Source organism: uncultured Pigmentiphaga sp. (assembly GCF_937950555.1).
Taxonomy (GTDB): Bacteria; Pseudomonadota; Gammaproteobacteria; order Burkholderiales; family Burkholderiaceae_B; genus Pigmentiphaga.
In genome coordinates, this window is the sequence record NZ_CALFCW010000038.1 from 1 (window position 1) to 56,879 (window position 56,879).

At 66.0% G+C, this 56,879-nt stretch carries 51 protein-coding genes; 21 read left to right on the forward strand and 30 right to left on the reverse strand.

All coding sequences use genetic code 11. The annotated features are described in order from the left end of the window. From Q0319_RS10475 to Q0319_RS10505, 7 genes are all read right to left on the reverse strand, one after another. Positions 1–675: molybdopterin cofactor-binding domain-containing protein (locus Q0319_RS10475; RefSeq protein WP_299452315.1), on the reverse strand; the 675-nt coding region annotated here is incomplete at its 3' end. Beyond that, positions 668–1,156 (reverse strand): (2Fe-2S)-binding protein, encoded by a 489-nt coding sequence (locus Q0319_RS10480; protein ID WP_299452317.1) that lies wholly within the window; start codon positions 1,154–1,156, stop codon positions 668–670. The genes Q0319_RS10480 and Q0319_RS10475, both read right to left, overlap by 8 nt. Continuing rightward, a complete protein-coding gene (locus Q0319_RS10485; RefSeq protein ID WP_299452319.1) occupies positions 1,153–2,037 on the reverse strand; it encodes an FAD binding domain-containing protein in 885 nt (294 codons plus the stop codon). The genes Q0319_RS10480 and Q0319_RS10485 overlap by 4 nt, the downstream gene beginning before the upstream one ends. A gap of 16 nt (positions 2,038–2,053) precedes the next feature. Further along, a complete protein-coding gene (locus Q0319_RS10490) occupies positions 2,054–2,797 on the reverse strand; it encodes an ABC transporter permease subunit (protein ID WP_299452321.1) in 744 nt (247 codons plus the stop codon). Between the two features lie 3 nt (positions 2,798–2,800). Next, positions 2,801–3,610 carry an ABC transporter ATP-binding protein gene (locus Q0319_RS10495; protein ID WP_299452324.1) on the reverse strand — a complete coding sequence of 270 codons (810 nt, stop codon included), beginning with the start codon at positions 3,608–3,610 and terminating at the stop codon, positions 2,801–2,803. Continuing rightward, positions 3,607–4,446 carry an ABC transporter permease gene (locus tag Q0319_RS10500; protein WP_299452326.1) on the reverse strand — a complete coding sequence of 280 codons (840 nt, stop codon included), beginning with the start codon at positions 4,444–4,446 and terminating at the stop codon, positions 3,607–3,609. The genes Q0319_RS10495 and Q0319_RS10500 overlap by 4 nt, the downstream gene beginning before the upstream one ends. Before the next feature lie 17 nt (positions 4,447–4,463). After that, positions 4,464–5,444 (reverse strand): ABC transporter substrate-binding protein, encoded by a 981-nt coding sequence (locus Q0319_RS10505; protein WP_299452329.1) that lies wholly within the window; start codon positions 5,442–5,444, stop codon positions 4,464–4,466. A gap of 413 nt (positions 5,445–5,857) precedes the next feature. On the opposite strand from Q0319_RS10505, the gene Q0319_RS10510 reads away from it, so the two are divergent. The 3 genes from Q0319_RS10510 to Q0319_RS10520 are packed head-to-tail and all read left to right on the forward strand — an operon-like array spanning position 5,858 to position 9,328. Continuing rightward, on the forward strand, positions 5,858–7,396 hold the full coding sequence (locus Q0319_RS10510; protein ID WP_299452331.1) for an amidohydrolase family protein: 1,539 nt from the start codon (positions 5,858–5,860) through the stop codon (positions 7,394–7,396). 32 nt (positions 7,397–7,428) lie between these two features. Further along, complete coding sequence (locus tag Q0319_RS10515; protein WP_299452334.1) at positions 7,429–8,115, forward strand: GntR family transcriptional regulator; 687 nt, start codon at positions 7,429–7,431, stop codon at positions 8,113–8,115. A 40-nt stretch (positions 8,116–8,155) separates the two neighbouring features. Next, the gene (locus Q0319_RS10520) at positions 8,156–9,328 is read left to right on the forward strand and encodes an NADH:flavin oxidoreductase/NADH oxidase (protein WP_299452338.1); all 1,173 of its coding nucleotides are present in this window, start codon (positions 8,156–8,158) and stop codon (positions 9,326–9,328) included. 98 nt (positions 9,329–9,426) lie between these two features. Here the strand turns inward: Q0319_RS10520 and Q0319_RS10525 are convergent, their stop codons facing one another. Beyond that, positions 9,427–10,212, reverse strand: coding sequence for a class I SAM-dependent methyltransferase (locus Q0319_RS10525; protein WP_296468790.1), 786 nt, complete (start codon positions 10,210–10,212; stop codon positions 9,427–9,429). A 43-nt stretch (positions 10,213–10,255) separates the two neighbouring features. On the opposite strand from Q0319_RS10525, the gene gloB reads away from it, so the two are divergent. From gloB to fabI, 3 genes are all read left to right on the forward strand, one after another. After that, positions 10,256–11,056: a hydroxyacylglutathione hydrolase gene (gloB, locus tag Q0319_RS10530; protein ID WP_296468788.1), complete on the forward strand. Its 801-nt coding sequence runs from the start codon at positions 10,256–10,258 to the stop codon at positions 11,054–11,056. Positions 11,057–11,306: 250 nt separating this feature from the next. Then, positions 11,307–12,860 carry a LysM peptidoglycan-binding domain-containing protein gene (locus Q0319_RS10535; protein ID WP_296468781.1) on the forward strand — a complete coding sequence of 518 codons (1,554 nt, stop codon included), beginning with the start codon at positions 11,307–11,309 and terminating at the stop codon, positions 12,858–12,860. An 88-nt stretch (positions 12,861–12,948) separates the two neighbouring features. Next, positions 12,949–13,743, forward strand: coding sequence for an enoyl-ACP reductase FabI (gene fabI / locus Q0319_RS10540; protein ID WP_299452340.1), 795 nt, complete (start codon positions 12,949–12,951; stop codon positions 13,741–13,743). Between the two features lie 42 nt (positions 13,744–13,785). Here the strand turns inward: fabI and Q0319_RS10545 are convergent, their stop codons facing one another. Together Q0319_RS10545 and Q0319_RS10550 are read right to left on the reverse strand one after the other, a co-directional pair. Continuing rightward, positions 13,786–15,165, reverse strand: coding sequence for a sigma-54 dependent transcriptional regulator (locus tag Q0319_RS10545; protein ID WP_296468777.1), 1,380 nt, complete (start codon positions 15,163–15,165; stop codon positions 13,786–13,788). Then, a complete protein-coding gene (locus Q0319_RS10550) occupies positions 15,162–16,913 on the reverse strand; it encodes an ATP-binding protein (protein WP_299452341.1) in 1,752 nt (583 codons plus the stop codon). The genes Q0319_RS10545 and Q0319_RS10550 overlap by 4 nt, the downstream gene beginning before the upstream one ends. 367 nt (positions 16,914–17,280) lie before the next feature. Here Q0319_RS10550 and Q0319_RS10555 point away from each other — a divergent pair, with 367 nt between their 5' ends. Further along, the gene (locus tag Q0319_RS10555; protein ID WP_299452343.1) at positions 17,281–18,627 is read left to right on the forward strand and encodes a dicarboxylate/amino acid:cation symporter; all 1,347 of its coding nucleotides are present in this window, start codon (positions 17,281–17,283) and stop codon (positions 18,625–18,627) included. A gap of 130 nt (positions 18,628–18,757) precedes the next feature. Here Q0319_RS10555 and Q0319_RS10560 read toward each other — a convergent pair whose 3' ends face one another. Beyond that, entirely contained in the window at positions 18,758–18,886 is a 129-nt protein-coding gene (locus tag Q0319_RS10560) for a hypothetical protein (RefSeq protein WP_299452345.1), read from the reverse strand. Positions 18,887–18,967: 81 nt separating this feature from the next. After that, positions 18,968–19,258, reverse strand: coding sequence for a hypothetical protein (locus tag Q0319_RS10565; RefSeq protein WP_296471284.1), 291 nt, complete (start codon positions 19,256–19,258; stop codon positions 18,968–18,970). 142 nt (positions 19,259–19,400) lie between these two features. Between Q0319_RS10565 and uvrA the strand changes: the two genes are divergently transcribed. Together uvrA and Q0319_RS10575 are read left to right on the forward strand one after the other, a co-directional pair. Beyond that, positions 19,401–25,211 (forward strand): excinuclease ABC subunit UvrA, encoded by a 5,811-nt coding sequence (gene uvrA, locus Q0319_RS10570; RefSeq protein ID WP_299452349.1) that lies wholly within the window; start codon positions 19,401–19,403, stop codon positions 25,209–25,211. Position 25,212: 1 nt separating this feature from the next. Further along, complete coding sequence (locus Q0319_RS10575) at positions 25,213–25,839, forward strand: aminotransferase class IV (RefSeq protein ID WP_296467043.1); 627 nt, start codon at positions 25,213–25,215, stop codon at positions 25,837–25,839. Positions 25,840–25,846: 7 nt separating this feature from the next. On the opposite strand, the gene Q0319_RS10580 is transcribed toward Q0319_RS10575, so the two are convergent. Beyond that, entirely contained in the window at positions 25,847–26,656 is an 810-nt protein-coding gene (locus Q0319_RS10580; protein ID WP_296467041.1) for a tRNA threonylcarbamoyladenosine dehydratase, read from the reverse strand. 118 nt (positions 26,657–26,774) lie between these two features. Between Q0319_RS10580 and Q0319_RS10585 the strand changes: the two genes are divergently transcribed. The 6 genes from Q0319_RS10585 to Q0319_RS10610 all read left to right on the forward strand — a co-directional run bounded on the left by Q0319_RS10585 (position 26,775) and on the right by Q0319_RS10610 (position 31,955). Further along, positions 26,775–28,106, forward strand: a complete 1,332-nt coding sequence (locus Q0319_RS10585; protein WP_296467037.1) for an MFS transporter — start codon at positions 26,775–26,777, stop codon at positions 28,104–28,106. Between the two features lie 40 nt (positions 28,107–28,146). Next, complete coding sequence (locus Q0319_RS10590; protein WP_296467034.1) at positions 28,147–28,800, forward strand: gamma-glutamylcyclotransferase; 654 nt, start codon at positions 28,147–28,149, stop codon at positions 28,798–28,800. Positions 28,801–28,850: 50 nt separating this feature from the next. Continuing rightward, positions 28,851–29,489, forward strand: a complete 639-nt coding sequence (gene pdxH / locus Q0319_RS10595) for a pyridoxamine 5'-phosphate oxidase (RefSeq protein WP_296467049.1) — start codon at positions 28,851–28,853, stop codon at positions 29,487–29,489. Between the two features lie 168 nt (positions 29,490–29,657). Next, on the forward strand, positions 29,658–30,569 hold the full coding sequence (locus Q0319_RS10600) for a DUF72 domain-containing protein (protein WP_296467031.1): 912 nt from the start codon (positions 29,658–29,660) through the stop codon (positions 30,567–30,569). A gap of 64 nt (positions 30,570–30,633) precedes the next feature. Next, the gene (locus tag Q0319_RS10605) at positions 30,634–31,158 is read left to right on the forward strand and encodes a flavin reductase family protein (RefSeq protein WP_296467028.1); all 525 of its coding nucleotides are present in this window, start codon (positions 30,634–30,636) and stop codon (positions 31,156–31,158) included. Positions 31,159–31,178: 20 nt separating this feature from the next. Continuing rightward, positions 31,179–31,955 carry a hypothetical protein gene (locus tag Q0319_RS10610; RefSeq protein WP_296467025.1) on the forward strand — a complete coding sequence of 259 codons (777 nt, stop codon included), beginning with the start codon at positions 31,179–31,181 and terminating at the stop codon, positions 31,953–31,955. A 43-nt stretch (positions 31,956–31,998) separates the two neighbouring features. Here the strand turns inward: Q0319_RS10610 and Q0319_RS10615 are convergent, their stop codons facing one another. The 4 genes from Q0319_RS10615 to Q0319_RS10630 all read right to left on the reverse strand — a co-directional run bounded on the left by Q0319_RS10615 (position 31,999) and on the right by Q0319_RS10630 (position 35,931). Further along, on the reverse strand, positions 31,999–32,994 hold the full coding sequence (locus tag Q0319_RS10615; RefSeq protein WP_296467022.1) for an L-threonylcarbamoyladenylate synthase: 996 nt from the start codon (positions 32,992–32,994) through the stop codon (positions 31,999–32,001). Positions 32,995–33,000: 6 nt separating this feature from the next. Next, positions 33,001–34,167 carry a 5-(carboxyamino)imidazole ribonucleotide synthase gene (locus tag Q0319_RS10620; RefSeq protein ID WP_296467018.1) on the reverse strand — a complete coding sequence of 389 codons (1,167 nt, stop codon included), beginning with the start codon at positions 34,165–34,167 and terminating at the stop codon, positions 33,001–33,003. Further along, positions 34,164–34,697: a 5-(carboxyamino)imidazole ribonucleotide mutase gene (gene purE, locus Q0319_RS10625; RefSeq protein ID WP_296467015.1), complete on the reverse strand. Its 534-nt coding sequence runs from the start codon at positions 34,695–34,697 to the stop codon at positions 34,164–34,166. Before purE ends, Q0319_RS10620 begins: the two co-directional genes overlap by 4 nt. 145 nt (positions 34,698–34,842) lie before the next feature. Then, the gene (locus Q0319_RS10630) at positions 34,843–35,931 is read right to left on the reverse strand and encodes a YeiH family protein (RefSeq protein WP_299452355.1); all 1,089 of its coding nucleotides are present in this window, start codon (positions 35,929–35,931) and stop codon (positions 34,843–34,845) included. 110 nt (positions 35,932–36,041) lie between these two features. Here Q0319_RS10630 and Q0319_RS10635 point away from each other — a divergent pair, with 110 nt between their 5' ends. Continuing rightward, on the forward strand, positions 36,042–36,977 hold the full coding sequence (locus tag Q0319_RS10635; RefSeq protein WP_299452357.1) for a LysR family transcriptional regulator: 936 nt from the start codon (positions 36,042–36,044) through the stop codon (positions 36,975–36,977). An 89-nt stretch (positions 36,978–37,066) separates the two neighbouring features. Beyond that, positions 37,067–37,909, forward strand: coding sequence for a thioredoxin (gene trxA / locus Q0319_RS10640; protein ID WP_296471058.1), 843 nt, complete (start codon positions 37,067–37,069; stop codon positions 37,907–37,909). Positions 37,910–37,912: 3 nt separating this feature from the next. Here trxA and Q0319_RS10645 read toward each other — a convergent pair whose 3' ends face one another. From Q0319_RS10645 to tkt, 6 genes are all read right to left on the reverse strand, one after another. After that, entirely contained in the window at positions 37,913–38,800 is an 888-nt protein-coding gene (locus Q0319_RS10645) for a phosphoribosylaminoimidazolesuccinocarboxamide synthase (RefSeq protein WP_296471061.1), read from the reverse strand. A 168-nt stretch (positions 38,801–38,968) separates the two neighbouring features. Next, positions 38,969–40,033, reverse strand: a complete 1,065-nt coding sequence (gene fba / locus Q0319_RS10650) for a class II fructose-bisphosphate aldolase (RefSeq protein WP_296465900.1) — start codon at positions 40,031–40,033, stop codon at positions 38,969–38,971. A 34-nt stretch (positions 40,034–40,067) separates the two neighbouring features. Then, positions 40,068–41,516 (reverse strand): pyruvate kinase, encoded by a 1,449-nt coding sequence (gene pyk / locus Q0319_RS10655; RefSeq protein ID WP_296465903.1) that lies wholly within the window; start codon positions 41,514–41,516, stop codon positions 40,068–40,070. 4 nt (positions 41,517–41,520) lie between these two features. Beyond that, complete coding sequence (locus Q0319_RS10660) at positions 41,521–42,723, reverse strand: phosphoglycerate kinase (RefSeq protein ID WP_299452362.1); 1,203 nt, start codon at positions 42,721–42,723, stop codon at positions 41,521–41,523. 4 nt (positions 42,724–42,727) lie between these two features. Beyond that, the gene (gene gap / locus Q0319_RS10665) at positions 42,728–43,738 is read right to left on the reverse strand and encodes a type I glyceraldehyde-3-phosphate dehydrogenase (protein WP_296465910.1); all 1,011 of its coding nucleotides are present in this window, start codon (positions 43,736–43,738) and stop codon (positions 42,728–42,730) included. Positions 43,739–43,790: 52 nt separating this feature from the next. Then, the gene (tkt, locus tag Q0319_RS10670; RefSeq protein ID WP_296465913.1) at positions 43,791–45,839 is read right to left on the reverse strand and encodes a transketolase; all 2,049 of its coding nucleotides are present in this window, start codon (positions 45,837–45,839) and stop codon (positions 43,791–43,793) included. A 122-nt stretch (positions 45,840–45,961) separates the two neighbouring features. Between tkt and Q0319_RS10675 the strand changes: the two genes are divergently transcribed. After that, the gene (locus Q0319_RS10675; protein WP_299452365.1) at positions 45,962–46,705 is read left to right on the forward strand and encodes a 16S rRNA (uracil(1498)-N(3))-methyltransferase; all 744 of its coding nucleotides are present in this window, start codon (positions 45,962–45,964) and stop codon (positions 46,703–46,705) included. A 51-nt stretch (positions 46,706–46,756) separates the two neighbouring features. Here the strand turns inward: Q0319_RS10675 and sodC are convergent, their stop codons facing one another. The 6 genes from sodC to Q0319_RS10705 form a co-directional block, all read right to left on the reverse strand. Then, the gene (gene sodC / locus Q0319_RS10680; RefSeq protein WP_296465919.1) at positions 46,757–47,281 is read right to left on the reverse strand and encodes a superoxide dismutase [Cu-Zn] SodC; all 525 of its coding nucleotides are present in this window, start codon (positions 47,279–47,281) and stop codon (positions 46,757–46,759) included. A gap of 28 nt (positions 47,282–47,309) precedes the next feature. Next, the gene (locus tag Q0319_RS10685; protein WP_296465922.1) at positions 47,310–47,756 is read right to left on the reverse strand and encodes a barstar family protein; all 447 of its coding nucleotides are present in this window, start codon (positions 47,754–47,756) and stop codon (positions 47,310–47,312) included. Between the two features lie 3 nt (positions 47,757–47,759). After that, the gene (locus tag Q0319_RS10690; RefSeq protein ID WP_299452367.1) at positions 47,760–48,182 is read right to left on the reverse strand and encodes a ribonuclease domain-containing protein; all 423 of its coding nucleotides are present in this window, start codon (positions 48,180–48,182) and stop codon (positions 47,760–47,762) included. Positions 48,183–48,184: 2 nt separating this feature from the next. Continuing rightward, on the reverse strand, positions 48,185–49,432 hold the full coding sequence (locus Q0319_RS10695; protein ID WP_299452369.1) for a patatin-like phospholipase family protein: 1,248 nt from the start codon (positions 49,430–49,432) through the stop codon (positions 48,185–48,187). Next, positions 49,413–51,734 carry an NADP-dependent malic enzyme gene (locus Q0319_RS10700; RefSeq protein ID WP_299452371.1) on the reverse strand — a complete coding sequence of 774 codons (2,322 nt, stop codon included), beginning with the start codon at positions 51,732–51,734 and terminating at the stop codon, positions 49,413–49,415. The genes Q0319_RS10695 and Q0319_RS10700 overlap by 20 nt, the downstream gene beginning before the upstream one ends. 69 nt (positions 51,735–51,803) lie before the next feature. Beyond that, positions 51,804–52,733, reverse strand: a complete 930-nt coding sequence (locus Q0319_RS10705; RefSeq protein WP_296465934.1) for an FAD-binding protein — start codon at positions 52,731–52,733, stop codon at positions 51,804–51,806. A 255-nt stretch (positions 52,734–52,988) separates the two neighbouring features. On the opposite strand from Q0319_RS10705, the gene Q0319_RS10710 reads away from it, so the two are divergent. The 3 genes from Q0319_RS10710 to Q0319_RS10720 all read left to right on the forward strand — a co-directional run bounded on the left by Q0319_RS10710 (position 52,989) and on the right by Q0319_RS10720 (position 55,456). Next, positions 52,989–54,146, forward strand: coding sequence for a pyridoxal phosphate-dependent aminotransferase (locus Q0319_RS10710; RefSeq protein WP_296465936.1), 1,158 nt, complete (start codon positions 52,989–52,991; stop codon positions 54,144–54,146). 63 nt (positions 54,147–54,209) lie between these two features. Continuing rightward, positions 54,210–54,563, forward strand: coding sequence for an antibiotic biosynthesis monooxygenase family protein (locus Q0319_RS10715; protein ID WP_299452374.1), 354 nt, complete (start codon positions 54,210–54,212; stop codon positions 54,561–54,563). After that, entirely contained in the window at positions 54,560–55,456 is an 897-nt protein-coding gene (locus tag Q0319_RS10720; RefSeq protein ID WP_296465941.1) for a sigma-70 family RNA polymerase sigma factor, read from the forward strand. Before Q0319_RS10715 ends, Q0319_RS10720 begins: the two co-directional genes overlap by 4 nt. Positions 55,457–55,533: 77 nt before the next feature. On the opposite strand, the gene Q0319_RS10725 is transcribed toward Q0319_RS10720, so the two are convergent. Then, the gene (locus Q0319_RS10725) at positions 55,534–56,454 is read right to left on the reverse strand and encodes a lytic transglycosylase domain-containing protein (RefSeq protein ID WP_296465944.1); all 921 of its coding nucleotides are present in this window, start codon (positions 56,452–56,454) and stop codon (positions 55,534–55,536) included. Positions 56,455–56,879: the final 425 nt, after the last annotated feature.

Genomic DNA, 56,879 nt, shown 5'->3' on the forward strand with positions numbered 1-56,879 from the left:
CGATCTGCACTGGTGGCTGATATGCACCGTGAGACGGCGCTCGAAAGGCTCGAACTCCGCCAGCACGCCACGCGTTTCCATCGGCACGCCCGTATGGCGGTTGAACGAGAACTCACATTCGACCACATGCGCCGCGCGCGCGAAGACGGACTCCACGTCGTCGGAACGCTGCGCGAGCTGCAGCACGCGGTTGTCGGGCAGGTCATCATGGATAGGGGGGGCGCTCAACGCCGCGCGCGGATCGGTCAGGGCCGGCAGCTCTTCCCACTCTACCTGCACCCGGGCGCAGGCGTCCTCGGCGCGGGCACGGCTGTCGGCCACCACCAAGACGACCGGCTCTCCGTTCCACATGGCCTTTTCCAGCGCCATGGGGTGCTGCAACGGCGCGCGCAACCCGGGAAAGGCCGCGGTGGCGCCGCGGTAGCCGGAACAGGCGGCGGCGATGTCCGCCCCTGTGAAGACCGCTTCGACGCCAGGCATATTGCGTGCGGCCTCGACGTCGATGCGAACGATGCGGGCATGGCCCAGGGGGCTGCGCAGGAACGCGGCGTGCAGGCAGCCGGGCACGCGAAGGTCGGCCACGTAGCGCCCTCGCCCAGCCAACAGCCTGCGGTTGCGGAAAGGCGGGACAGGACTGCCCAGGCCTTCCCCTGCCCCTCGAGGAGATTCATGCATGGCGGCGCTCCTGCGCGACTTCGACGATCGCATCGACAATGGGCTGATAACCGGTGCAGCGGCAGATATGGCCCGTCAGGGCCCGCTTCACGCCTTCGCGAGAAATCGCAGGATCCTTGCGCAGGGCATCGTCGGCGGTAATCAGCATCCCTGCGGTGCAAAATCCGCACTGCAGCGCGGCATGGCGGTGAAACGCGTCTTGCAGGTCCGCCAACCGGCCCCCCGCAGTCAAGCCCTCTATCGTTTGGACGTGCATGCCCTCTGCTTGGACGGCCAGCATCAAGCATGCGCGCACCGCCTTGCCGTCGAGGAGCAGGGTGCAGGCGCCACAGGCTCCCTGCTCGCAGCCCAAGCGCGTACCGGTCAGCCCCACGACATCGCGCAGGTAGTCGGCGAGCGTCATGCGCGCCGGCACGTCGTCGACGCGCTCGCGCCCATTGACCGAGCAGCGCAGCCTGAGCGCCATGGTTTCGTCAATCATGTCTTGAGTCTCTCGTCCAGGTGCCGGCACCAGCCCGCGCGCGCCCGTTCCAGCAAGACGGCCGCGAGGTGCAGCCGGTAGGCCGCGCCTGGATGTTGATGTTGCGCGAGCGGGGCGAGCTCGGCGTGCAACAGGGCTCGCAGCGCGGCCGCATCCCTTGGGTCGCGCGCCAGGGCCAGCGACGTCCTCTCCAGCAACTGGGGCCTGTCGGACACGCCCCCGATGGCCAGGCGCACGTCGGGCGCCTCCCCCGGGCGAGGACGGACAGACAGGGCCACGCCAACGATGGCCGGCGCAGTGGGCCGGCGGGCGACTTCATCGAAGAACCCATAATCGCGGGGCTGCGCGCAGGCGATCCGGACTTCGGCCACGTACTCGTCCGGCTGGCGCACCGTGGCGTTCGCACCGGTGAAGAAATCGTCGGCGGCGACGACGCGGGCTCCGCGTGCTGACCGCAATACGATGCGCGCGTTCAGCGCCACCGCGGCCAGGGGAAACTCGGCGGCAGGATCGGCTTGGGCCAATGATCCGCACACCGTGCCCCGGTTGCGGACTGCGGCGTTGCCGATGTGGGCAGCAGCCAGGGCTAACATGGGAGCGTGCGTGCGCAGGGCGGGATCGGTCTGCACATCGTCGTGGCGCGTCAGCGCCCCGATACGCAGCTCGGGCCCGTCGTCGCCCTGTACGTACCGCACCCCGCCCGCACCTTCCAAGCGGTTGATGTCGACCAGGACCTGCGGTGCACGCTGGCGCAACGCCAGCTCGGGAATCAGGCTCTGGCCGCCCGCCAGTATCGCAGCGCGGCTGCCGTGGCACGCCAGCGCAGCCAATAGCTCGTCTTCGGTGCGCGGCCGGAGATACGCGATGGGCGCGAGTTTCATGCAGGATCCGCTCCGCTCAGCGCACGCGGGCGTGGCGGGTGAGCCGGCGCTCGGCCAAGCCGATCAGGCCCATCATGACCATGCCCAGCAGGAACACGATCATGACCAGCGCCCAGAAGCGCGCCATCTCGAAGCTGTGCAGATAGCTCTCGAAAAGTGCGCCGAATCCGACCACGGCCACCACGATCTGGCCGATGATCACGCCCTTTATCCCGCGCACCACGCTGAGCCGGATGCCCGTCATGACTTCGGGCATGGCAGACGGCAGCATGATCTGTGTGAACATCTGCCAGCGTGAGGCACCGAGGCTGCGCGCCATCTCGAGCAGGGAGCGGTTGATGCCGACCATCCCCTCGCGGGTATCGATAATGATCACCCAGACCGCGAAGAGGAACACCGTCGCGACCACGGTTGCCTCGCCAATGCCGAGAATGGGCATCAAGGCCGGGACGACGGCGGTGAGCGGCGCCGAGATGAAGATGTTGACCCACACGTTCAGGATGCGGTCCACGGGCTTGAAACGCCCCATCAAGGCACCCACCGGGATGCCCACCAGGACGGACAGCAACATGCCTATCGCAAAGGCGCGTGCGGTGATGAGGAGCGCGTTCTTGAACGATTGCAGGCCCACCAACTCGAACGCCGTCTGCACGACGGCAGACAGTGCCGGAAACATGTCGTTGGCGGCGTAGCGCGCGGCGAGCTCCCACAAGACCGCCCAGGCCAACAGCGATAGGACGACGGGTTTTTGCTTGACCATGGCTCAGCGCAAATACTGTTTGAGTTGGGACCAGATATCGTCGACGGCATCGAGATAGCGCCGGTCGCGGCGGATTTCGTCGGGACTCGCGTTGCGGTCCATGCCTGGGCGCACGGTCTTGACGACTTTGCCCGGGTGGCGAGTGAGCAGGACGACTTCGTCGGAGAGATAGACCGCCTCTTCGATCGAGTGCGTCACGAAAATGACTGTCTTCTTCTCCACGCGCAGCAGCGAAAGCAGGTCCTCTTGGAGTTTGCGGCGCATCTGCTCGTCGATCGCTGAAAAAGGCTCGTCCATCAGCAACACGTCGGCATCGACCGACAAGGCCCGGGCAAGGCCGGCGCGCTGGCGCATGCCCCCGGACAATTCGTTCGGATATTTATCCTCGAAACCCGACAAGCCCACCTCATTGATGTAATGGCGGGCGACGGCTTCGCGCTTTTCCCTGGGCACGCCGCGCAGCTCCAGCCCGAAAGCGACGTTGCGCAGCACCGTGGCCCAAGGCATCAGTGCGAAATCCTGGAACACAAAGGCGCGATCCGGCCCCGGACCGTGCACGGTCTTGTCGTTGACCCGTATTTCGCCCGCGGTGGGCTCGATCAGGCCGGCGATGATCTTCAGCAGGGTCGTCTTGCCACAGCCGGACGGACCCAGCAAGGTCACCAGCTCACCGCGCGGAATGTCGAGCGAGACCTCCTCGAGCGCGGTGACGCCGTTCGGATAGCGCATGGTGATGCCGCGCGCCTTGATGATCGCGTCGGACGTGGTGTCGTTGACCGCGGGAACGGCCGCGATGCTGGGATTCGTGTTCATTTCTGCGAATGTTGCTGTCCGAGAGCGGCGAAAACGCGCCGCTCGATGATTTGTACGGCTGTCAACACCAAGGTGGCGAGCAGGATGATGGACAGGATGGCGGCGAACATCTCCGGATAGCGCGCGATCGACCGGTTGTAGCTGATGATGTCGCCGATGCCCGTGGGCGTAATCAGCAGTTCGGCCAGCACGATCCCGATGAACCCGCCCGATATGCCGAGCCGAAGCCCGGCGAAGATCATGCCGCTAGCGTGCGGAAGAATGATCTTGGTGACTTGCTGGCGCCGCGTCCCCATGAAGGAGCGAGCCATTTCGAGCAATGAGGCGTTGGTCTGCCGGATGCCGCTGTAGCAGTTCATCGCCACCATGGGCAGGGACAGAATCACGACGGCGATGATCTTCGCCGTGACGCCTATTCCATACAGGAAGGTGATGAGCGGAATGATGGCGGCCATGGGCGCGGTCTGCATGATGACCATTGCCGGATGCAGCGCCCACTCGACGATGCGCGACAAGCCCATGATCACGCCGCACGCGACGCCGAACACTGCGGTGATCAGCAGCCCCGCCGCCAGCGGCGGCAGGGTCTCGGCATACGCCTTCAGCAACTCGCCGCTGTACAGCAGCTGTGCGAGTGCTGCGACCACTTTGGAAAACGGCGGAAACGCCAGGCTGATCGGAATCCGCCCGGCGATCTCCCACAGCCCGAAAAAAAGCGCAAAGGACGCGAGCTTCCAGAGCAGCGGCGCATGACGGCGCAGGTGCCCGCCATGCCGGGCGCTTGCGGCGATGCCAGGGGACGGGATGGAGACGTCCGCGGTAGTGGTGTGCGGCATGATTCCCACGCGTGCTGTTATTGGGTTTGGAGAGCCTTTTGCGCGGCCTCGAGCGGCTTGAAGTCCCAGAACGCCTCGAGGTCACCCGCAACTTCCGGCTTCAGCTTGCCTGCCTGGCTGAGGAAATCGATGTCGGCCTTGGCCGCCACCTTGCCGCCGCCGTCCGCGGGGAAGATGTTCGCTGCCACGGCGCGCTGGAAGTACGGCGTGATTTCGGCTTCTTCCTTGGCCGACAAGTCGGGGAGCAGGCCCAGCTCTTTACGCTGTGCGGCCGGCCACGACGGATCGGCGACGGTGGCCTTGACGGCCTTGAGCAACTCCTCCATCAGGATCTGCACCGCTCGCTGGTTCTTCTGCAAGAACTGGGTGCTGACGTAGAACGTCGAGTCCGAAGCATCCTGGTCTTGCACGGGCAGCGCGCCGAAGCGCTTGGGATCGCTGTCGATCAATACCTTCGAGCTGGTCAGGTCCAAGTACGTGGCCTTGATGTTGCCGCGCTGCATCGCCACGACCCGCACTTCCGAACCGGGCACGTAGCTGATCTTGCCGAACTTGATGCCGGCCTTCTTTTCCATGATCTGGGCCATCGTTTCAGTGCCCGATCCGCGCGCGTGCACCGCGAAGGTCGCACCGTTCAGCGATTTCCAATCCGGGTAGACGGTCTTGTCGACCACCGGCACGTAGGCCAGCTTGCGGATCTGGTAGATGTTCCGGATGGGAGCCTTGAGGTTCGCGATGGCCTCGTACGAATCGCCCACCCCCATGTCGACCTGGCCGTTGAGGACGGCCTGGAAGGCGATGTCGTCCGACTTCAGCGCGGTCACCTCGATATCTACGCCGCGCTGTTTGGCGCGCGCGTAGGCGATCAGTTGCGGCAGGTCTTCCGCGGAAAACGAATCAGCCTCGGCAATGCGGATTTTCCCAACGCTCTGCGCACTGGCCATGCCCGTGGTGAACGCAATGCCCAGTGCAATGCCCATGACTTTCAGCAGCTTCATGCAAACCTCTCTCAGGAATATTCGTCAGGAAGACGGTGTGTTGGAGTAAGCGAAACAGATCCGGCTTACAGCGAAATACGTGACTGCCGAACCGCTTGGCATTCCGTGGTATTCCGGGCGTATACCGCTGTCACACCATCCCAAGGCAAGTTGTGTGCCACCGCCTGCGCGCGCTGCTTTCCTGGGCCATCAAGACGAACACCGTCTCAAAAAGTTAACTCAGTCGCAAAACAGTGCCTGGATGCACTCTTATTGCTCCATGCCCGCTCGATATTGGTGCGGCGATCTAGATCGGTGAGACAAATGCCGAGGTTTGGCAAGGGAAACCCCTTGGCACACAACTTGCGTTATGCCGGTATACCAATGGGATACAACCAAGGCCGCCGACGCGGCCGCTCTGGAGGATTTCGGCCATGGTCGACTCAATACCTTTGCCGGAAGGCACGACGCTCTGGATCGCGAACGCCCGGGTGCTAGTGCCCGGCGGCGACTGGCACGACCCGGCAGTGGCCGATATCGCCATACGCGACGACGTCATTCTCGGCGTCGCGCCCCGATACGGCCTGCGGCCAGGGCAAATTCCCCCGGAGAAGCTCGACGCGACCGGCCATCTGGTACTACCTGGCTTCGTCAACGCCCACTATCACTCGCACGATGTCTTGGCCAAAGGCACGCTCGAGCAGGTACCGCTGGAGCAATGGCGCCTTTATGCCTTGCCGGCGCAATATCCGCCGCGCTCGAAAGAGGAAGTGCGTGCGCGTACGCTGCTCGGCGCACTGGAGTGCCTGCGCTCCGGGATGACCACGGTGCAGGACATGCTCACGCTATACCCGTTCGACCCCGAACATCTCGACACCGTGATGCAGGCTTACGAGGATGTGGGCATTCGCGTCGTGTTCGCGCTGCAGTACGGGGACCGCAAGGGCCTGGACACCGTGCCCTTCTGGAAAGAGGTGTTTCCTCCCGAATATCACCACATGCTGTCGAGCGCGGCAGAACCCGAGAAGCGATTCGATCTCCTGGACTACTTCGAAAAAACCTGCCTGCAGGCACCTGCGAAGCCGTTGCGCCACTGGGCGCTGGGCCCGTCGTCTCCCGAGCGATGCACCACGGGGCTGATGGCGCGCACCATGGACCTGGCCAAGCGCTACGACCTCCCTGTGTATTCGCACATCTATGAGTCCAAGGGCATGGCACTGACCGCGCGCCAGGAGCTTGCCCAGTACGGCGGTTCGCTGATCCGCCGCCTGCACGCCGAAGGCTGCCTCGGCCCGCACATGAATTTTGCGCACAGCGTATGGCTGGCGCCCGACGAAATCGACCTGCTCGCGCAGGCGGGCGCGGGCACCGTGCTCAATCCCCAAGGCAACCTGAAGATGCAGTGCGGCCTGCCTCCCATCAAGCTGCTGATGCGGGCCGGCGTACGCATCGGCCTGGGCTGCGACAACTGCAGTTGCTCCGACGCGCAGAACATGTATGCGGCCATGAAACTCTTCTCGCTATTGGCCGTCGTCAGCGACCTGCGCAAAGGTCCCCCGCCCGCGATGGAAGCCCTCAAGGCCGCGACCGAAGGCGGCGCCGACGGCGCCCGGCTGGGCGACACCATCGGGCGCATCGCCCCGGGGTACCAAGCCGACCTCTCCATCCTGGATCTCTCTGACCCAAGTTTCGTGCCGCTCAACAGCGTGGCGCGCCAACTGGTCAATATCGAAGGCGGGCGCGCAGTCAAGCACGTGATGGTGGGCGGCCGCTGGGTGATCCGCGACCGGCGCGTCACCACCATCGACGAAGCCGCCGTGTTCGAGGAAGTCGAAGCCGTCATGCCGACCTTCCGCAGTGATTTCGAGGCCATCGTCCAGCGCATCGCCACGCTCCAACCCTGGCTGGACGAGGCGCAGGAAAAAATGGACGCGGCCGACGTCGGCATCGAACGCCTGCCTCGCTTGTCGTAATGCACAGGACCGAACAAAGCAAGGAAGAGGACATGAGCCTCCCGGTACAGGAACCCGAGACGCTCGACGCAAGCGCCCCTGCCGCCCCAGAGCCGGGAGGGCTGGTCGAACGAGTCCATGCGCAACTCTACGACATGGTCCTCAAGCATGAGATCCCGCTCGGCACGCCGATATCAGAGCGCCAGCTTTCGCTGCAGCTGGGCGTGTCGCGCACGCCGCTGCGTGAAGCATTGCGACGGCTCGAGGGAGAAGGCTTCATCCGCCGCAATCGCGGCGTGCTGGAGGTGCGCCGCATCACGCTCGAAGAATTCCTCGACCTGCTCAAGATCCGCAAGGTACTCGAGGCAGAGGCGGCCGCGCTCGCTGCGGGCTCCATCGATCCCGCCACGGTCGACGACCTGCGCCAACGCCTGACCCAGCTGGCCGAAGAGGAACACCCCGACAACCATGAGCGCGTGTCGCTCGACCTCGAACTACATCGCACCATTTGCGCCGCGTGCGGCAACGAAACCATGGCCAAGCTGATCGAGGAGCTGCGCCGCAAGTCCATGCTGTTCGCAACGCCTCCGGCGCCACAGGACTTCCGTGCCTCCGTGGCCCAGCACCTGGCATTGCTGGAGGCCCTGTCCGCCGGTGACGCCGCACGCGCGCGGCAGGCCATGGCCGATCACCTCGACAAGACCTTGGCCAACGTTCTTTCCCGTCTTCTCAAGCGCTGAGCGCTTGCTGGCCCCACCCCCTTCCATGAGTGAACCCATCATGACCGACACCGCGAATGACACCGCCAAGCTTCCCTTGATGTTCCAGCCGATCACCTTGCGCGGGCTGACCGTGAAGAACCGCGTCGTCGTCTCTCCCATGTCCCAATACAGTGCCGTGGACGGCTGCCCCACCGACTGGCACCTGGTCCACTTGGGCAAATTCGCGACCGGCGGCGCGGGCATCATCTTCTGCGAGGAAACTTCGGTTTCGGAACGCTCTCGCAAGACCTACGATTGCCCGGGCATCTACACCGACGCCCAGGCCAAGGCTTGGCGCCGCATCACTGACTTCATCCGCAACCAAGGCGCGGCCTCCGCCATCCAGTTGGGACACGCGGGCCGCAAAGTCGCCACGCGCGCACCTTGGGACGGCTTCGCGCCGCTGGGCCCTGAGGATGCGAAAGTGGGCCGTCCGCCCTGGGCGGGCCTGGCACCCAGCCCCATACCCTTCAAGGAAGGGGCCATGGTTCCCAAGGAAATGGACCACGACGACATCCGCTACGTGATCCAGCTGCACGTCGACGCTGCCAAGCGCTCCCTCGATGCCGGCTTCGACATCTGCGAGATCCACGGCGCGCACGGTTACATCATCCAGCAGTTCCTGTCCCCCATCACCAACCATCGCACTGACGGATACGGCGGCGACATTGAAGGACGCATGCGCTTCTGCCTGGAGCTCGTCGAAGCCGTACGCGCCGTCTGGCCGGCCGACCGGCCCCTGTTTTTCCGCGGTTCGTGCGTGGACGGACGGGGCGGCATCTGGAGCATGGATGACACGGTGGTATTGGCCGCCCGCCTGAAGGAGCGCGGCGTAGACGTTTTCGACTGCTCCTCGGGCGGCATCGAAGGTCCGCTCACCCTGCACGTCGTGCCTCGCGTGCCGGGCTATCACGTCCCGTTCGCGAGCCGCATCCGCAGGGAGGTTGGCATCCGGACCATGGCCGTGGGCCTGATCCGCGAAGCCGAGCAAGCCGAAGGCTATTTGCAAGCGGGCGATTGCGACTTCGTTGCGCTGGCGCGCGAAATGATGTGGGACCCGAACTGGGCCGTGCATGCGGCAGCCACGCTGGGCGTACCCAACCCGCACAACCTGCTCCCCCGCAACTACGCGTGGTGGCTGCAGCGACGCGCAGAAACGCTCGCGCTGGCCGCCAACGCCCAGCAGCGCTAAGCGGCGCCCCTTCCGTCCGGTCCCGGGAGTCGCTGCTTGCCATCTGGAACAAGTTCGGCAGGACCGCACCGGGACCAGACGACAGTCTTTTGCGGGAGCTACGGCAGACGGCTTTTTTCGGCGCTCGCCTGCCTGCGGGCCGCTGCCACCGCCGCCCGCCGCGGCGCCTTGTGGGTTTTCCAAGCTGGCCCGATGAGGCGCATGCCAACGGTGCGCTTGACGGCGGAAACGACGTAAAGCCCACCGCAAACGGGCCACCATCGCTCTCCCGCGCGCTCCATGAAAGCGTATCGGCGCAGCCATTTGTCCGTCCGGCACGGCGGCGCATATACCCCGAAGCGGCCGCTTTCCACTTCGAACGACAAAAGCTTCAGCCAATCCTTCAAACGCACCGGCGACAACGGCTGCACGCCGGCCGGCAAGAATGGACGGCCGCGCCCGAGCATGCGCCCGGCACCCCACAGGCTCCAGGGGTTGAATCCGGTGATCACCAGGCGGCCTTCCGGGATGAGCACGCGTTCAGCCTCCCGCAGGACTTGGTGCGGATCGGACGAACACTCGAGGGTGTGGGGCAACACCAGCAGGTCCAAGCTTTGCGTATCGAACGGCAAGGCCTCCACGTCGGCAACCACGAAAGCGTTCCAGCGCTGTCGCTGGACCTCGGTCGGCATGGCCCCGGCGACGTACCCCTTGAACGGCATGCGATTGGCGCGCAAGGCATCCAGCTCGGCCAATCCCGCCTGCATGGCATGGAAGCCAAACACGTCGGAGACTGCCTCGTCGAGGCGCTCCTGCTCCCAAGCCAGGGCATGGCGGCCGGGGTCGGTCGCCAACCACGCAGCTAGTTCTACAATCGGAGTGTCCTGGACGTCAGACGGCAGCATCGAAATGAAAGACTCGGTGAAAGAAAGCAAGCATTCGGCCGGCATCCACGATGCCGGGACAAGAGCGGGAATTAGCGGTATCCCTGCCTTCAATGACAATTATCTGTGGCTGGTCAGGCAAGGTACGCTGGCGGCCGTCGTGGATCCGGGCGACGCCGCGCCTGTCATGGCGGCGCTGCAGCAGCAGCGGGTGCAGCTTCGTGCCATTCTACTGACTCATCACCACAAGGACCATGTCGGTGGAGTCCTGGAGTTGGTCGAACGAACCGGTGCCACCGTATTCGGCCCGGCTAGCGAGAAGCTGCCCCATTGCGACCGCCGGCTCTCCCAGGGCGACCGCGTGACCCTGCCCGAGCTGGACCTGGACCTGGAAGTCCTCGACGTGCCTGGCCACACGGCAGGCCACATCGCGTACGCCGGGCGGGCGGGAGGCGTCGAGCCGCTCGTATTCTGCGGCGACACGCTGTTCGCCTCGGGTTGCGGACGCCTGTTCGAGGGCACGCCGCGGCAAATGCATGAATCGCTCGCGAAGCTGGCCGCGCTGCCGGACGAGACCCGCGTCTACTGCGCGCACGAATATACGCTGTCCAACCTGGCCTGGGCGCGCGCCGTCGAGCCGGACAACGCCGCACTTCGCGAATGGCATGAGCAGGCCGGCCAAATGCGGGATCGCGACCAGCCCACCGTTCCCACGACCTTGGGTCTCGAACGGCAGGTCAACCCCTTCCTGCGCACGGCGCATCCCCAGGTCGCGGCGGCGGCGGCGGCCCACGCCGGCAAGCCGCTGGCGGATGAGGTGGAGGTCTTCGCTGCGCTCCGCGAGTGGAAAAACCATTTCCGGTAGAGCTGTGCGCATCTTGCTCCCATCTGTTTGCAATCGCTGCCAAAAGCCGTGAAGTTGTAAAAACGGGTTGACGAGGGCTGCTGCCGGTTCGTACTATGCCGCGCTAAATACCCCATCATTCCCGTGGCCGGAGGCCTCCTGGCCAACCTGGAAGAGCCTGCGGCTCCTTAATTTTTTGAAACTGTCTCCCCTGGCCCCGTCTCCCCGTTGACGAGGCCAAGCGAGGCACGTGGTCAAGGACAACATCAACATGCAATTGCGCCCCCGCGGCCTATGGAATCTGCGGGCGGGCGTCCTTCTTGGCCGTCCAGCCTCTTCGCTCAGTCCCCTGCTCGCCGGGTGCGTGATGGCCCTGGCCGGTTGCGCCTCGGTGCAGGGCCCGGCAGCTTCCGGCACCGCCGGCCAGGCGCCGGTCGCCCAGCCCGGCGCGATCGACGCTGCCGCGCACCAGCCCGCGCCGGCGGGATTTTCGTCCCAACGCACCGCCCGCGCGGCGGATGCGGCGCATGGGACGGGACGCCGCATCGACGCTCCGCTGGCCCGCGCCTCCAGCGATGAAGGACTGCAGCCCGCCACGGTCGACCTGACGGTCCAGCCGCCTGACATCTGGACCCGCATCCGCCGCAGCTTCGCGGTGCCGAACATCGATACCCCGCTGGTCAAGGAGTGGGAGAACTTCTATGCGTCGCGCCCCGATTACTTGCGGCGCTCGGCCGAACGCGCCGGCAAATACCTCTATTACATCGTCGAAGAAATCGACCAGCGGGGCATGCCCACGGAGCTCGCGCTGCTGCCTTTCGTGGAAAGCTCCTACGACCCTTGGGCGCTGTCGCGGTCGCAGGCCTCGGGCCTGTGGCAATTCATCCCGGCTACAGGACGCGGCTTCAACCTGAAGCAGGACTGGTGGCGCGACGAGCGCCGGGACCCCATCGCCTCCACGAAGGCGGCCATGGACTATCTGCAGTACCTGTTCGACTTCCACGGCGATTGGCACCTGGCGCTCGCCTCCTACAACTGGGGCGAAGGGTCGGTCAAGCGCGCCATGGAGAAGAACGCCGCGCGCGGGCTGCCGACCGACTACCTGTCGCTCGACATGCCCGACGAAACGCGCAACTACATCCCGAAGCTGCAGGCCATCAAGAACATCATCTCCGATCCCGAGGCCTACCAGATCTCGCTCCCGGCGATCGAGAACCAGCCGTACTTCGTCACCATCACCAAGAGCCGGAACATCGACGTCAAGCTCGCCGCGCAGCTCGCGGAAATGCCGCTGGAAGAATTCAAGGCGCTCAATCCCTCGTTCAACCGCGGCGTCATCCTCGGCAGCGACGAGCCGACGCTGCTGCTGCCGGCTGACCGCATCGGCATTTTCGAGGCCAACCTCCGGGCGTACAACGGCGCGCTGTCGTCCTGGCATACCCATAAGCTGCAGCGCGGCGAAACCTTGGCCAGCGTGGCAAAGAAATACGGCACCTCGGTCGCCACCCTGCGCCGGGCCAATGGCCTGGGCTCGCGCTCGAAAATCGGCGCGGGCGACATCCTGATGGTCCCGACCGGCAAACAGGCCGAACCGACGCTGGTGGCGAGCACCGGCCCGACCCCCATGCGGGCGTCTGCCACCGGGAGCCGGGCGGCGAAGGCGAACGTGCGCACGCACAAGGTCCGCAAGGGAGAAACGCTCAGCTCCATCGCCCGCAAATACGGCACCTCGGTCAATCAGCTGCGCTCGCTGAACCGGATCAAGGGCTCCTCGCTGAACGTCGGCCAAACCCTGCAAATACCCGGCACGGGCGTCAGGGGGTGAGGCGGAGGCACCCGCCGGCACGCAGCAGCGTGCGGGCGGGCCGTATACTCTCGCTATTGATTACTCGTTTCACAGGAACCCTCCGAACATGGGCTTTCTCGCCGGTAAACGCATCCTGGTCACCGGGGTGCTGTCCAATCGCTCCATTGCCTACGGTATCGCCAAGGCTTGCCGCCGCGAAGGCGCGGAACTCGCGTTCACCTACGTGGGCGAACGCTTCAAGGATCGCATCACCGAGTTTGCAGCCGAATTCGACAGCCAGTTGGTCTTCCCCTGCGACGTCGCGGACGACGCCCAGATCGAAGCCGTATTCGCGGAGCTCGGCAAGACCTGGAACAAGCTCGACGGCCTGGTGCACGCCATCGGCTTCGCGCCGCGCGAAGCGATTGCCGGCGACTTCCTCGACGGCCTCACGCGCGAGAATTTCCGCATCGCCCACGACATCTCGGCCTATAGCTTCCCCGCCATGGCCAAGGCTGCGTTGCCCCTGCTGCAAGGTCCCGAGGGCAAGGGCCCGGGCGCGGTGCTGACGCTGAGCTACCTCGGCGCGGAGCGCGTGGTAGACAACTACAACACCATGGGCGTGGCCAAGGCCGCGCTCGAGGCCGCCACCCGCTACCTCGCCTCTTCGCTCGGCCCCCGCGGCATCCGCGCCAACGCCATCTCGGCCGGCCCCATCAAGACGCTGGCGGCAAGCGGCATCAAGGATTTCTCCAAGATCCTGAATTTCGTGGAAACCTACGCCCCCCTGCGCCGCAACGTCACCATCGACGACGTCGGCAATGTGGCGGCTTTCCTGCTCTCGGACCTCGCAGCGGGCATCACGGGCGAGGTGACGCACGTCGACGCCGGGTTCTCGACGGTCGTCCCCGGCATAGGCTGATCTTTCGCATCTTGCGGCTCCGGCCGGGGCCGCAATCTCCCCTCAGCCTTCCCGTGGCACGAAGGCGCTCCTGTCGATCCCGTGCCGCTGCAGCTTGTCGTAGAAAGTCTTGCGCGGGATGCCCAGGGCCTGCAAGGTGGCTTTGACGTCGCCCCGGTGCCGCGCCAACGCTTCCCGTATCAGTTCCGCCTCATAGCGCTCCACCCGCTCAGGCAGGGAAGCCTGCTGCGGCGCATCGTCCTCTCCCGTTTCCTCGATGCCCAGCACCACGCGCTCTGCGTAGTGCATGAGTTCGCGCACGTTGCCGGGCCAGGCATGCGTGCGTAGATGATGACGGACGGCGGGCGTGACCGCCGGCGGCTCCATCTTGAAGCGCGCAGCGGCCTGGGACGCGAAATAGGCGAACAAGAGCGGGACGTCCTCCCTGCGCTCCCGCAAGGGCGGCACCCTGACCGTCACGACGTTCAGTCGATGAAACAAGTCTGCCCGGAACGTACCGCGCTGGGCAGGATCGCTGAGGTCCACCTTGGTCGCGGCCACGACGCGCAAGTCCACGGGCCGCACTTCGTTCGTCCCGAGTGGCGAAACGGTTCGCGTTTCCAGCACGCGCAAGAGCTTGACCTGGGCCGACAGGGGCATGCTCTCGATTTCATCGAGGAACAGCGTCCCGCCGCTCGAGTACTCGATGCGGCCAACCCGCCGCCGCTGTGCGCCGGTGAAGGCCCCGGCCTCGTGGCCGAACAGTTCGCTTTCCAGGACCGTATCGGGCAACGCCCCGCAATTGAGCGCGACGAAAGGATGAGCGTGGCGCGCGCCCCAGGCATGCAGCGCCTGGGCGACGACTTCCTTGCCAGCGCCGGTCTCGCCTAGCACCAGCACGTCTACGTCCGCAGTCGCCAGGTGCCGCAGGGTCTTGCGCAGACGCTGCATGGCGGGTGCTTCGCCGATCAAGGGCAAGTTCTCGCCCGCTTCCTGCGCGAGCCGCGTAAGCCGGCGGTTGTCCAGTACCAGGCGGCGCTTGTCCAGCGCGTTGCGCACCGTCGTCGCCAGCCGCTCGGCCGGATAGGGCTTGGCGAGAAAGTCGTAGGCGCCGTCGTGCATGGCCGCCACGGCCATGTCCACATCGCCGTGGCCGGTAATGAAAATCACTGGCAGGTCGGGATCCTTTTCGCGCAGGCGGCGAAACAACTCCAGGCCGTCCATGACGGGCATGCGCACGTCGGTCACCACCACCCCTGGGAAATCGGCCGATACCCGCTCCAGCGCCTCGGCTGCCCCGCCGGCGGCCTCCACGTCGAACCCGGCCAACTCCAGCGTCTGCAAATTGGCCGCGCGCATGGCGGGGTCGTCATCCACGAACAGTACGCGGTTGACGGGAGCGGTAGACGGCTTCGGGGGAACGGAGGAACGATCGGCGTTCACGAGGTGGCCTCGGGAAGGTGAATGGTGAAACGGGCGCCGCATCCGGGCTGGGACTGGACCGACAGCGAGCCGCCGAAATCGGCCACGATGTCCCGGCTGATCACCAGGCCCAAGCCTAGGCCGCGCGGCTTAGTCGTCTGGAAAGGCGTGAACAGCGATGCCGTGATGCTCTCGGGAAGGCCCGGGCCGTTGTCGGCCACGACGAGTGCGACGCGGGAACCATCCCGATAGGCGCTCACCGTGATCCGGGGCTCCGCAGCCTGCTCAAGCGCATCGATCGCGTTCTGCAGGAGATTCACCAGCACTTGCTCGAGGCGAACCCGCTCCGCCTTCACGGCCAGCCCAGGCTCGGACGCCGAGCGGTGAAGCGCGATGCCGCGACGGCGCAACTGAAACCCCACCAAGGTCAGCGCGCCGTCGATGGCGACCTCCACCGGAACGCGGCCGTCCGCCACCGGGGCGCTCTTGCGGGAAAAAGTGCGGAGCTCGTCGGTGATGACGCCTATCCGCTCAGTCAGCGCAGCGATCGCAGCCATGTTGCCGCGCACGCGATCCAGGACGCCTCGCTCCAGGAACACCGCCGAATTGTCGGCATAGCTCCGGATGGCCGCCACCGGTTGGTTGATTTCGTGCGCGACGCCGGCGGTGATTTGCCCCAGGAAAGCCAGTTTGTTGGCTTGGACGAGCTCCTCCTGCAACGAGTGCAGCTCGGCCTCGGCCCGCTGCCGGTCTTCCATCTCGGCACGCAATTGTGCATTGGCCTCGCGCAGCTCCCGCGTGCGCGCCGCCACGCGGGACTCCAACTCCTGGCGTATGGCTTCCTGCGCGCGCACGCGATCCTGGATGCGATGCCGCCTGTGCATCCAAATGCCCGCCGCAAGCAGCGTGCATAGCACGGCCAGCGCGGCCTTCAGGCGGGCATCCGCCACGGCGCGCTCGGTGGCCTCGCCCGTCGCGCTCAGGAGATGGAATTGCCATGGCTCCCCCGGTACCGGGGCCTGCACGTGGAGGAAGGGCTCTTCGTCGCGCCCTGGAAGCTGCACCGTCACCCGGCCGGCCGAGTCCGGGCGGAGGGGCAGCGGCGTCAACGGCGCGTCGCCGAATTGCAGGCTCGTCCGCAGCGCCTCCCGCTCTTCGGGAGAAAGCGGCCTTTCAGTCAGGAAGCGCCATGATTCGACAGACGACAACAACACCACGCCGCGCTCGTCGGTGACGAATACAGGCGCCGGGAATTTGCGCCAGCCCGCTTCGACCGTGCCGAACTCGACCTTGACCACGATCACGCCCAGCGGGCGGCCGTCTTGCTCGAGCCGGCGCGCGAGATACAGGCCGGGCTCATTGCTGACATTGCCCAAGGCGAAGTACTCGGAGCGGCCCGCGTGGACAGCTCCCTGGAAATAAGGGCGGAAGGCGAAATTCGAACCGACGAAGCTCGCCGGCAGATTCCAGTTACTGGCGGCTACGCCCGTCCCGCTCAGGTCGAGCAAATAGATGACGGCAGCCCCCGTGTCCCGGCTCAGGGCCTCGAACTTCAAGTTCAACGCCTGATAGCCTGCCGGATCGCCAGACAGCAGCGCACCTTTCACTTCGGAATCCTGCGCCAGCACGAAAGGAAGCGAACGCTGCTTGTCGAGCTCGCTCGTCAACAGCGTGACCTTGAGGGCAGCGGCAGCGCTCGCGTCGTCCAATAGGTCGGCATGCGCCTGCTTGCGACCGACGTGCCCGGCGCCCCACAAGGCAACGAGCAAGACCGCAGCGCCTGCAAGCGCAAAAAGGATCCACGCGCGGCGGTGGCCCGCCAAGGTGGGCGCGGGAACGCTAGGAGAAAAAGGAGTGGAAAAGGAAGACATCTCGGAGAGGCCGTTGTGCGAATTATCGCACTCCCTTCTTGCCATTGGGCGGAAATCCGCACATCCGGCATGGAATGAAGCCGGCCTGAAAAAATTTTCTTTAACTAAATCAATAGGTTAGAAGAAACGACCTCCTCACCTCGCCCGGCATGGGGATTGCAAGAAAGGCTTCAACGAAGTTCGCCCGAACTTTGGAGATTGTTGAAAACGAGGCGCCGTCTCCTTCTCAACCGGAGACGTGAAGCCGCAGGAAGGGGACGTCCCAATGATCGAAGTATCCAGCACGGCGCCCACGCCCGTGCACAAGAAAAAGTTCTATCAAATCCTCTACGTTCAGGTGCTCTTCGCCATTGCGGTAGGCATCCTGCTGGGCCACTTCTATCCCCAGGCCGGGGAAGCCATGAAGCCCCTGGGCGATGCATTCATCAAACTCGTCAAGATGATCATCGCCCCGGTCATTTTCCTGACCGTCACGACCGGCATTGCCGGCATGCGCGACCTACAGCGCGTCGGCCGCGTCGTCGGCAAGGCCATGATTTATTTCCTCGTCTTCTCCACGCTCGCGCTGTGCATCGGGATGATCGTGGCCAACGTCGTCCAGCCCGGCACAGGCCTGCACATCGATCCCGCGACGCTAGACGCCAAAGCCGTCGCCAGCTATTCCGCCAAGGCGCACGACCAGACGCTGGTCGGCTTCCTGATGAACATCATCCCCAACACGGTGGTCAGCGCGTTCGCCGGCGGCGACATCCTGCAGGTGCTCTTTTTCTCGGTGCTTTTCGGCATCTCGCTCGGCGCCATCGGCGACAAAGGCATGCCGGTGCTGAACTTCCTGCACTCCATCTCGTCGGCCTTCTTCAAGTTGGTCGCCATCCTGATGAAGGCGGCGCCCATTGGCGCGTTCGGGGCCATGGCCTTTACCATCGGCAAGTACGGAATCGGCTCCGTCGCCAACCTGGCATGGCTGGTCGGGACGTTCTACCTGACCTCCATCCTGTTCGTGCTAATCGTGCTGGGCGCAGTTGCGCGGTACAACGGCTTCTCCATCCTCAAGCTGATCCGCTACATCCGCGAAGAACTGCTGCTCGTGCTCGGCACCAGCTCGTCCGAGGCGGCCCTGCCCACCCTGATGGAAAAAATGGAGCGCGCGGGTTGCGCCAAGCCGGTCGTGGGCCTGGTCATTCCCACCGGCTATTCATTCAACCTGGACGGCACCAACATCTACATGACGCTGGCAGCGTTGTTCATCGCGCAGGCAATGGACATCCAGCTGCCCCTCGGCGACCAGCTCCTGCTCCTGGCCGTAGCCATGCTCAGCTCCAAGGGTGCAGCGGGCATCACCGGCGCCGGCTTCATCACCCTCGCGGCCACGCTGTCAGTGGTGCCGTCCGTGCCCGTGGCCGGCATGGCGCTCATCCTCGGCATCGACCGTTTCATGTCGGAATGCCGTGCGCTCACCAACCTGATCGGCAACGCGGTGGCCAGCGTAGTCGTGGCCCGCTGGGAAGGCGCGCTGGACAAGGGAATGCTGGACAAGGCCCTGAACTCGGCGGGCGCCAAGCCCGCCGCACCCGCCTTCGAAAACGAGGGCCTGGTTCCCGCCCATCACTGAACGCATCTCGGCGCAGGCTACGCCGGGGTCCAGGAAAAAAGGCATGCCAAGGCATGCCTTTTCCTTTTGCGACACCTCGAAAAAAGAAAGCCACCCGGGGGTGGCTTTCTTCGCGGCACCTAGCGCCCAATCAAGCGCGCTTGACCTTTTCGAGCATCTTGAAGATGCTCTTGGGGGCCCCGACGAACAGACGCTTGAAGGGCTTGCCCAGGCAGCGGCGCTCGAGGGTGTTGCGGCGCGTGCGTTTCTTTTCCGCCATGTTGATCTCCAGTCATTGAATCCGGCTAACCCGTAATTCTAACGGATCTCGGCGAATGCCGGGAAATGCGGGCACCGCGCTTCAGCGGGGCGGAACGCCGCCCACGACCTCCGTGGTTTTCTGTTCCGCCTTGCCGAGCACGCGCGCCAGCGCCTTCTCGGTTTGATGGGAAATGAGCTGCCAGGTTCGCCTGGCCTCGGGAATGGTATGGACGGCGACAGTTCCCGCAACGATCACGACCGCGATCGTGACCAGCGCCGCCACGCGCAGGCTGCGCGGCGGTGGCGGGACGTCGCCAAGCGTGGGCGGCGGGACGTACATCCCGGCCTCGGCGCCCAGCGGATCGAGAGTCGACGATTTGCGCTTGTTCATACAGCTATCCTAACGTGGCGTACCGTCTGCGGTTTGCGCTCTCTTGTTACGTAATTTTGTCAAACGTTGCGATTTTCGCAACGTCTGCGAACCGGCTACGATTGAAGGATTGCCGGCCTTTTTCCGGCCCTACATGCGAACGATGTCCTCCGCCTCCCCTGCTCCCGACGTCCCCCTGGCCCCGCCCGCCGAACCCGAGATCCGCGTGGTCGGGGCACGCCAGAACAACCTGAAGAATCTCAGCCTTTCCATCCCGACCAATGAGCTCGTGGTGGTGACCGGCGTATCCGGCTCAGGCAAGAGTTCGCTCGTCTTCGACACCTTGTACGCGGAAGGCCAGCGCCGCTATGTCGAGACATTCTCTCCGTACGCGCGCCAGTTCCTGGACCGCATGGACAAGCCGCAGGTCGACCGGATCGAGGGCATCCCGCCCGCCATCGCCATCGACCAGACCAACCCGGTGCGTACCTCGCGCAGCACCGTGGGCACGATGACGGAGCTCAACGATCACCTCAAGCTGCTGTTCGCGCGGGCCGGGCGGCTCTTCTGCCGCCAGTGCGCCCGGCCGGTACAAAAAGACACGCCCGAGTCCATATACGCTTCCCTGGCCCGCCGCGCGGCCGAGGCGGGCGACCCGCGGCTGATCGTCACCTTTCCAGTCCAAGTTCCTGCGAACTATACGGAAGAAGAAATCCGTGGCTTCCTGGAACGCCAGGGCTATACCCGGGTGCACGCCCAGCGCAAGGCGGGAAGCGGAAAGAACGCGGTACAGGTGCTGGACGTGGTCCAGGACCGCTTCCGTTTCGGCAATGCCGAACGCGCACGCGTCATGGAAGCGCTGGACGCCGCGCTGCGGCTGGGGGCGGGCCGCGTGGATGTACGCGCCGTAGACGCCGAGGGCAACGAGACCGCGCACTGGAAATACAGCGACGAGCTGCACTGCGCCGAGTGCGACATCGCGTACGCCTCGCCCACGCCCAGCGCATTCTCGTTCAATTCGCCGCTCGGCGCGTGCGAAACCTGCCGCGGGTTCGGCCGGGTCATCGGCATCGACTACGGGCTGATCATCCCCGACGAAAACAAGACGCTGCGCGGCGGTGCCATCAAGCCGTGGCAGACGGCGAGCTACAAGGAGTGCCAGGACGAACTAGTGAAGTACGCGACTCGCGCCGGCATTCCCTTGGACGTTCCGTGGCGCAAGCTCACCCCTGCGCAGCGCGATTGGGTGTTGAATGGCACTCCGGACTGGAAGGGAGGCAGCGACGCCTGGAAATACCAATGGTACGGCGTCAAGCGCTTCTTCGATTGGCTGGAAACCAAGGCCTACAAAATGCATATACGCGTGCTACTGTCGAAGTATCGCGCGTACACGCCCTGCCCCGACTGCAACGGCGCCCGGCTGAAGCCGGATTCGCTGCTCTGGCGCGTGGGAACCAAGGCCGAGGCCGACCTGATCTTGCCTGAGTCGGACGATCGCTACGTCCGCTTCCGGCCGCTGCACGTCGCCTGGGACCAGGCCACGCTCGATGCGCTGCCCGGCCTATCCATCCACGATCTGATGCTGCTTCCCATCGAACGCGTACGCGTATTTTGCGACGCGCTGCGCTTCGAAGGCGTCATGGACGCGGCCACAGAGTTGCTGCTGCAGGAAGTCCGCGCGCGGCTCAAGTTCCTGTGCGACGTGGGGCTGGGCTACCTGACGCTGGACCGGCAAAGCCGCACGCTTTCAGGAGGGGAAGTCCAGCGCATCAACCTCACGACCGCACTCGGCACTTCTTTGGTGAATACGCTGTTCGTGCTGGACGAGCCTTCCATCGGCCTGCATCCGCGCGACATGAACCGCATCGTCGAGGTCATGCATCGACTGCGCGATGCCGGCAACTCGCTGGTGGTGGTCGAGCATGACCCGCAAGTCATGCTGGCGGCGGACCGCATCATCGACATCGGCCCGGGGCCGGGCGAGCGCGGAGGCCAGATCGTGTTCAATGGCTCGCCCGCGCAGCTGCGCCAGGCGCGCACGCTCACCGGCGACTATCTCTCCGGCCGCCGCCATGTCGCCGCCCCGCGCCCCATGCCCGTCACGCCCGGCACGCCGCGGCTGATCGTGGAAGGCGCGCGCGAGCACAACCTAAAGAACATCACGGTGGAATTCCCGCTCGGCCGCCTGGTGTGCGTGACCGGTGTCTCCGGCTCGGGCAAGTCGACGCTGGTGCAGGACGTCCTCTACCCCGCCCTGCTCAAGCTCAAGGGCAAGCCGACGGAGGCGGCGGGCGCGCACGACCGCATCCTCGGTGACGACTGGATCGTGGACGTAGTCATGGTCGATCAGTCGCCTATCGGCAAGACGGCGCGCTCCAACCCGGCCAGCTACGTGGGTGCGTTCGACGGTGTGCGCAAACTCTTCGCCCAGGCGCGCCTGTCCAAGGAGCGCGGCTACACCGCCGGGATGTTCAGCTTCAATGCCGGCGACGGCCGCTGCCCTACCTGTGGCGGAACGGGCTTCGAACACGTCGAGATGCAGTTCCTGTCCGATGTGTACCTGCGCTGCCCTGACTGCGACGGCACGCGCTTCCGCCCCGAAATCCGCGAGGTCACGATCGAGCGCAAGGGCCGCTCGGCCTCGATCTCCGACGTGCTGGAAATGACGGTGACCGAGGCCCTGGATTTCTTCGAGGGCGAGCGGGACATCCAGCTGGGGCTGTCACCGCTGGCCGACGTCGGCCTCGAATACGTGCGCCTGGGACAGCCGGTCCCAACTCTCTCGGGCGGTGAGGCGCAGCGCCTCAAGCTGGCGGGCCACTTGGCCGAGGCGGCACGCTCGGGCATCGCGGCCATCGGCGCGAAGCTTTCGAAGAAGGGCAGCCTGTTCCTGTTCGACGAACCCACGACCGGCCTGCACTTCGACGATATCTCGCGCCTGATGGGCGCCTTCCGCAAGCTGTTGGCGGCCGGCCACACGCTCATCGTCATCGAGCACAACCTGGACGTCATCCGTGCCTCGGACTGGCTGATCGACCTGGGCCCCGAAGGCGGCGACGCAGGCGGCGAGGTCATCGTCGCGGGCACGCCGCAGGACGTCATGAGGCACCCGGCCTCCCACACGGGCCGCGCGCTGCGCGAATACGAAGCGCAGATCGGCCAGGCCGCCGATGCGCCCGCCCAGGCGCCAGAAGAAGCGCAGCTGGGCGCGCCCACCGTCGTGGCTGAGCGCATCGAGCCCTATGGGGCGGACGGTAGCCACGAGCCCGCAGGCATGCCGCTGCAGAACGTGCTGGCGCAGCGCCGCCGCACCTCGCGCGCGATCGAGATCAAGAACGCGCGCGAACACAACCTCAAGAACGTGGACGTGGAAATTCCGCGCGGCGCGTTTACGGTGATCACCGGCGTGTCGGGTTCGGGCAAATCAACGCTGGCCTTCGACATCTTGTTCAACGAAGGCCAGCGCCGCTACCTGGAATCGCTGAACGCCTATGCGCGCTCCATCGTCCAGCCGGCCGGCAAGCCGGACGTCGATGCGATCTTCGGCATCCCGCCGACGGTCGCCATCGAGCAGCGCACCAGCCGCGGCGGCCGCAAGTCCACGGTCGCAACCATGACCGAGACGCACCATTTCATGCGCCTCCTGTACATGAAGCTGGGCACGCAGTACTGCCCCGACTGCGAGGTGCCGGTCGAACCCCAAACCTTCGACCTGATCGTCGGCCGCGTCATGCGCGAGCTCAAGGGCCAACACGTGGGCGTGCTCGCGCCGCTGGTCAAGGCGCGCAAAGGCTACTACACCGACCTCGCGAAATGGGCCGCCAACAAGGGGTACACCCACCTGCGGGTGGACGGCGCCTTCATTCCGACAGCGAAATGGCCGCGCCTGGACCGCTTCAAGGAGCACGACATCGAGCTGCCAGTGGCCGATTTCATCGTGGATCCGGCCAACGAGGCCCAGCTGCGGGCGGCCGTGCACGAGGCCCTGGAACACGGACACGGCGTCATGAGCGTGGTCTGGCCCCTGGAGAAACTGCGGGCCGCCATGGCGAGCGGCGACGCTGCGCCCGCCCCCGACCTCGAACAACGCGTGTTCTCTGTCAAGCGGGCCTGCCCGTCGTGCGGCCAGAGCTTTCCCGAGCCCGACCCGCGCATGTTCTCTTACAACTCCAAGCACGGCTGGTGCCCGGCGTGCTTCGGGACGGGCGTCAAGCTGCCCGGCTTCGACGCGGAACAGACAGGGGAAGAAGCCGCTTGGAACATGGGCGACGAAGAGGTGCAGCCCTGCCCAGCGTGCCACGGGCAACGGCTGAACCGCCAATCGCTGGCGGTGCGCTGGAGAGGCCGCTCGATCGCGCAGCTTGCCTCCCTGGCAGTACGCGATGCGGCGAAGTTTTTCCGCGAGCTTGAGACCGAGGGCCGCGAGGCCGAGATCGCGCGCGACATTCTTGCCGAACTGCGCAGCCGCCTCGCTTTCCTGGAAGAGGTCGGACTGGGCTACCTCGCGCTGGATAGGGCGGCGCCCACGCTTTCTGGCGGGGAAGCCCAACGGATACGGCTCGCGGCGCAGCTGGGTTCCAACCTGCAGGGCGTCTGCTACGTGCTGGACGAACCGACCATTGGGCTGCACCCGCGAGACAACCGCATCCTGCTCAATGCCTTGGCCAAGCTCGAGGGCAAGGGCAACACCCTTGTGGTCGTGGAACACGACGAAGACACCATTCGCCGCGCCGAACACGTCATCGACATGGGCCCCGGGGCCGGTGTCCGCGGCGGAACCGTCGTCGCGCAGGGCCGGGTGCAGGACATCATGGCCAATCCCGCGTCCCTGACTGGCCGCTACCTCGCCCGGCCGCTGCAACACCCCTTGCAGGCACGCCGGCCGGTCACGGCGGAAACGCCCCGCATCACGGTGCGCAGCGCGCGACTGCATAACTTGCGCGAGGTCGATGCCAGCTTTCCGATCGGCCGGCTCACCGTGGTCACCGGCGTCTCGGGTTCAGGCAAGTCCACCCTCGCGCGTGACGTGCTGCTGGACAACCTGCAGCGGCGCATCGGGAAGGATGCTGCCGAAAAAGGCGGCGCCTGGACGGGGTGCGCGGGCATCGAGGGATGGGAAACCCTAGACCGCGTGCTGGAAGTCGACCAGACGCCGATCGGCAAGACGCCGCGCTCCTGCCCGGCAACCTACGTAGGATTCTGGGACGCCATCCGCAGGCAATTCGCCGACACCATGGAAGCGCGCATGCGCGGCTGGACGGCCGCCCGCTTCAGCTTCAATACCGGCGAAGGCCGCTGCCCGGTTTGCGAAGGCCAGGGCATGCGCACGATAGAAATGAATTTCCTGCCGGACGTGAAAGTGCCGTGCGATGCCTGCGACGGCCAGCGCTTCAACCGCGAAACGCTATCCGTGCATTTGCGAGGCAAGAGCGTGGGCGAGGTGTTGGCCATGGAAATCGACGAAGCCGTCGAGTATTTCGCGGCGCATCCTTCCATCCTCAATCCGCTGCAGCTGCTGCAAAGCGTAGGGCTCGGCTACCTGACCCTGGGGCAGCCCTCGCCCACGCTGTCGGGCGGGGAGGCGCAGCGCATCAAACTGGTGACAGAGCTGGCGAAAGCCCGCCTGGACGAGGGCACGATGCGCACGGGACGCGCCTACAAGACGCCGCACACGCTCTACGTGCTGGATGAACCGACCGTGGGCCTGTCCATGGCGGACGTGGAAAAGCTGATCCGCGTGCTGCACCGCCTGGTGGATGCCGGCAATACCGTGGTCGTGATCGAACATAACCTCGACGTCATCGCCGAAGCCGACTGGTTACTGGACATGGGGCCGGAGGGAGGCAACGAAGGCGGTCAACTGGTGGTGCAGGGTTCGCCGGAACAGGTCATGCGGGAACGGGCGCGCTCGCACACCGGGCGCGTGCTGGCCGAGTTCATGGCGTCCCAGGTGGAAATGAGCAAGGCATCTTGAGATGCGGCCGCGACTGATCGAAACCATACGCGTCGACGCTGACGGCCGCATGCCCTTGCTTCCCTGGCACCTGGAGCGGCTCGGCCGCTCGTGCGCCGAACTCGCCTACCGCAGCTCGGTGGAGGCCGTGCAGCGCGCCGTAGCGCGCGCTGCGGCGGGCCTACCCGAAGGCGGGGCGCACCGCATGCGCGTGCTGGTCGCCGACAACGGCGCCATCGAGATCCAGACCTCGCCGCTCGACACGCTGCCGCAGCGGCCGCGAGCAAGCTTGTCCCATCGCCGCCTCCGGTCTGGCGAAACACTGCTGCGCCACAAGACGACGGCGCGCCCGTGGTACGACGAGGCGACGACCTGGCTGGCAGCCCACCCGGAACACTTCGACATGCTGTATCTGAACGAACGCGGCGAATTGTGCGAAGGCAGCCGGTCCAACGTCTATGTTTACCTGGATGGCCAATGGATCACCCCACCCGTTTCGTGCGGACTGCTGCCCGGCGTCCAGCGGCAGGCCTTGCTGGACGAAGAGCTGGCCGTCGAAGGCGTGATCACGCGAGAGATGCTCGCGCAGGCACAGGGGCTGCGCCTCTCCAATGCGCTGCGCGGCTGGTTCGACGTCGAGCTGGACTGAATCCGGCTCAGCGCTCGGCCGGGAAGATGTAGCGCAGGACTTCATGCGCCGCGGCCAGGCCCATCGCGGCCGTGACCGTCACGGCCGAGCCATAGCCCGCACATGAAAGCCCCTGTGGCGCCCCGGCGGGCGCGTCCGCATCCTGCAGCCATGCCGCCGGCAACCTCGCCGGCTGGTCGACCCATAGCGCGCGCACCTTCATTTTCGGCAGCCGGCGCGGCGGTTTGCCCGCCACGTGCGAGGCCTTGGGAAACCCATGATGGCGCCGCAGCTGGTTGCGAATCTTGGCCAGCAGGGCGTCGTTGACCGCTTCGGACAAATCCCCCGCGCGCAAGGCCAGCGGGTCGGTCTTGCCGCCCGCCCCCCCGCACACCACGAGCGGCGCACCAATGCGGCGCGCACGCAGGATCATGGCGATCTTGGCCGAGACCTGGTCAGTGCAGTCGACGACGATGCTCGTCGGGTCCGGCAATAAACGGTCGACGTTGTCGGGGTCGAGGAAGTCGTCGACGAGGTGCAGCGTGCACTGCGGGTTGATGTCGCGTATGCGTTCGGCCATGGCTTCCACCTTGGCCTGCCCCAGCGTGCGGCCCAGCGCATGAACCTGCCGATTGACGTTGGATTCGGCGATGTGATCGAGATCGATCAGCGTCAGCGTGCCGACGCCGCACCGGGCCAAGGCCTCGGCGGTCCATGAGCCCACGCCGCCCAGCCCCACGACGGTGGCGCGCGCGGCGCGTAGCGCATCGAGCGCTCCCGGTCCGTACAGGCGGTCGAGGCCGCCGAACCGGCGCTCGGTATCGATATCGCAGCTCATGATGATCCGGGGGAAAAAACGAAAACGCTCCGGGCGGCGCGGCCGCGGAAATGCCGTGATAGTAGCAGGCCCGGAAAGGCGCCCCCATGGCCGAGCCACGATCCCGGCGTTAGAATGCATGACACCCCGAAGCCGCCGCGCGATTGCGGCACTCCGCACCGCATTCACCTTGGGCCCAACTGTCACCCGCCAGCAAGCTGCCGCCGCCGAGCCGCCCCAGGCACCGCTCGACGAGCGCGGCGTCCTCATCTTTTGCGTCCTGGGCATTCTTACCCACATCGGCCTGACGGGCGGACGGGTCACGGTCTCGCTCGGCGCGCTCGCGCAGGGCGCATCCAGTTTCACCGTCGGCGTGCTGATGGCGCTCTTCGCGCTGCTCCCCATGCTGCTGTCCGTCCATGTCGGCCGCTGGGTGGACCACATTGGCGCCAGGGTGCCCATGCGCATCGGGGTCTCCCTGCTCATCGCCGGCAGCCTGCTGCCGTTCGCGGTGCAAGACACCCGCGTGCTGTTCGCATCGAGCTTCATGACCGGGATAGGCTGCATGACCTTCCACATCGCCGCGCAGAACGTCATGGGGATGTATGCCTCGCCCGAGCGGCGCATCATCAACTTCTCGCGCCTTTCCTTGTCCATGTCGATCTCGGGCTTCGGCGGACCGTTGATCGCCGGGCTGGCGATCGACCACCTGGGCGTGCGTTGGGCGTTTGGCATCCTGTTCCTGTGCCAGTTGCTAGCACTCGGCACGCTGCTCAAGCAGCAGCGCCGGCTGCCGCGCCCCAGCCGGACGCACCGCCGCGCGAGCCGCGACCAAGTGAGCGACCTGCTCGCCAACCCGACGCTGCGCCGGGTGCTCATCTCCACCGCGCTCCTGTCCGGTGCCTGGGACCTCAATGCCTTCATGGTGCCCATATTTGGGTCTGCCATCGGGCTGTCGGCCACGACCATAGGGCTTATCCTGTCCGCGTTCTCGGTCGCCACCTTCGTGATCCGCATCCTGCTTCCGTGGATACAGCAACGGGTCGCCGCGTGGACGCTGCTGCGCGCCGCCATGCTCACCGCCAGCGTCGTCTACGTGCTGTACCCTTTCTTCCGCGAAGTCCCCATTCTCATCCTGCTGGCCTTCCTACTCGGGCTCGCCCTGGGCAGCGGCCAACCCAGCCTGATGTCCCTGCTCCATGCCCACGCACCGGCGGGACGCGCCGCCGAAGCGCTCGGGCTGCGGATGGCCATCATCAACGGCGGACAGTTCGTGCTTCCCCTGGTCTTCGGCAGCCTGAGCGCGCTGACCGGCCTGGGCATGCCCTTCTGGACGGTGGCGGCGTGCCTGTTCGCAGGCGGAACCCTGACTCGGCCTCCGCGACGCGGCGAGACCTCACCGCCGCAACCGGCAGAACGGAAAGCCTCCGATGCGGCCGGCAACATGGCCACCCGCAGCGAAAAACGATAGTCCCGTCATGCATGCGAAACGACAACCCGCCGGCGATTGCATGATGCGCTCCGCACCGGGAATCGCACCGTCGCCGCCCTGCGCCCCATCCCCTGAATACGCCCCGCTGCTGCTCAGTGCGCAGGAGCTGGACGCATCGCGCAAAGCCGCCCTGCGCCATTGGAATCGGCGTGACGACATCTGGCTGTTCGCCTACGGCTCATTGATCTGGAAAGCCGAGTTTCCGGTGCAGGAACGCCGCCTGGCCACGGTGCGCGGCTATCACCGCTCGCTGTGCCTGTGGTCGCGCGTGAACCGCGGCACGCCCTCGTCGCCAGGCCTGGTGTTCGGCCTGAACCGCGGGGGCAGCTGCCACGGGGTTGCGCTGCGCATCGCTGCGGCGGACGTCGACAGCATTTTCCCCGCCCTCTGGGAACGCGAGATGATGACCGGCGCGTACCTGCCCCGCTGGCTGCGCTGCAATACGCCCGCAGGCCCGGTAGACGCCCTCGCCTTCGTCATCGACCGGAAGGGCTCTGGCTATGCCAGCGGGCTCGCTGAAGAGGAAGTGCTCGCCGCGATCCGGCGAGCACACGGACGCTACGGCGCCTGCGTGGACTACGTGCTCGATACGGCCCGCGCGCTGCAGGCCCATGGCATACGGGACACGCGCCTGGACCGGCTCGTTCGCCGACTGGCGCTGGCGCAGGAATAGGAGCCGCGCAACCCGGTATAGTGATGGGTAGGATTTCTTCTTCGCCCGCCATCATGTCCATCGCAGACATTCGTCAGAACTACCAGCAAGGTGCCCTGCTGGAGTCCGACGCCCCGGCCTCGCCGCTCGAACTGTTCGGAGCCTGGTTCGACCGTGCCGTCGCCGAACGGCTTCCGGACCCCAATGCCATGACGCTCGCCACCGTCGACGAACGGGGCCGCCCCGCCGCCCGGACGGTGCTGCTCAAGGGCTACGACGAGCGGGGCTTCGTTTTCTATACCAACTACCATTCCCGCAAGGGGCGCGACCTTGCCCACGTGCCTTACGCCAGCCTGTTGTTCTTCTGGCCGGCACATGAACGCCAGGTCCGCATCGAAGGCCGCGTCGAGCGCACGTCGGAAGAAGAATCCGACGCCTACTTCCACAGCCGGCCGCTCGGTTCCCGGATCGGCGCCTGGGTGTCCGAACAAAGCACCGAAATCCCGAACCGGGAGGTCCTGCGCGAGCGCGAGCAGCGCCTGCGCGCCGAACTTGGCGAACACCCGCCTCGCCCCCCCCATTGGGGGGGATATCGCGTCGTGCCCGACGCCATCGAGTTCTGGCAAGGCCGCCCTTCCCGCCTGCACGACCGCCTGCTCTACCGGCCCGTTCCCGAAGGCGGCTGGCGCATCGTGCGCCTTGCTCCATAGGCCGCGATGCCGCAGCAGGATCGTCGAGCGGGCGACGACGCACCTGTCACGCCCAGCCAAACCTCATTTTTCGATGACGCGCCGGCCGCGGGCCTACCACCCAGGCGGAAGGGCAAGACGATACCCGCGGCGGAACATCCTGCGGCGTTGCGCCAATTGGGCGCCGCCATGCCACCGCACGTGTATCTTGGCACCTCGTCCTGGGCCTTCTCAGGCTGGAACGGGATCGTGTACGGCGCCAAGGCGAGCGAATCGCTGCTGTCACGCGAAGGCCTGCCGGCGTATTCGTCCCATCCGCTGCTCAACAGCGTCAGCCTCGACCGCACCTTCTACGCGCCGCTGACGGCCGAGCAATATGCCCACTACGCACGCCAGGTACCATCCGGGTTCCGCTTCGTGGTGAAAGCGCCCAACCTCATCACGGACGCAGTGCTGCGCGACGACCGCGGGGCGCCGACAGGACCGAATCCCAGTTTTCTCGATCCGGTCCTGGCGACTGATCATTTCGTGGCACCGTGCCTGGAAGGGTTAGGCGACAAAGCCGGTCCGCTGGTCTTCCAGTTTTCCCCGCTGCCGCCAGAGGTCCTGGCCGACCCGGCCGGCTGGGTGGCACGCCTCTCCGCCTTCCTGGCGGCGCTGCCCCCTTTGCCCGCATCCCGCGGGCGCGAGGCGCCCTTCTATGCGGTGGAGTTCCGCGACCCGCAAGTCGTCACGCCGCGCATGATGAAAATGCTCGCCCAGCGCGACGCGCGCTATTGCGTGGCCATCCACGCCCGCATGCCCCCGGCGGCACGCCAGATGCGGGCGGTGGAGGCCACGGGCCCCGGCCCATTGGTCGTCCGATGGAGCCTGCTCGCCGGCCAACGCTACGAAGCGGCCAAGGCGAAGTTTTTTCCGTTCGACAAGATCCAGGCCGAAGATCCCGAAACGCGCCGCGTCCTGGCCGAAGCCGCCTGCGCGGCGCGCGCGGCTGGCCAGCCGGCATGGATCATCGCGAACAACAAGGCGGAGGGAAGCGCGCCGCTCACGCTGGAGCTATTGGCCAAAGAGATCGTCCCCCGCATGGCCGGGGCCGGATAAAATGGGGTTTTAAAGTTACATCAGCGCGCAACCAGCGACCTGGGTGCGTCAGCCCCTTTCCTGGATGCCTGCAGCTCTTCCGAATTTCGACTCCACCGCATTCCGTTCGGCCCTGGGCCGTTTCGCCACCGGCGTGACGGTGGTCACCGCCATCGGGCCGGACGGGCGCCCCGTCGGCCTGACGGTCAGTTCGTTCAACTCCGTCTCCCTGACGCCGCCGCTCGTGCTTTGGAGCCTCTCGCTGACCTCCAGCTCGCTCCCCATGCTCGAGGCGGCCAGGCACTATGCCGTGAACGTGTTGGCGGCCGACCAGCTCGACATTGCCAAGCGCTTCGCCGTCCGCGGCAACCCCGCCGACCGCTTCGCCCAAGTATCTTGGCGCCCGGGAGAAAACGGCGCGCCACTGCTGCACGGTTGCACGGCCTGGTTCGAATGCTATAACCGCAGCAGATATCACGAAGGCGACCACTGCATCTTCGTCGGCGAGGTCGAACGCTGCGGCCACACGGACGCCATGCCGCTGGTGTTTCACGCGGGTGGCTTCGACCTCACGCCACAACGCGCCCGCAAGGCGCCGCCTTCTCCCTAAACCTTTTCTCCGGACCGTCTATGCATCGTCGCATCGCCCTCGCCCTGCTCTGCACCCTGTCCGTCGCCGGCTGCAACGGCTACTTTGGTTCGCCGGACGAAGACGGAGGCGGCGGGAGTGGCGGCAACAGCGATGCGCAAGGCATCTGGGCAGGCACCGTCACCAGCGACACGCTCTCCCTGCACATGCTCGTGACGCCCAACAACGAGCTGTGGGCCATGTCGTGGAGCGAAAATTTCACCCAGGTGCGCCGGCTCACGCGCGGAACGGGTTCGCTGAACGGCAAGGCATTTTCGGGAACCGGCAAGACCTTCGGCACCGGCGACACCACCGCCGAAACGGCCAACATCACCGGCACGGTGACGACCCGCTCGACGTTCGACGGCAACCTCGGACAAAACGTGACCTTTGCTTCCACGTTCAACGAGCAGTACGACGCCGCCTTCGATCTCGCGGCCTACTCGGGCACCTGGCAAGGGCGCGACAGCACCAGCTCGGGCGTGACCTTCACCATCCAGTCCAACGGCAACTTCGACGCCCGGTTCCAAATCAGCGGAAGGCCGGATACCTGCAACGTCAGCGGCGCACTGACCAAAGCCGCCTCGGGCAAGAACTACGCGACCACCACTTTCTCTTTCGGCAATGCCACCAACTGCCTGGGCCAGCACGCAGGCACCAGCATGCAAGGAGTCGCCGTGCGCCTGGCCGAAGAGGAAAAAGAGCCGCTGTTGCTGATCATGGCGACCAACAGTGCGCAGTCCGCCGCTTGGTTTGCCTACGCCCGCAAGCGGCCGTAGCGATAGGGGCCCGGTCCTGCTTCGCGGCAGGCCCGGCCACCGCTCAGGCAGGGCCCGACCCCACCGCTGCGCGTCCGAGCCGGTCGCGCACCGCAGACCACTCGAGCGTTTCGGGCGGCTGCTCAAGCATCAGCACATCCAGCCCCCGGGCATCGAGTTCGCGCAGCGTCGCATAAAGCGCGTGTGCATAGCCTTCGGGATCGGCGGGCGCCTCCACCCAGACGGCCGCCCCGCCCGGATCGCGCTTCGACCAGACCCCCACCGACCGGCCCTGGGCCCGTGCGGCGGCAACCTCCCCCGGGAGCCGGTCCGCATGGACCAATTTGAGCGGGGTGCGGGGCGCGTAATGCGCGGATAGCGAGCCCGAGACGCGCGGCACGGCGCGGCGATCGTCCATTTGGGAACGCGTCAGCACCGCCGTGCCCAGTACCTCCGACAGCGCCAGGGCAGAGATGTGGCCCGGCCGCAGAAGCAGGGGAAGTTCGCCGGAGACGTCGACGATGGTCGATTCGATGCCGACCTCGCACGGCCCCCCATCCAGCACCAAGGGCACAGCCGCGCCGAATTCGTCTGCCACGTGCCGGGCAGTGGTCGGACTGATGCGGCCGAAGCGATTGGCCGAGGGCGCCGCAACGCCGCCGCCGAATGCCGCCAGCAAGGCCTGGGCGACGGGATGAGAGGGACAACGCAGCCCGACCGTATCCTGTCCGCCCGTCACGGCATCGGGCACGCCAGGGGCCCGCGGGAGGATGAGGGTCAGCGGCCCCGGCCAGAACGCATCCATCAGCCGGCGCGCGGCGCCGGGAACGTGCGCGGCCCAGCGCGACAAATCGTCGCCGGCGGCCACGTGGACGATGACGGGATGATCATTGGGCCGACCCTTGGCGGAGAAGATGCGCGCCACGGCGTCCGGATCCGAGGCGTTCGCCGCGAGGCCGTACACCGTCTCGGTAGGCATCCCCACGAGCTGCCCGGCCCGCAGCAGGTCCGCCGCTTCGGCGATGGCCTCGGGCGTGGGCGGCAGGATGCGCGCGTCCATCGGCGCCTACGGATAAACGATGCCGAGGGCGGCCGCGACTTGCGCGGCGCTGCGGCCCGCCGCGTCGCGGTCGGCGCCGAGACAGGTCACGTGCCCCATCTTGCGGCCGCGGCGTGCTTCCTTCTTGCCGTACAGGTGCAATTTGGCCGTGGGGACCTCCAAGGCCTTGGCCCAAGGCGGCTCGACCGCCTCATCGCCCTGCCGGAACCAGATGTCGCCGAGCACGTTGAGCATGACCGCCGGCGCCAGCATGTCGGACGCCCCGAGCGGCAGGCCGGCCAGCACCCGCACCTGCTGCTCGAATTGGCTGGTCGTGCAGGCATCGATGCTGTAGTGCCCGCTGTTATGGGGGCGCGGCGCGATTTCGTTGACGATGAGGCGGTCTTGCGGAAGCACGAAAAACTCGACGCACAGCACCCCGCAGTATTCCAGGCCCGATGCGACCTGGAGCGCAGCCGCCGAGGCGCGGCGCGCAACGTCGGCCGAGGCGCGAGGCGACGGCACGGTCGAGACTGCCAGGATGCCGTCGCGATGCACGTTCTCGGAGACCGGGTAGGTCACGACCTCGCCGTCGAAGCCGCGCGCCACGACGACCGAAATCTCGAACTCCAGGGGCAGCCTGGCTTCCAGCACGCAGGGTACGCCGCCGAAAGCATCGAAGGCGGCGCGGGCCTCTTCGGCCGACTCCACGCGCGCCTGCCCCTTGCCGTCATAACCCAGGCGGGCCGCTTTCAAGATGCCAGGATACAGCGAAGCCGGCGCCGCATCGATGTCGGCGGCCGACCGGATCTCCGCATAAGGCGCCACCGGCACGCCCATGGAAGAGATGAAGCGCTTTTCGGCGATGCGGTCTTGTGCGATCGCGACGGCGCTCGCGGCCGGGCTGACCTGGCAGCGCGCCGCCAGCTTTTCCAGGCTAGCCGCCGGCACATTCTCGAATTCGGTCGTCACGGCCGCGCAGCGCTCGGCCAGCTGCGCCAGCCCCGCTTCGTCGTCGTAATCGGCCCGGATGTGCAGGTCGGCAACCGCTCCCGCCGGGCATTCGGCGATCGGGTCGAGCACCGCGACACGATATCCCATGCTCTGGGCCGCCTGGCAGAACATCCGGCCCAATTGCCCCCCTCCGAGCAGGCCCAGCCAACCGCCGGGCGGCACGATGCGTCCCGTCTTCATGCCTGGCCTCCCGGCGGAAGCGTCATCGCGCGCGCGGCCTCGGTCTGGCGGGCACGGAAGGCATCGAGCCTTTGCCTGAGCGCCGGATCGGTGGTGGCCAAGTTGGCGACCACGTGCAACGCGGCATTGGCCGCGCCCGCCTCGCCAATGGCGAACGTCGCGACCGGCACGCCCTTGGGCATCTGGACGATGGACAACAGCGAATCCTCTCCGCGCAGGTACTTGGACGGAACCGGCACGCCGAACACGGGCACCGACGTCAGCGCCGCCAGCATGCCCGGCAGGTGCGCCGCGCCTCCCGCGCCCGCGATGATGGCTCGCAGGCCGCGACGCGTCGCCTCGGCGCCGTACTCCACCATGTCGAGCGGCATGCGGTGGGCCGATACGACGCGGGCTTCATGGGGCACGCCAAATTCATCCAGCACGGCAACCGCGTGCTTCATGATCTCCCAATCGCTGGAAGAACCCATCACGATGCCGACCTGCACCGCTGCGGGGGAAGAAGGGGAAGAAGAGGAAGGACTGGACATGAGGAACCTTGCGGGCGTCTGGCGCACCGCGCCGGACGAGCATCTAAAGAACGGATTTTAACCCGCCGGGGCCGGCAAGGCCCGCCCGATCTCGGTTCTGGAAGCTCGCCCCCCTGCGATTCGATGAGGCGAGAAAACCACGCTCTCAGCCCAAGAGGCGATTGATTCCCGCGCCGCCCACGACGAGCCAGACGAAGAGCGCACCGGCCAAGAGCAGCGGCCGCACGCCCGCGCGGCGTATCGCCCCGGCCTGCGTCGTCAACCCCAGCGCGGCCATGGCAATGGCCAGCAACAACGTATCGAGCTCGATCGCGATCGCGACCCACTGTTCGGGCAAAGGAACCGCGGAATGGAACGCCACCATGGCAATGAAGCCGACGGCGAACCAGGGGATGCAAAGTTTTCCGCCACTGTCCGCGCCTGCGGCACCGGCCCTGCATCCGCCCCACGCCAGCCAGGCCGACAATGCCAGCAGGAACGGCGCCAGCATCATGACTCGAACCATTTTTGCGATCACCGCCGTGTCGGCCGCCGCGGGGCTGATCTCCCGCCCCGCGGCGATCACCTGGGCGACCTCGTGGACGGTCGATCCAACATAAACGCCGAATCCGTGCTCACCTCCGGGAATCACGCCCCACTGCGCGTTCATCTGGTACAGAACGGGGTAGAGAAATAGGGCCAGCGTGCCGAAGACGACGACGGTGGCCACGGCCACGGCAATCTCCTCGGCGCGCGCCCGCAGCACCGGGCCAGTGGCCATCACCGCCGCCGCGCCGCAGATGGACGCCCCCGCCCCGACCAGGCAGGCCAAGCTTCGATCCAGCTTGAATACACGCGTGCCGAGTAGCCAGGCGAGCCCGAAGGTGGAAGCCAGCACCAAGGCATCGATGGCAATGCCTGCCAGCCCCACCCCGCCGATGTCCTGCCACGTCAAGCGCAGGCCGTAGAACACGACTCCGGCACGCAACAGCGTCTGCTTGGCCACGCCTACGCCAGCCGCGCCTTGGGCGGCGATGCGCGGATAAATCGTGTTTCCCACCAGCATGCCCAGGATGATGGCCAGCGTCAGCGCGCCCATGCCCCGGCTGGCGAAGACTTCCCACCGGCCCAGCAACACCGCGGCCGCCCCTAGCCCACCCGCCAGTAACAAGCCGGGCCCGACCTGCCGGAGAAAACGCGCTGCGCCGCTTGCCGCAGCCGGCGTGCCAAGCGATGAGGCCGACGAAAACCGCATAAGCTAATAACTTCTAGTATTGATGAGCCTCCACTCTAGTCATCAGTTTCGACGGGGTAAAACGGTTTATTTTTGTATATTCAACAAGCAAAACTGGTTATTCGAGTTATATGGAAACCCCGCGCCTGACCCTCCGCCAATTGCAGATCTTCGCCGCCGTGGCGGACGCGGGTAGCACCAGCGCGGCCGCCGGGGCCGTGGCGCTCTCGCAGTCGGCCGCTAGCGCCGCGCTGAATGACTTGGAGCGGGCCCTGGGCATGAGCCTGTTCGATCGGGTAGGCAAACGCCTAGTGCTGAACGACAACGGGCGGGAACTGCTGCCGCAGGCGCGCGAGCTGCTGGACCGCGCAGCCGCCATCGAGCGCTGGGCGCGGGACGACCAGGGCCACGTCGGTCTCCTGCGCATCGGCGCCAGCACCACCATTGGCAACTACGTATTGCCCACCTTGCTGGCAGGCTTCCAGCGCGACCTCGAAGCCTCCGGCCAACCGCACTGGACCGCGCACGTGGCCATCGCCAACACGTTGGCCATCGCCACCCAGGTGGTGAACTTCGAGCTCGACCTGGCCCTGGTGGAAGGCCCATGCGAGCAGCCCGAGTTGAACGTCGAGCCTTGGCTTACCGACGAATTGGTCATCGTGGCCGGCGCACGCGACCCCATCGTTCCGGTCAGCGGCATCGTTCCCACCGAACAGCTGAGGGAAGCCACCTGGCTATTGCGGGAAGAAGGGTCGGGTACGCGCGAAATCATTCGCGAAGCGCTTACGCCGCACTTGCTGCACATGAAATCGGGCATCGAGTTCGGCAACTCGGAAGCCATCAAGCGCGCCGCCGCCAGCGGCCTGGGGATCACCTGCCTGTCGCGCTGGGTCGTGGACGACATGCTCAAGAGCGGCGAGCTGGTGGAGCTGCCCACCGCCTTGCCCAAGCTCATGCGCTCCTTCTACCTGATCTCCCATGCGCGCAAACAGGCCACGCCGGGTGTACGCCGGCTGACCGCCTATCTTCGCGGCTTCGCGCAGAGTTCGACGCCGGGCCGGCCGTGACACGCCCGCTCCGGCGACGCAGCCGGACCCGCCGCGCGCCAAAATGAAGCACAATCATTCTTTCGCTCATGCTTCATAGGATTCCCGGTATGGATGTCACGCTCGCCAACTTCGAGCGCGAGGTATTGCTGGCCTCGCGCGAAAAGCCGGTCCTCGTCGATTTCTGGGCCCCGTGGTGCGGCCCCTGCCGCTCGCTGACCCCGATCCTGGAAAAACTCGAACGCGAATACGGCGGCAAGTTCAAGCTGGTCAAGGTCAATGTCGACGAAAACCAGCAATTGGCCGCACACTTCCAGGCTCGCAGCATCCCGCTGGTCGTAGCCATCCTGAACGGCCGCCCGGTAGATCAATTCACCGGCGCCCTGCCCGAGGGGCAGGTGCGCGCCTTCATCGACCGGCTCCTACCCCTGCCCCACGAGCAGGAACACCAAATGGCGGCGGCGGCCATGCAGGCCGGCGACGTCGCCACGGCGGAAAAGCATTTGCGCGCCGCCCTCATGCTCGATGCGACCTACGATCCGGCGCGGATGGATTACGTCGAGCTGCTGCTCAGCACCGGACGCCCGGAAGACGCCAAGGCCCAGTTCGAGCTGCTTACCCCGGCGGCCAAGGCAGACCCGCATTACGCCAACCTCGAAACGGCGTTGAACGCGGTCGAGCAGGCGCAGGACTCGCCCGAGGAAACCGAGCTGGTCGCGCGCATCGAACAAAACCCGGACGACCTGCAGGCGCGCCTCGATCTCGCCAACAAGCGCATCGCTCGGCGCGCCTGGGCGGCCGCGATGGATGAGCTGCTCGAGATCGTCAAGCGCGACCGCCACTTCCAAGACGAGATCGGCCGCAAGACCATGATTGCGGTCTTCGACATGGCGTCGGCGCAACCGGAGCTGGTCTCGCAATATCGCAAGAAACTGTCGTCGGTACTGTTCTGAGCGTCACGCCCCGACCAGCCGCACCCGCGCTTCGCGGTATTTGTCCGACGTGCGCTCCAGCACGGCCTGGGGCAACCGCGGAGCCGGGGCGGTCTTGTTCCAGGGCTGGGCCTCTAGCCAGTCTCGAACGAACTGCTTGTCGAACGAGGGCGGGCTGATGCCCGGCGCATACGAGTCGGCGGGCCAGAAGCGCGACGAATCCGGGGTCAGCACTTCGTCCATCAAGTGCAGCACGCCGTTCTCGTCCAGCCCGAATTCGAACTTGGTGTCGGCAATGATGATGCCGCGCTGGGCCGCATACTCGGAAGCCAGCTGGTAGATGCGCAGCGAAACGTCGCGGATCTGCTCGGCCAACTGCGGACCGACTTCCTTGACCACATGCTCGAAGCTGACGTTTTCGTCGTGGGCACCCAGCTCGGCTTTCGCGGCGGGCGTGAAAAGGGGCGATGGCAGCTTCTGCGCCAGCACCAGCCCCTTGGGTAGGGCGATGCCGCACACGCTGCCGCTTTCCTGGTAATCCTTCCAACCGGAGCCGATCAGGTACCCGCGAACCACGGCTTCCACCAGCACAGGCTTGAGGCGCTTGACCACCACGGCGCGGCCGACGACCTGCTCCCGCTCGTCGGCGGCCACCACTGTCACGGGATCAATTCCGGTCAGGTGGTTCGGGATGATGTGGCCGAGCCGCTCCAACCAGAAATTGGTAAGCGAATTCAGCACCTCGCCCTTGCCCGGGATCGGGTCGTCGAGGATGACGTCGAAGGCAGACAGCCGGTCGGTGGTGACGATCAGCAGCTTGTCGTCGCCGACGGCGTACATGTCGCGGACTTTGCCGCGTCCGAGCAGCGGCAGGGAACGGATGGTGGATTGATACAGCGGCGGTGCGGCCATGATTGAGAGCTCTACAAAGCGCGTCTGCCAGACGCGGCGCGGGAAGGGCCCGCTTATCAGGGCGGGGGCGGGAGCACCCCGAGGCGCCCCCGATCCCGCGGCGGCCGCCAAACAGGCGGCCGGAACTGATGATGGTTGGACGCGCCTCGGCGCGTCGGGGGCGAAAGATTAATTGACGACTTGCGCCAGCTTGCCGGACGCGTAGTCGGCGGCCATGACGCTCAGCGGAATGGGCTTGATCTTGCTGGCGTTGCCCGCCGTGCCAAACTGGGTGTAACGCTCCACGCAAATCTTCTTCGCAGCGGCGCGGGCCGGCTTGAGGTACTCGCGCGGATCGAACTTCGAGGGATTCTCGGTCAGGAACTGGCGGATCGCGGCCGTCATCGCCAGGCGGATGTCGGTGTCGATGTTGATCTTGCGCACGCCATACTTGATGGCTTCCTGGATTTCCTCGACCGGCACGCCATAGGTTTCCTTCATGTCGCCACCGTACTGGCGGATCGTGGCCAACAGGTCCTGCGGCACGCTGGAGCTGCCGTGCATGACCAAGTGGGTGGTCGGCAGGCGACGATGGATTTCCTTGATGCGGTCGATGGCCAGGATGTCGCCGCTGGGCTTGCGGGAGAACTTGTAGGCGCCATGGCTGGTGCCGATGGCGATGGCCAGGGCGTCGATCTGGGTGCGCTTGACGAAGTCAGCGGCCTGTTCAGGATCGGTCAGCAGCTGATCGCGGGTCATGGTGCCTTCGGCGCCGTGCCCGTCTTCCTTGTCGCCCTTCATGGTTTCCAGCGAGCCGAGGCAGCCCAGTTCGCCTTCCACCGAAATACCCTGGACGTGCGCCATCTCCACGACTTTACGCGTGACTTCGACGTTGTAGTCGTATTCGGCGATGGTCTTGCCGTCTTCGCGCAGCGAACCGTCCATCATCACGCTCGAGAAGCCCAGCGCAATGGCGCCCCTGCAAACCTCGGGCGACTGGCCGTGGTCCTGGTGCATGACCACGGGAATGTGGGGATAGGACTCGATCGCGGCCGCGATGAGCGCCTTCAGGAAGCCTTCGCCAGCATATTTGCGAGCGCCGGCCGACGCTTGCATGATGACGGGGCTGTTGGTTTCGTCGGCCGCTTCCATGATCGCCTGGACCTGTTCCAGGTTGTTGACGTTGAAGGCCGGGATGCCATAGCCATTTTCCGCCGCGTGGTCGAGCAGTTGACGCATGGAAACGAGTGCCATTGTGAACTCCTGATTGAAAAATGTTGTGTGGGCATCAGCCGTGCTGGCCTATCCGCACGATTTTTAGAGTATTGGTTCCGCCTGGCGACCCCATGGGTTCGCCCACCGTGAAAACGACTAAATCGCCGGGTTCGGCCACCCCCTTCTCCACCAGTAATTTCTCGGCCGCCAGCAGCGAGGCGTCCCGATCGCCCGACTCTTCCAGGTGCAGCGTCCGTACGTTGCGGTATAGCGCTACTTTACGCTGGGTCGTCACGCGGGGGGTCAGCGCGTAAATAGGTGTTGCACTGTCATGCCGGCTCATCCACAAGGTGGTGGCGCCCGAATGCGTCAGCGCGCAAATGGCCTTGCACCGAAGGTGATGGGCCGTGAACAGCGCGCCATAGGCGATGGATTGGTCCACCCGATGGAAGGTCTGGTCGAGGAAGTCCTTGTCCAGCTCGAAATGCTGCGACTTTTCCGCTTCCAGGCATATCGACGCCATGGCTTCGACCGTCTCCACCGGATAGCGCCCTATGGCGGTCTCGGCCGAAAGCATGACAGCGTCGGTGCCGTCCAAGACGGCATTGGCCACGTCCGACACCTCGGCCCGCGTCGGCATCGCGTTGACGATCATGGATTCCATCATCTGCGTGGCCGTGATGACGGTACGGTTGTGCAAACGCGCGAGCCGGATCATGCGCTTTTGCAGCGCGGGCACGGCCGCCGCCCCCACCTCCACCGCCAGGTCGCCGCGCGCCACCATGATGCCGTCGGAGGCTTCGATGATCTCCTCCAACGCCGCGATGGCCTCGGCACGCTCGATCTTGGCGATGAGCTGCGGCCGGGCGCCGATCTGCGCACCGGCAATGGCCACGAGCTGGCGCGCCATTTCGATGTCGGTACGGTTCTTGGGAAAGCTGACGGCGATGTAGTCCACCCCCATCTGCACCGCGGACCGGATGTCCTCCATGTCCTTGCCGGTGAGGGCCGGTGCGGTCAGGCCGCCACCTTGGCGATTGATGCCCTTGTTGTTGGACAGCTCGCCGCCGACCAGGACCTCGGTATGGATTTCGGATCCCGCCACGCGGGTGACGCGCAGGCGAATCAACCCGTCGTTCAGCAGCAGGATGTCCCCGGCTTGCACGTCGCGGGGCAGGTCGGGATAGTCCAGGCCGACGCGGCTAGCGTCGCCCAGCTCACATGTGGCATCGAGGACGAAGGGCTGGCCGGGCTCGAGCTGCACCTTGCCTTCGGCGAATTTGCCGATGCGGATCTTGGGGCCTTGGAGGTCGGCCATGATCGCGACTTCGCGATCACAGGCGAGCGCTGCGGCGCGCACCAGGCCGGCGCGCGCCGCGTGGTCTTCCGCGGTGCCGTGCGAAAAATTGAGCCGCACTACGTCGACGCCGGCGCGGATCATCCGCGCCAGCGTATCGGCCGAGCTCGAGGCCGGGCCAAGCGTAGCCACGATTTTCGTGGCGCGAGCGGAAGGTCTGTCCACAGGCTCAGGCGCCTTGTGCGGCGCGCTCCTCCAAGATAGCGACCGCGGGGAGCGCCTTGCCTTCCAGGAACTCGAGGAAGGCGCCGCCGCCGGTCGAGATATACCCAACCTGGTCTGCGATGCCGTACTTCGCGATCGCCGCCAGCGTATCACCACCCCCGGCAATGGAGAAAGCCGGCGACGCGGCGATGGCCCGCGCCAGCGTCTCCGTGCCGCGCGAGAAGGCGTCGAACTCGAACACGCCCACCGGGCCGTTCCAGACGATCGTGCCCGCCGCCTTGAGCAGGCCGGCCAGGCGCTCGGCCGAGACCGGCCCGATGTCCAGGATCATATCGTCGTCGGCCACTGCGTCAGCGGACTTGGTCTGCGCCTCGGCGTCGGCAGAGAACGCCTTGGCGCAAACCACGTCGGTCGGGATGGGCACGGCGGCGCCGCGCTTTTCCATGACCTCGATGATGGCCTTGGCTTCCTCCACCAAATCGGGCTCGGCCAACGACTTGCCGATGGGCAGCCCCTTCGCCAGCATGAAGGTATTGGCGATGCCGCCGCCCACGATCAGCTGATCCACCTTGTCGGCCAGGCTCTTGAGGATGGTGAGCTTGGTCGACACCTTGGAGCCGGCGACGATGGCCACCAGCGGCCGCTTGGGCGACTGCAGGGCGCGGCCCAGCGCGTCGAGCTCGGCCGCGAGCAGCGGACCGGCGCACGCGACGGGCGCGAACCGCGCGATGCCGTGCGTCGTGGCCTCGGCACGGTGGGCCGTGCCGAACGCATCGTTGACGTAGACGTCGCACAGCGCGGCCATCTTGCGGGCCAGCGCCTCGTCGTTCTTTTTCTCGCCCTTGTTGACGCGGCAGTTCTCGAGCAGCACGACTTGCCCGGGCGCGACGTCGACGCCGTCCACCCAGTCAGTGACGAGCTGCACAGGCTTGCCGAGCAGTTCGGAAAGGCGCTTGGCCACGACCGCCAGCGAATCGGCGGGGGTCAGCGTGCCCTCGGTCGGACGGCCCAGGTGCGACGTCACCATGACGGCGGCGCCGGCGCCGAGCGCCAGCTCGATGCCCGGCACCGACGCACGGATGCGCGTGTCTTCGGTGATGTTGCCCTGGTCGTCCAGCGGTACGTTCAGGTCGGCGCGGATGAACACCCGCTTGCCGGCCAACTCGCCCTTGGCCGCCAGATCGGCCAGCGTGATGACCTTGCCCATGGCCTTACTTCGCCGACATCAGCGCCACGGTGGTGTCCAGCATGCGGTTGCTGAAGCCCCACTCGTTGTCGTACCACGACGAGACCTTGACCAGGTTGCCGTTGACCTTGGTCAGGGTGGCGTCGAACGTGCTGGAGGCAGGATCGTGGTTGAAGTCGGACGAAACCAGCGGCTCGGTCGAATAATTCAAGATGCCCTTGAGCGAGCCTTCCGCGGCTTCCTTCAGGATGGCATTGACTTCTTCGACGGTCGTGTCGCGCTTGGCCACGAAGGTGAGGTCGACGATGGAAACGTTGATGGTCGGGACGCGGATGGCGTAGCCGTCCAGCTTGCCGTTGAGCTCGGGCAACACCAGGCCGACCGCGGCGGCGGCGCCGGTCTTGGTCGGGATCATGTTTTGCGTGGCCGAGCGGGCACGGCGCAGGTCTTCGTGGTAGACGTCGGTCAGCACTTGGTCGTTGGTGTAGGCGTGGACGGTCGTCATCAGGCCCGAGACGATGCCCAGCTTGTCATGCAGCGGCTTGACCAGCGGAGCCAGGCAGTTGGTGGTGCACGAAGCGTTCGAGATGACGGTGTGCTCTTTGCGCAGCACGTCGTGGTTCACGCCGTAGACGACGGTGGCGTCCACGTCCTTGCCGCCGGGGGCCGAGATCACGACTTTCTTGGCGCCGCCCTTCAGGTGGGCGCTGGCCTTCTCCTTGCTGGTGAAAAAGCCCGTGCATTCGAGCACCACGTCGACGCCCAGCTCGCCCCAGGGCAGCTCGGCCGGGTTGCGGTTGGCCAGCACGCGGATCTTGTCGCCGTTGACCACCATGTAGTCGCCCTCGACCGAGACCTGGCCAGGGAAGCGTCCGTGGGCCGTGTCGTAGCGCGTCAGGTGCGCGTTGGTCTTGGGATCGCCCAGGTCGTTGATGGCGACGATTTCGATGTCGTGCTTCTTGCCCCCTTCATAGTGGGCGCGCAGGACGTTGCGGCCGATGCGGCCATAACCATTGATCGCGACACGGATAGTCATGGTGTTTTTCCTTTGATGAAAAGAATCTGTGACGACGTTGGTGGATGCCCCACTAGCCCACCAGCTTCCGGACGGCGTCTGCGACCCGTTCGGCGGTGAATCCGAAATGCTTGAACAACACCCCGGCCGGCGCGGATTCGCCATAGGTGTCTATGCCGATGACTTCGCCGTCCAGGCCCACGTACTTGCGCCAATAGTCGGTCACGCCCGCCTCGACCGCAACGCGCGGCAGGTTGCGCGGCAGCACGTGCTGGCGCCATGCTTCGTCCTGCCGGTCGAATACCTGGGTGCAGGGCATGGAAACCACCCGCACGAAGATTTCTTCCTTGGCCAACAACTCCTGCGCCGCCAGCGCCAGCGCCACCTCCGAGCCCGTGGCGATGATGACCGCGCGCGGGTTCAGCGCATCGCGCAGTACATAGCCGCCGCGTGCGATATCCGCGATGGTGGCTTGGTCGCGCTCGACGAAAGGCAGGTTCTGGCGCGACAGCAGCAGCGCCGTCGGGCCACCGGCCTTCACGTCCATGCCGACGCTGGCGGGGCGGCTCACCGCCGCGCCCCAGGCGACCGCGGTCTCGGTGGTATCGCACGGACGCCAGACTTCCAGGTTAGGGATGAGGCGCAGGCTCGCCGCGTGCTCGATGGATTGGTGGGTCGGGCCGTCTTCGCCCAGGCCGATGGAGTCGTGCGTGAAGACATGCACCACGCGTTGCTTCATCAGCGCCGCCATGCGCAGCGCATTGCGGGAGTAGTCGGAGAACGTGAGGAAGGTGCCACCGTAGGGCAAATAGCCGCCGTGGAGCGCCACGCCGTTCATGATCGCGGCCATGCCGAACTCACGCACGCCATAGTTGATGTGGCGGCCGAACTGGATGCCGTCGGCGCCCGCGCGCACTGCCTGGACACCCTTCCAGTCGGTGTAATTGGAACCGGTCAGGTCTGCCGATCCGCCCAGCAGCTCGGGCAACATGTCGGCCAGCGCAGCGATGCAGAACTGCGAGGCCTTGCGCGTGGCCACGGTTTCCTGCTTGCGGTTGGTCTCGGCCACGAACTCAGCGAACCGCTCGGCGAAATCGGCCGGCAATTCGCCGCGCATGCGGCGCCGGAACTCGGCCGCCTCTTGTGGATACTGCGCCGCGTATTGGTCGAACAACGTATTCCACTCGCCCTCGAGTTTCGCGCCCTTGGCCTTGGCGTCCCAGAACGCGTACACCTCGGGCGGGACCTCGAACGGCTCGTGCGCCCAGCCGATGGCGGCACGGGTGGCGGCGATTTCCTTGTCGCCCAGCGGCGACCCGTGGACCTTGTCGGTCCCGGCCATGGTCGGCGCACCCTTGCCGATCACGGTGCGGCATTCGATCAAGGTCGGCCCACCGCCCTTGCCGGCTTGCGCTTTCGCCTGCGCGATCGCGGCATCGACGGCCCCGGCGTCGTGGCCGTCGACATTGCGGATCACGTTCCAGCCGTAGGCTTCGAAACGCTTGGCGGTGTCGTCGGCGAACCAATACTTGACCTCGCCGTCGATGGAAATGCCGTTCGAGTCATACAGCACGATGAGCTTGGAGAGCTTGAGCGTGCCGGCCAGCGAAGCAACCTCGTGCGAGATGCCTTCCATCAGGCAGCCGTCGCCGACGAAGGCATACGTGAAGTGATCGACGATGGGCAATCCGGGGCGGTTGAACTCGGCGGCCAGCAGCGCTTCGGCGAGCGCCATGCCGACGGCGTTGGAGATGCCCTGCCCGAGCGGCCCGGTGGTGGTTTCCACCCCCGGCGTGATGCCCACTTCCGGATGGCCTGGCGTCTTGGAATGCAGCTGGCGGAAGTTGCGCAGCTCATCCATGGGCAGGTCGTAGCCGGTGAGGTGGAGTAGCGAATAAATCAGCATCGAACCGTGGCCGTTCGACAACACGAAGCGGTCGCGATCAGGCCAGGCCGGGTTGGAGGGGTTGTGGCGCAGGTGCCCATGCCAGAGCGCCAAAGCGATTTCAGCCATGCCCATCGGCGCGCCGGGGTGACCGGAATTGGCCTTCTGGACAGCATCCATGGACAGCGCGCGGATGGCGTCCGCCATGTTCAGTTGGGGGGCGGCTTGATTGCTCATGAGACACTCTTTCTGGGCCGAAAAGCCCGCTGCTACAAAGCTTTCGAGTTTAACATTCGTCTACGCCCCCCGCCTTTTCCCGGGGCGTGGCGCTTGTCAAAAGTTACATCGAACACGTATCCATGCCTCTCCCCCGTTTTCACGTCGATCTTTCGTTGCAGCCCGGCGCGCGCCTGGCCCTGCCCGATTCCGTCGCCCACCATGCCCTGCGCGTGCTCCGGCTGCGCGAGGGCGACGAGGTCGTGCTCTTCGACGGCCGGGGCGGCCAATATTCGGCCCGGCTGGAGATCCAAGGCAAACAGGCCTACGCCCAGCTGGGCGCCTACGATCCGCGCGAAGCCGAGCTGCCGGGCCGGGTCATCCTGGCGCAGGCCTTGCCTTCGGGCGACAAAATGGACTGGGTGGTGGAAAAAGCGGTCGAAGTCGGTGCCGCGGCGATCCAACCGCTGGCGGCCGCGCGCAGCGTGTTGCGCCTTTCCGGGGAGCGCCTGGAGAAACGCGTGCAGCACTGGCGCCGCGTGGCCATTGCGGCAAGCGAACAATGCGGCCGCAACCGCATCGCCGACGTCGGCGCCCCGATCACGCCCCAGCAGTGGCTGGAACGCCCGGTGGAAGACGGCACCGTTCGATTGCTATGCGACCCTGACGCCGAATTGCGCCTGACCGAATGGGCGGCCGGGGTAGGCACGCCCCCGACCACGATCGAGCTGCTGGTCGGCCCGGAGGGTGGTTGGTCCAACGAAGAATACGCCCTCGCGCGCGAGCACGGCGTGTGCATGGTCCGCTTCGGGGACCGCATTCTGCGCACCGAAACCGCGGGCACTGCACTGATTTCCGCGCTCAGCGCCAAGCTGGGGTGGGTCTGACGCAACGCCAAGGTGCGGCAGCGCCAGGCCCATGCCACGACCTCCCGCCCTTCAGATTACCCCGCATGCGGTGCGCGCGCCGCCTCCGCCGAGCGGGGCGGGATGGTCGGAGTGATTGTCGCCGCCCTGGTGGATCATGAGCGAACGCCCCTTTAGGTCTGACAGCGACTTCAGCCGAGGGGCGAGGACGGGATAGCTGGCCTTGCCTTCGGCATCCACGTACAGGGCCGGCAAATCGCCCAGGTGCGCTTCGTCGTCCCAAGGCGCGCCGTGCTTGCCGGTTTTCTTGGGATCGAGATGCCCACCAGCCGCGAGCGCGGCCACCGGCTTGCCGTCCTGCTGCCCCGGGTCGCAGCTGGGATTGGTATGCACGTGGAAACCGTGCATGCCGGGAGCCAAGCCCGAGAGCGCCGGCGTAAAGACCAGCCCGTACGGGGTCTCCTTGACCGTCACGGTGCCGAGGCTGCGCCCCGTGCCCTGCGCATCGACGGCCGACATGGAAATGGACAGATCCGCGAACGCCGGGGCGCTGACCAGGAACGACGCCAATAACACGAACCCCACACGGTGCTTCATCGATCACTCCTTTGGCTAAATGCCGGCTTCAGCCGGCGGAAGACGGGCCCACGGGCTCGGCGGCGCTATCGGCGCGTTCGAGGATAAAGGCAAACGTCTTGCCGTTCTCGCGCGCGAACTCGACGACGTCTTCGCCCACCTGGGCGATGGCGGCCGCATGCTCGGCCAGGCCCGGATCATCCTGGCGCACGTGGCGCAGCGCCAGCACCATGCCGACCTCCTGGTCGAGCACGGTGTCGCACAGGCAATCGTAGAGGGCGTCGAGGTTGCCGCCGAAATGTTCTGGAAAATCCACCGTATTGGCGATCGCGCGCAGCACAGCGGATTTGCTCTTGGCGCGCGAACAGTCGACTTCAAACAGCGCCAGGTTCGACTCTTGCGCGGCGCGCTTGAGCATCCGCGCGTCGACCCCCTGGTCATACAAGGCTCCGCCAGTCTTGAGGCACTCGCTCAGCTTTCTCGAGTTCAACGACATGGATCACTCCCGTATGCGCCGGAACGACGCGTAGTGATCAGACGTATACCAATATTCGCCGCTGGTGGCCGGGTCGCCGGTATCGCCCTTGCCGGCAACGATACGCCTGGCGCCTCGGTTGCGGGCGCCCGGGGTGGGCACGGTGTACTCGGTATAGTACCCACGAGGCCGCAAGGGCAAAAGCCGCTCACGGTTATAAAACGTCACCCCGTCACGCGGATGCGTGAACCGGTGGCCGGCCCGGATCTTCGCCAGCACCTCCCGCGCTTCCGGAGGCAGGTCTCGCACTGAGATGGTGTCGGGCGCTTTCGCGGCCCAGCCGGCCGCCCCTAGGACCAAGGCCAGCAAGCCCGCTGCCAGCCACGCCATGATGCGGCCGACGGCGGGCAAGGCGCGCGCCGGCCGGAAACTGCTCCTGCTAGACATCGCTATTCCTCGTCAGTGCGGAAGAAAGCCAGAACCTCCGAACTGCGCACGAGCGTATCGCCAAACCCCAGGTCGATCAACTCGCGGGTGTAGTCCGACTCGAACAAGAGGTAGGACGCCAGCGTCGCCCCGCTCAACTCGCCCGGCACCGCAGAAACGCCCATGCCGCGCAGCAGCGAGCGCATGGCCGGTGGCAGGCTGTCTTGGTGGCGGGCGGCGATTTCGTCCAGGGGCCGGCTGGGCGAGATCGTCAGCACCCTGATGGGGCGGAGCGGTCCCTTCCAACGTTCTTCGGGCGGCAGCCGCGACAGCAGGTGGTTGACGCGTTCTATCCCCTCGATGTCGGAATCCAGGCTGTCGAGGAAAATGTTCGACAACGCGTGGCCGCCAATCTGCGCCAGGCTGGGATATGTTGCCGAGCTCGTCCGGCGATGCGGGTCGACCTCGGAATGGCCGCCACTGATGATCAGCACCCTGCGCGCGCCAAGGTGGATCGCGGGGCTGATCGGTGCAAGTTGCCGCATGGAGCCGTCACCGCACCACTCCGGCTCGCCATGCACCAGCAGCCGGCGGGCGGGAAAAACGAATGGAATGGCGCTCGAGGCGAGCAGGTGCTCGATGCCGATGTCCGCGCGCACGGCGGTCCTCAGCGAACGGCTCCAGGGCTCGATCTCGTAGGCGGATTGATAGAAAGTGATGTGCTGGCCCGAGGTATAGCCGGTGGCACCTATGGCCAGCGCCTGCAGCACGCCGTCCGCCAAGTTCGCGCCCAGCCGGTCGAAGTCCAGCACTTCCTGCAGCAGATCGCTGAGCGGCTGGTTATCCAGCAAGGAGGGCTGCTTGCGCCGCCCCACGCGCGCCAGCGTCATGGCGAACGCCAGCATGGAGAGCCAATTGCTGGCGAAGCGGGGTGTCTTGAGCACATCCGTCCGATAGACCTGGCCGGCGTGGAAATTTCCCCACACCTCCAGCATGCGGTCTACCGTCTGGGGTAGGTGATGCGCGCCGCATGCCAGCACGGCGGCATTGATGGCGCCGGCGGACGTGCCGCAGAGGATGTGGAATGGGTTGGCCCGCAGGCTGCCGGGGCGTTCGCCCAGGATGCGGACGAGGGCCTTGAGCACGCCCACCTGGTAGGCGGCGCGTGCGCCGCCTCCGGACAGTACCAGGCCCGTGCAAGCCGGCCGCAGCGCCGGCACCGAGGGCGCCCGTGCGCCCCCCTGGCCGTGTTTACCGGATTCCGCTGCCATCCAGACGCGAGGCGTTCGCATCCATGACCGTCAGTGCGGTCATGTTGATGATGCGCCGCACCGTCGAGCTCGCGGTCAGGATATGGACCGGGGCCTTGCAGCCGAGCAGGATGGGGCCGATGGCGACGTTGTTGCCAGCCGCTGTCTTGAGTAGGTTGTAGGCGATGTTGGCCGATTCGATGGTGGGGCACACCAGCAGATTGGCCTCGCCCTTGAGCGTGCTGTCGGGCATGATCCGGTTGCGGATCGCCTCGTTGATGGCGCTGTCGCCGTGCATCTCGCCGTCGACTTCCAGCCACGGCGCGCGTTCCTGGATCAAGGCGAGCGCTTCGCGCATCTTGACCGCCGACGCCGAGTCGCTGGAGCCGAAATTCGAGTGCGACAGCAGCGCGGCCTTGGGCTCGACGCCCAGGCGCTTCATTTCCTCCGCCGCCATGATGGTGATCTCGGCGACCTGGTCGGCGGTGGGATTCTCGTTCACGTGCGTATCCACCAGCACTACCGTGCGCTGGGGCAGCACGAGGAAGTTCATCGCCGCGTAGACTTTCGCCTCCGGCTTGCGTCCAATGACTTCGTCGATGAACTTGAGGTGGTTGGTGTAAGGCCCCACCGTGCCGCAAATCATGCCGTCGGCGTCGCCCTGGTGGACCATCATGGCGCCAATCAGCGTCAGGCGGCGACGCATCTCGATCTTCGCATATTCCTTGGTGATGCCTTTGCGCTTGGTCATCTCCCAGTAGGCCTGGGAATAGTGGCGATGGCGCTCGTCGAACTCGGTGTTGGTGACTTCCACGTCATGCCCCAGGCGCAGGCGCAGGCCAAGTTTCTCGATGCGCTTGGCGAGCACTGCCGGACGCCCCACCAGGATGGGCTTGGCCAGGCCGTCGTCCACCACGGCCTGCACCGCCCGCAGGACGCGCTCATCCTCGCCTTCGGTGTACACGATGCGGGCTTTCCCGCCTTCGCGCACAGTGCGGCGCGCCGCACCGTACAGCGGACGCATGAACGCGCCGGAGTGGTAAACGAACTGCTGGAGCTGCTCGACATAGGCGTCCATGTCGGCGATAGGCCGGGTGGCGACGCCGGAATCCATCGCGGCGCGCGCCACGGCAGGAGCGATGCGCACGATCAGGCGCGGATCGAACGGCTTGGGGATGAGGTACTCGGGGCCGAACGACAAACCATTGACGTCGTACGCGGCAGCGACGATCTCGCTTTGCTCTTGCCGCGCCAGCTCGGCGATGGCGTGCACCGCCGCGATTTCCATTTCGCGCGTGATGGTGGTGGCGCCCACGTCCAGCGCGCCCCGGAAAATGTACGGGAAGCACAGCACGTTGTTGACCTGGTTCGGATAATCCGAACGGCCGGTGGCGATCACGGCATCGTCGCGCACCGATTTGACCACTTCCGGCAGCACTTCCGGCGTGGGATTGGCGAGCGCCAGGATGAGGGGTCGCTTGGCCATCGCCGCGACCATTTCCGGCTTGAGCACGCCCCCGGCAGACAAGCCGAGGAACACGTCCGCGCCCTGGATCACCTCGCCGAGCGTGCGCTTGTCGGTTTCCTTGGCGAAACGCTCCTTGTCGGGATCCATCAGCGTGGGCCGCCCTTTCCACACCACGCCATCGATGTCGGTGACCCAGATGTTCTCGATGGGCAGCCCCAAGTCCACCAACAGGTTCAGGCACGCCAGGGCCGCGGCACCCGCGCCCGAGCTGACGAGCTTGACCTCTTCGATCTTCTTGCCCACCACGGCCAGGCCATTGATGACCGCGGCAGCCACGGTGATCGCGGTGCCGTGCTGGTCGTCGTGGAACACGGGGATCTTCATCCGCTCGCGGGCCTTGCGCTCGACCTCGAAGCACTCAGGCGCCTTGATGTCTTCCAGGTTGATGCCGCCGAAGGTCGGCTCCAGCGCTGCGATGATGTCGACCAGTTTGTCGGGGTCGGTTTCGTTGACCTCGATGTCGAACACATCGATGCCGGCGAACTTCTTGAACAGGACGGCCTTGCCTTCCATCACGGGCTTAGAGGCCAGGGCGCCTATGTTGCCGAGGCCGAGCACTGCCGTGCCGTTCGAAATCACGCCCACCAGGTTGCCGCGCGCGGTATAGCGGAAGGCCGCGGCCGGATCGTCGACAATGGCCTCGCAGGCCGCAGCCACCCCCGGGGAATAAGCCAGCGCCAAGTCGCGCTGGTTGACGAGTTGCTTGGTCGGAACAATGGAGATCTTGCCCGGCCGGCCTTGCTCGTGGTATTCGAGGGCGGCCTTGCGCAGATTGGGATCGAGGGGTTGAGCCATTGGAAGAAACGCCCCGGTGGGGGTCACACAAAGTTATGCGAGGAGCGGATTATCCGCCCCCCGCAGGGGTTAGACAACCGACGAGGGGAAAACGCACCCGACGTCGAACGTAGTTTTGACGACGGCGTCGATCCGGTCGGAGGGCATTTCGCGCCCGGAACGCTTATCGTCCTGCTCGGGTACTGCCAGGGCGGGCGGCGGCAGGCCCGCATCGCGCAACCGCAGCCTGAGCCGCGCCGCCCAGGCCAGCGTCCCTTCGCTGCCGAGCAGCAAATGCGCAAGATTGGGCGCCGGGGCAGCCTCGCCCGGGCCTGGTTTCGGGACCAGCGCGTCGATGCGATAGCCGGCCGGCCAGGCCGGCTCCTCCAGCATGGCTGTCACGACCGGGTCGGCGGCCAGTTGGAACAACTCGGAAACCAGCTGCCGGCCAGCCGCCGAGCGCAAGGGACGGGTCGAGTCCACGCCAAAGGGCCCCAGCTGCTCGAACGAACCGTCGGCCAGCATGACCAGCGCCGCATCAAGCCCAGAGTCCCGGCAACGCCCGGGTAGCCAGCCACGCGTGCGCTCCAGCCAGGCACCTACGGACTCGTCATCCGCCCCTGCTGCGTGCCAGCGCCAGCTCGTGGCGGAAAGGCGCGAGCGCAGCTCCCCCAGGAGGCACCCGGCCTGCACGATCACGACGCCCGCGCGCTCGTCGACCGCCTCGATCGCGGCGAACTTGCTCACGTCGAGCCGCAACCACGCACGGTCGGCCGGCAAGGCGCTTTCCCGCGCGCCGGATGGGACGAGGAGCACGCCGAACTCCCTGCACAGTGCACTGGCGTGGTAAACGTCTTCCTCGCGGCCGACCACCAGGCGCCCCCGCCCGGGCGCACCCGGCGTTGGCGTCTCGTCGAGCACCTGCCCGCGCGCCATGCGGGCCAGGCGTTGGCAAAAGGCGGGCCAAGGCGCATCGGTGAGCATGCGCGGCAGGAAAAAAGCGCGTCGGCCGGGTTTCATGACGGAAAATCCGGCAACCCGTCCGATCCAGCCCGGGCGCGGCCCCCTCCGGCTCCGCGGGGAGCCTCCGGCGGAAACAGCGCAGCGGTAAACAGATCGAGCAGGACCATGACCGCATTGTAGCGGGCTTGCGGCTTAGGGCGCTTGCGCACGCCCGGGCCTGGGTCCCGCGGCCTTGCAAAGCCGCACTAATATGGAGGTTGGAACGCTGCAACGCCGCAGCGCTCGCCGCCCGTCAACTTTGTTTTCCCTATCATGCTTCGCCTTTCTCCCCGCATCGCCCACATCGCCCCCTTCTACGCCATGGAAGTCGTCAAACAGGCGGCCGCCTTGCAGGCCGAAGGGCGAGACATCGTACAGATGAGCATCGGGGAACCGGATTTCACCGCCATTCCCGCCGTGGTCGAAGCCCTGCAGCGCGCCACCCGCGAAGGCAAGACCCAGTACACGGAAGCAGTCGGCATTGCCCCCCTGCGCGAGGCGATCGCCGGTTTCTACCGCACCCGCTTCGGGGTCGGGGTGGACCCGTCGCGCATCATCGTCACGGCCGGCGCCTCGGGCGCATTGATGCTTGCCTGCACGGCGCTGGTCGACGTGGGCGCCCAGGTGCTGATGCCCGATCCGACCTACCCCGCAAACCGCCACATCGTGACGGCGGCCGGAGGCGAACCCGTACTGATTCCGGCGGGTCCCGAAGATCGCTTCCAACTCTCGGCCGACCACATTCGGCGCCACTGGACGGCACGCACTGCGGGCGTGATCGTGGCGTCGCCGAGCAACCCGACCGGCACTTCCATCGCGCCGCATGCGCTTGCCGAGCTGGTGGAGGAAGTACGCAGGCGCGACGGCTTCACCATCGTCGACGAAATCTATCTCGGCCTGAGCTACGAAGGAGACCGGCGTTCGGCGCTCGCCTTGGGCGACGACCTGATCATCGTCAACAGTTTCTCCAAGTACTTCCACATGACCGGCTGGCGCCTGGGGTGGCTCGTCGTCCCCCAGCAACTGGTGCCCGCCTTCGAGAAGCTCGCCCAGAACCTGGTGATCTGTGCGTCGGCGCCGGCCCAACATGCCGCGCTCGCCTGTTTTCTCCCGGAATCACTCGACATTTTCGAGACGCGCAAGGAAGCGTTCCGCCAACGCCGCGACTACCTGCTGCCGGAATTGGAGCGCTTGGGGCTGTGCGTCCCGGTCAAGCCTGACGGCGCTTTCTATATATATAGCGACATACGCGCGCACGCCTCCGACAGCGCCAGCTTCGCCCAACGTCTCTTGCACGAAGCCGGCGTATGCGCCGTCCCGGGCCTGGATTTCGGGTCTGCCGAAACCGCCGCGTATCTGCGCTTTTCATACGCGACCGATCTGGCGCGCCTGCAGGAAGCCGTGGCACGCATGAGCAAGATGCTGGGTTGATGTCACACTCTCGCGTGCGCGCTTGTCATGTCAGTCCGAACGGCAATGTTGCAGGAGACGACCATGGCAAACCATCCCGTCGCAAACATCGATGCACGCGCGAAATGCGTCACCCTCGTCAACGTCTATGACGTCGAGCCGGAAAAACAGGCGGAGCTGATCCGCGCACTGTCGGAAGCCACCGAACGCGTCATCCGGCATCAGCCCGGGTTCGTGTCGGTCAGCCTCCACCGCAGCCTGGACGGCGGCAAGGTGGTGAACTACGCGCAATGGAAGTCGCAGGAACACTTCGAAAACTTCATGAAGCACCCTGCCACCCAGGAGCAGCTCAAGCGCTTCGCCAGCCTTGCCAAGGGCGTGTCGCCTGCGCTCTATGAAGTGAGCGCCGTCCATGCCGAACCGGATCACGCGGCATGACCGTGGCACAGACGGACCCCGGCTTGTCGCACCTCCGGGCCCGGCTCATCCGGCTGGCATACCGGATGCTGGGTTCGGTCGCGGAAGCCGAAGACGTGGTGCAGAATGCATACCTGCGCTGGCTGGCCACCGATCGGAGCAAAGTCCGCGAACCGGCGGCTTTGCTCCATACCGTCGTCACGCGCCTGTGCCTGAACGAGCTCAAGTCCGCCCGCCGCCGCAGGGAGCTCTATACCGGCCCATGGCTGCCCGAGCCTTTGCCGGACCCCGACGAGCCGGAAACCCGCGACGACATCACGTTCGCCCTGATGATCGCGCTGGAACGGCTGTCGCCGCTAGAACGCGCCGCATTTCTACTGCACGATGTCTTCGGGTGGGACTTCGATGCCGTTGCGCGCACCATCAACCGGGAGCCGGCGACCTGCCGGAAGCTGGCAAGCCGGGCCCGGACCCACATCCAGGCCGCGCGCCCGCGCTTCCCGGTGAGCAGGGAACAAGGCCAGGAAATTGCCGCGGCGTTCTTCGCGGCCTCCCGTTTCGGCGACATGGAGCGCCTGCGCGCACTTCTAGCCGAAGGTGTGACAGCCCATGCTGACGGCGGCGGAAAGGTTCCCGCCTCGCTTCACCCCTTGGCGGGGATCGACGCGGTGCTTGAGCGCCACGCGCAACTCGCCGCCGAATTCGCCCGCGCGCCGTCGAAGCTGGTCCGTTATGCCTTCTTCGACGGCCTGCCTGGCTTCGTGACGATCGAAGCTGGGGAGATCGTGCAGCTGACGGCGCTGGAAATAGATGGCGACAAGATTTCGGCCATCTACGTGATGCGCAACCCGGACAAGCTTCGCCACCTCGGGCTCGGTTCGCCCGGGAACCGAGCAGGCCGACGGCAAGCGTAGCAGGATGAAGGGCCGGACGGACGGCATGCCGCGCGGTCGCCTTTCCGGATACACCGGGCGGAAAGGCGACTCCCGGCTTACATGACGGCAGGGGAGCCCGGCTCGGGCTTCTTGACGGACACGGCCTCGGAAGGATTGGCTGGGTTGGACGGTGCAGAAGAGGCAGAGCGGTTGGCAGGTGCCTTGGGCGCCACGACGCCGGGCAGGTCCGGCGGGACGCCTGCCGCGGAAGCCAGGCGCCGGCGTTCGGCCAGGACCTTGTCACCGTAGGGGCTCGAGCCGTCCGGACCGACGCCCACGTACATCCGCAGGCCCGCGGTGAGCGAGCCGCTGCGATCGATGTATTCCTTCAAGATGGACGCGCCGACGCGAATGTTGGCCACCGGGTTCCAAGCCGCCTGCTCGCCGCCGAACGGCTGGAAGCGCTCACGGTGCACGCGCGTCATGACCTGCATCAACCCTTGCGCGCCAACGTGGCTCTCGGCGAAGGGGTTGAAGCCCGATTCAATCGCGATGATGGCCAAAAGCAGAAGGGGATCCAACCCCATCTCGTGGCCCACGCCGTAGGCCGTTGAGATCAGCATGCGCGTCGCCTCGGCGGAAACGCGGTACTTGCGCGAGATATAGCGCCCCAGGGATTCGCTCTGCCCGGCCGAGACTTTTACGACGGGCAACTTCTGCGTGACCTGGCCGTTGCCCATGGAACCCAGGAAAGCCACCGTGTGGCTATGGGCGTGCGCCTTCGAAGAGCCCAAGGCATCCTCCGCATCGGGGTCGGCGAGGGCAACCTCTTCGGATGCGGACGCCTCCGCCCCCACCAACGATGCATAGATTCCGGCGGCCGTGCTACGAAGCCCGGGCACGGACGGGATGACGACGGCAGCAATCAGCGCCGCTAAAACGATATAACCTGCTACTACGCCAGACCACCTGGATGACCCACCCTTCGGATGGGCAGTGGCCTCGTCCATCGACGAACGCGACTGCGCGTCGGGCATGCTTACCTCCCTTGCATAGGCGGGCCTCGGCCATACACGCCCAGGACGGATGCGACCCGAACGTTCACGCCAAGACCTGCTAGGCTGTCCATCGCACCGCCGTCAGGAAGACGGTCGGCACACTTGCATGGCCGCTACCGCGGAGATAGCTGGAAACCATGCCTGTTTCGGGCAGGGAGCGCGCGTGCGCGCTGCTAAGAAGAACTCCAATTTGGTGGGCGCCCGACAGCCCGTTGATTTCAACCCGGTGGTCTGGTCCGCTCTGCGGGGAGCGGTTGGGGCGACGATGCCGGGCGTTTTGCTGAAAGTGCCCGGATTGTAGGAACCGACGAAGGGGAGGTCAACCGCATAATTCCCCATCTTGGTGCACGCCCCAGGAAAGCGGCGTCATTGCCATTTTCTATCGAGTCCTGAGCCACCGTATA

Coding starts and splice junctions, on each gene's coding strand:
- uvrA (WP_299452349.1), top strand. CDS start 19,401: ATGTCCTCCGCCTCCCCTGCTCCCGACGTCCCCCTGGCCCCGCCCGCC.
- fabI (WP_299452340.1), top strand. CDS start 12,949: ATGGGCTTTCTCGCCGGTAAACGCATCCTGGTCACCGGGGTGCTGTCC.
- Q0319_RS10590 (WP_296467034.1), top strand. CDS start 28,147: ATGATGCGCTCCGCACCGGGAATCGCACCGTCGCCGCCCTGCGCCCCA.
- Q0319_RS10555 (WP_299452343.1), top strand. CDS start 17,281: ATGATCGAAGTATCCAGCACGGCGCCCACGCCCGTGCACAAGAAAAAG.
- Q0319_RS10495 (WP_299452324.1), bottom strand. CDS start 3,610: ATGAACACGAATCCCAGCATCGCGGCCGTTCCCGCGGTCAACGACACC.
- Q0319_RS10505 (WP_299452329.1), bottom strand. CDS start 5,444: ATGAAGCTGCTGAAAGTCATGGGCATTGCACTGGGCATTGCGTTCACC.
- Q0319_RS10560 (WP_299452345.1), bottom strand. CDS start 18,886: ATGGCGGAAAAGAAACGCACGCGCCGCAACACCCTCGAGCGCCGCTGC.
- Q0319_RS10605 (WP_296467028.1), top strand. CDS start 30,634: ATGCCTGCAGCTCTTCCGAATTTCGACTCCACCGCATTCCGTTCGGCC.
- Q0319_RS10710 (WP_296465936.1), top strand. CDS start 52,989: ATGCTTCGCCTTTCTCCCCGCATCGCCCACATCGCCCCCTTCTACGCC.
- trxA (WP_296471058.1), top strand. CDS start 37,067: ATGGATGTCACGCTCGCCAACTTCGAGCGCGAGGTATTGCTGGCCTCG.
- Q0319_RS10675 (WP_299452365.1), top strand. CDS start 45,962: ATGCCTCTCCCCCGTTTTCACGTCGATCTTTCGTTGCAGCCCGGCGCG.
- fba (WP_296465900.1), bottom strand. CDS start 40,033: ATGGCACTCGTTTCCATGCGTCAACTGCTCGACCACGCGGCGGAAAAT.
- Q0319_RS10720 (WP_296465941.1), top strand. CDS start 54,560: ATGACCGTGGCACAGACGGACCCCGGCTTGTCGCACCTCCGGGCCCGG.
- Q0319_RS10535 (WP_296468781.1), top strand. CDS start 11,307: ATGCAATTGCGCCCCCGCGGCCTATGGAATCTGCGGGCGGGCGTCCTT.
- Q0319_RS10725 (WP_296465944.1), bottom strand. CDS start 56,454: ATGCCCGACGCGCAGTCGCGTTCGTCGATGGACGAGGCCACTGCCCAT.
- Q0319_RS10525 (WP_296468790.1), bottom strand. CDS start 10,212: ATGCTGCCGTCTGACGTCCAGGACACTCCGATTGTAGAACTAGCTGCG.
- Q0319_RS10520 (WP_299452338.1), top strand. CDS start 8,156: ATGACCGACACCGCGAATGACACCGCCAAGCTTCCCTTGATGTTCCAG.
- Q0319_RS10565 (WP_296471284.1), bottom strand. CDS start 19,258: ATGAACAAGCGCAAATCGTCGACTCTCGATCCGCTGGGCGCCGAGGCC.
- Q0319_RS10705 (WP_296465934.1), bottom strand. CDS start 52,733: ATGAAACCCGGCCGACGCGCTTTTTTCCTGCCGCGCATGCTCACCGAT.
- Q0319_RS10685 (WP_296465922.1), bottom strand. CDS start 47,756: ATGTCGTTGAACTCGAGAAAGCTGAGCGAGTGCCTCAAGACTGGCGGA.
- Q0319_RS10490 (WP_299452321.1), bottom strand. CDS start 2,797: ATGGTCAAGCAAAAACCCGTCGTCCTATCGCTGTTGGCCTGGGCGGTC.
- Q0319_RS10630 (WP_299452355.1), bottom strand. CDS start 35,931: ATGCGGTTTTCGTCGGCCTCATCGCTTGGCACGCCGGCTGCGGCAAGC.
- Q0319_RS10500 (WP_299452326.1), bottom strand. CDS start 4,446: ATGCCGCACACCACTACCGCGGACGTCTCCATCCCGTCCCCTGGCATC.
- Q0319_RS10600 (WP_296467031.1), top strand. CDS start 29,658: ATGCCACCGCACGTGTATCTTGGCACCTCGTCCTGGGCCTTCTCAGGC.
- Q0319_RS10690 (WP_299452367.1), bottom strand. CDS start 48,182: ATGTCTAGCAGGAGCAGTTTCCGGCCGGCGCGCGCCTTGCCCGCCGTC.
- Q0319_RS10715 (WP_299452374.1), top strand. CDS start 54,210: ATGGCAAACCATCCCGTCGCAAACATCGATGCACGCGCGAAATGCGTC.
- Q0319_RS10635 (WP_299452357.1), top strand. CDS start 36,042: ATGGAAACCCCGCGCCTGACCCTCCGCCAATTGCAGATCTTCGCCGCC.
- Q0319_RS10515 (WP_299452334.1), top strand. CDS start 7,429: ATGAGCCTCCCGGTACAGGAACCCGAGACGCTCGACGCAAGCGCCCCT.
- Q0319_RS10580 (WP_296467041.1), bottom strand. CDS start 26,656: ATGAGCTGCGATATCGATACCGAGCGCCGGTTCGGCGGCCTCGACCGC.
- Q0319_RS10620 (WP_296467018.1), bottom strand. CDS start 34,167: ATGAAGACGGGACGCATCGTGCCGCCCGGCGGTTGGCTGGGCCTGCTC.
- gap (WP_296465910.1), bottom strand. CDS start 43,738: ATGACTATCCGTGTCGCGATCAATGGTTATGGCCGCATCGGCCGCAAC.
- Q0319_RS10585 (WP_296467037.1), top strand. CDS start 26,775: ATGACACCCCGAAGCCGCCGCGCGATTGCGGCACTCCGCACCGCATTC.
- Q0319_RS10660 (WP_299452362.1), bottom strand. CDS start 42,723: ATGGGCAAGGTCATCACGCTGGCCGATCTGGCGGCCAAGGGCGAGTTG.
- tkt (WP_296465913.1), bottom strand. CDS start 45,839: ATGAGCAATCAAGCCGCCCCCCAACTGAACATGGCGGACGCCATCCGC.
- Q0319_RS10485 (WP_299452319.1), bottom strand. CDS start 2,037: ATGAAACTCGCGCCCATCGCGTATCTCCGGCCGCGCACCGAAGACGAG.
- sodC (WP_296465919.1), bottom strand. CDS start 47,281: ATGAAGCACCGTGTGGGGTTCGTGTTATTGGCGTCGTTCCTGGTCAGC.
- purE (WP_296467015.1), bottom strand. CDS start 34,697: ATGTCCAGTCCTTCCTCTTCTTCCCCTTCTTCCCCCGCAGCGGTGCAG.
- Q0319_RS10695 (WP_299452369.1), bottom strand. CDS start 49,432: ATGGCAGCGGAATCCGGTAAACACGGCCAGGGGGGCGCACGGGCGCCC.
- Q0319_RS10480 (WP_299452317.1), bottom strand. CDS start 1,156: ATGATTGACGAAACCATGGCGCTCAGGCTGCGCTGCTCGGTCAATGGG.
- Q0319_RS10645 (WP_296471061.1), bottom strand. CDS start 38,800: ATGGCCGCACCGCCGCTGTATCAATCCACCATCCGTTCCCTGCCGCTG.
- Q0319_RS10615 (WP_296467022.1), bottom strand. CDS start 32,994: ATGGACGCGCGCATCCTGCCGCCCACGCCCGAGGCCATCGCCGAAGCG.
- Q0319_RS10700 (WP_299452371.1), bottom strand. CDS start 51,734: ATGGCTCAACCCCTCGATCCCAATCTGCGCAAGGCCGCCCTCGAATAC.
- Q0319_RS10575 (WP_296467043.1), top strand. CDS start 25,213: ATGCGGCCGCGACTGATCGAAACCATACGCGTCGACGCTGACGGCCGC.
- Q0319_RS10510 (WP_299452331.1), top strand. CDS start 5,858: ATGGTCGACTCAATACCTTTGCCGGAAGGCACGACGCTCTGGATCGCG.
- Q0319_RS10610 (WP_296467025.1), top strand. CDS start 31,179: ATGCATCGTCGCATCGCCCTCGCCCTGCTCTGCACCCTGTCCGTCGCC.